This is a genomic window from Micromonospora jinlongensis, assembly GCF_013410645.1.
Classification (GTDB): Bacteria; Actinomycetota; Actinomycetes; order Mycobacteriales; family Micromonosporaceae; genus Micromonospora; species Micromonospora zamorensis.
The window spans coordinates 6615077-6671652 of sequence record NZ_JACCHK010000001.1 but is presented as its reverse complement, the minus strand read 5'-3'; the positions used below and the strand labels follow the sequence as shown (position 1 = coordinate 6671652).

Here is a 56576-nt window from a genome sequence, read left to right as displayed (position 1 = left end):
CCAGATAGGCGTACGCGGTGCCGCGCGGGTTCATCAGCCACTTGTAGCCGCCCACCGCGACCACGTCGGCCCGGCTCCCGTCGAACGGCAGCCAGCCGCACGCCTGGGTCGCGTCCACCACCACCAACGCGTCGTGCGCGCGGGCCGCCGCAACAATCTCGTCGTACGCGGCGACAGCACCGTCGGCCGACTGGACCAGACTGAACGCGACCAGGTCGGTGTCGGCGTCGATCGCGTCGGTCAGCCCGTCCACCGGCACCGTGCGGACCGTGACGCCGCGCCCCTCCTGGACCAGCCAGGGGAACAGGTTCGAGGTGAACTCGACCTCGGGGACCACCACCGTGGCACCCGCCGGCAGCGCCGCCGCGACCGGCGCGAGGATCTGGGACACGGCGGCACCGACCGCCACGTCGCTGTCCGGCACGTTGATCAGACCCGCGACCGCGGTACGGGAGCGCTGCACCGACTCGCCCCACCCCTCCCACGACGTGCTGCCGACCCGCCACGCGGCGAGAGCGTCCTGCAACGCCGTCCACGCCGGGTCGGGCGGCAACCCGTAGGAGGCGGTGTTCAGCCAGCCGGGTTCCGGCTGCCACAGCTTCTGCGCCTGCTCGATCTCCATGTGCTCGACGCTAGGCGGCGCGGCCACGCACGGGCACGGCCAATCGGCAACCGGCGGCCTGGGCGGACCGAGTCACGGCTGCCCACGGCGGCCAGCCGAGTCGCCCTGAGCCGGCGGGTGGATGCGGGCGAGGGTGTCGGCGAGGCCGGCGAGCCACCGGTCGACCTCCACAAGGTGCCGGATGGACCGGGGGTCGGCCTCGCCGAGGGCCGGACGGATCCGGTCCAGTTCGGCGGCGCAGCCGGTCGGGAGAGGCGTCGGACCAGCCGGCCGGCCGTGCGCGACCTCGTCGGCGAGGGCCTCGTACGCCGACCGCAGGTGCCCGGCGGAGCCCCGCAGCAGGACCGCCGCCGCCGGCCAGCCGGCCAGGCAGCCGGGCGGGTTGCGACGGAGCAGCGCGTCGGCGCCGGGCACCACGTGGTGCCCGGCGCTCAGTAGGGCGGACCAGTTGACCTGCTGACGGTGCGGGTCGTGCCGCTCGAAGTGGTACTGGCAGTACGACGAGTCGATCAGGATCATCCGGCGTCGTACCCGGTCGAGGGCGCGATCCGGAGACGGAGCGTCACCGAGCATCGCCTGGACGGTCTGCTCGACCGCGTCCGCGTTGGCGGCCAGGTAGCGGGTGGCGTTGTACCGCAGGTCGTGGGCCGCGCCACGCGGCCACATCGCCACGCCGACGAGAACACCGATCAGCGCACCGAGCAGCACGTCGACGAGACGGACCTCGGCGATCCGCCACCCCTCCGGGCTGAGCTGGGCGAACACGACCGTCAGCAGCAGGGTGAAGAGCGCCTGCTGCCACACCGGACCGAGCAGCCGGCCGACGCCGAAGGCCAGCATCAGGGTGACCGGCAGGACGACGGCGTACACGATCGGCTCGTCGACGACGAACATCACAGCGCCGCTGACGGCCGCACCGGCGATTGTGCCCAGCACGGCCGGGCGCAGCGCGGTACGGGTGTCGGCGGCCGAGGTACGCAGGACGGTGAGGGTGGCCAGCAGCACCCAGAAGCCGTGGGTCAGGTGCAACACCCCGGCGGCGACCCGAGCGAGGGCGAGCGCCACCGCCAGCCGGATCGAGCTGTGCAGGTGGGCGGAGCGGGGTGCCAGGTGAGAGCGGAACTGCCACCAGTACAGCGTCCACGGGCTGTGTCGCGCGTACTCGAAGAGCCCCGAGGTCGCGTCCTCGCCGTGCAACCGCGCCCCGGTGGCCACCCGGGCGCCGACGGCGAAGACCCGCACCTGGTCGGCGAGGGCCAGCGCTGTGGCGTCCCGGCACAACCGGGGTACGTCCGACGCGTCGCGGCCGTCGCCCTCCCCCACGGGGTACGCCGTCTCGGCTCGCCCGACCGCGGTGTCCAAGCCGTCGATTCGCACTGCCGGGGCACCCGGCGACAGGCTGCGACCCGCGGCGCGGGTGGTGTCCGCGCACGAACGCAGCAGACCTGCCGCCGCCAGGTCCCCGACCGGCTCCGGCGGGGCGTCAGCCACCAGCCGGTCCGCCTCGACGAGCACCTCCCGCAGGGCGGCCGCGCAGATCCGCAGCGCCCGATCCTGAACGCCCGCCGCGGTGGGGGCCCACTCCGGTGGGTTGCGGCCCAACTCGATGGCGGCCACCACGTCGTACGCCCGCTGGCGCCGCGCGTCCCGATCACCCGGACCGGCGTGCGGGTGGGTCAACCCGTCGGCGGCGGCGTCCAGGAGCGCCGCGACGCCGTCCGCCGCCTGGGTGAGACGCTGCCGGTAGGAGACCGGCACCGGATCGGGCCAGAGGACCACCTCGGCAGCGGCGAGCAGCACGATGGCGAACGTGACCCCGCCGAGTCGCTGCGGCAGGGTGCCCGGCTGGTACGGCGGGAAGGACGCCAGGATGTAGAAGAGCTGGAACGCGCTCGCCAACCCCACCAGGCGCGGGTTGCCAACCCCGGCGAACGCCACGACGAACCCGATGACCAGCATCCCGCCGGCGGCCGCCCACGTGCTCCACGCCAACAGCGAGCCCGCGACGATCAGCGCCCAGACCCCCGGCAGCGACAGGACGAGGATCCGCGCCCGTTGCGGCGCGGGACCGGGCAGTTGCGCGAACGACCCGGCCGCGATCGTGCCGAACAGGCCGTACGTGGCGAGGATCGGACTGCCCGCGCCGTACCGGCAGCCGTAGAAGACGACGGACGCGACGATCGTCAGTCGTGCCGCGCGTCGCAGGATGGCGTCCCCCGGGTCACGGCGGCGGAGCCGGCCGAGGGGGCTGGTTGCCAGCACGCCTGCTCCCCCGGCTCGTCGCGGCACCCCTCCCCGGCCCACCATTCTTCCCCGGGCGTCCCGGCACCGGCGGGTTTCGCGACGAAATCAGCGCCGAGAAGTCCGGAACAGCCCGAGCCGCAGGGCCCGCAGCAGTGTGCTGGGGCGGCTCAGGGTCGCCGGGTGGTCGAGCATCGTGGTGACCCGACCCAGCCGGGCGTTGAGCACCGGATCGGTCAGCGACGTCCGGAAGAGCAGGTCCCCGAACCACTTGGTGACCCGGTACCCGGGCGGGTACGGCCCGTCGACGTGCGGCAGCTCGATGTCGGCGGTGGTGGAGATCTGCCAGGCGGCGTCGACGACCACCCGGACCTGGTCGAAGTACGCCCGCGCGGGCTCGTCGTGCGGCTTCGGGCCGGACCGCAGGTACGCCGACAGGCAGGAGGCGTGCAGCGTCGCGGAGGTCATGCCCTGGCCGTACACCGGGTTGAAGGACGCCACGGCGTCTCCGGCCGCGACCAACCCGGCGGGCAGGCGGTCCAGCTTGTGGAAGTCGCGGCGTCGGCTGTCCGCCTGGTGATACGTGACCACCCCGCCCAGCATCTCCCCGCGCTCGGCGATGTCGCCGAACATCTGCGGGTAGTGCTCCCGACACCGCGCGGTGAAGTCGGCGACGTCGCGGCTGGGCCGGTCCTCGTCGTAGCCGGCCACCAGCATGATCCACCGGTCCCCCTCGACCGAGTTGATGCCACCGATCCGCGCGGTACGCCCCTTGCCCGCCATGGTGTGGAAGACCGCCACCCAGGCGTCGCTGACCTTCTCGTCACGCGTGAAGAGCGCCGTCGCGTAGTTCAGCTTGATCGGCATGCGCTGCATCGGCGGGCGGGGCCACCCGTGCTCGGCCAGCCAGTCGCTGAGCCGGCTGGACCGCCCCATCGCGTCGACCACCAGGTCCGCCGGTTCGACGACCGGCTCGCCGCCGCTCTCGGGCACGTATCGCGCGCCGGTGACCCGCCGCTCGTCGAAGAGCAGACCCTCGGCCCGGCCGTACACCATGCGGATGTTGTCGACGGCGAGCGTCCGCCGCCGGACCAACGCCTCCAGGAACGGACGCGTGGTGATCAACGCCGGCCCGGTGCCGGTCGCGGCCGGCGGCAGCCCCAGTTCGCCGTTCACGAAGATTTTCGCCGTGCCCGGGTCGCTCGGCGGCGGTGGGGCACCGAGCGCGAGCGCCTCGTCGACGATGCCGGGAAACCAACGTTCCAACTGGACCTGACCGGCGGGCAGCAGGGCGTGCACCTGGCTGCCCTGGGGCACACCCGGTCGAGGCCCGGCATCGACGTCGGACGGGTCCCGTTCGATGATCAGCACCTCCTCGGCGTGGTCGCTCAACACCCGGGCAGCCATCAGCCCGGCCATGCTGCCACCGAGCACCACCGCCCGTCGCATGACCACTGTGGTCTCGGCCGGTCGTTCGGACGTCGTTATCTCCGAGAACAGCCGGGACGCAGAGGGGGCCATGCGATCACTCCTCGAACGGTCGGGGAACCACAACATCCACGACCGTAACCATCTCAGGGCCTACCGTCAGCGCTCAGGGACCACGGCAACCAGCTATGAATGTCGGATGAGTGCGAATGCGACAACCACCCGGCCCCCACACGTTCCGGTCCACCCGGTGCCCGGGCGGATCGCACGGTGGGGCCCGGTGTGTCTGGCGGCGGCGCTGACCGCCTGCACGCCCGCAGGCGACTCGCGGCAACCCAGCGCGCCGCCGCCCAACGGCGCGAGGACATCGACGAGCCCGAGCGGTGGCGGGTTGCCCTGCACGCCATCGGTCACGGAAATGTCGGCACCGCCGGAGGGCTACCGGCTCGTCGGAGAGGACGTGGCGGTGCCCAGCGCGGCCGTGCTGTCCGCGGAGGAGTCCGGAAAGGCCGACCCGGCGGCGCGGCTCTTCGCCAAGTGGGGGCTGGTCGTCCGGGCGGGTCGGGTCGTCGACCTCCGGGTCGCACCGGGGTGGGAGAGCAGGGCCAGGGTCGGATGGGGCGCCCCCAACACGCCAGCCGCGACCGCCACCGTGCACGCCTGCGCACCGGAGGGTGGGCAGGCTCAGTGGCTGGCGTTCGCCGGCGGCACCTGGGTCGCGCGGGCTGCCTGCGTACCCGTCATCGTGACCTCGAATGGCCAGGACCACCGCGTCGACCTCGGCATCGGCGTGGCCTGCGCCACGACCACGCCGTAGAGCCGAAAGCGCCGCGACGGACGGCGACAAGCGTCGATCTTCGGACAACCACCGTGGGCGGCACCATCTACAGTGAATGATCTGTCGAGAGGCCAACGCCATGCTGAATGCCGAGGACCTTCCCCCGTTTCAGCGCGCCGTGTCCCACGAGTCGCAGCGCGGCCAACGAGTGTTCACGACCCTGATCGCACTGCGGTTGTCCCTGCTCCTGCTGGCCGCCGTCGCGGGCGTCGCCACCTGGAAACTCGACGACTTCGCCCTGGGCCCGGCGCTGGCGGCGGGCGCCTTCGCCGCCACCTCGATCGTCGAGGTCTTCCTGCTCACCAATCGCCCCAACGAGCGGTGGTACGTCGGCAGAGCCCTCTCCGAATCCGTCAAGTCGCTCACCTGGCGATTCGCGACAGCTTCAGAACCCTTTCCCCAGTCACGGAGCGACTCGGACAGCACCGAGGAATTCACCGGCCGGCTGCTGGGCCTGACCAGGGACATGTCGGCGGCTGGGCTGGCGGCGCCCGCGATGACCGGGCAACAGATCACCGAGGGGATGCGGGCTCTCCGCTCATCCTCCCTTGAGGACCGCCGTGCCGCGTACCTGACCGGCCGCCTGGAGGGCCAGCGGGCCTGGTACGCCGAGCGGTCGTTGTCGAACCGCGCCCGGGCGACACGCTGGTCGGTCAGCATGCTCGTCCTGGAGATCGTGGGGGTGACCCTGGCCGTGTCGAGGGCTGCCGGCCTGACCGACGTCGACCTGCTCGGCGTGGCCGCCGCAGCGGTCGCGGCCGGCGCGGCATGGACGCAGACCCGGCAACACGGTGCGGTGGCAACGGCCTACGCCCTGGCGAGTCAGGAGCTTGCCGCCATGGGGTCGCTCGCCACCCGCATCAGGTCGGAAGCCGACCTGTCGCAGTTCGTGAACGACACGGAGACGGCGATTTCCAGGGAACACACGATGTGGCGAGCACGCCGACGCTGACTGGACCGAAGGCCGGGCCACCCCTTCCGGGTGGTGGCCGTTGTGTGCGCGTCCTGCGAACATGAGGCGACGACGACGCCCCCTCGCCGAACCTGAGCCGGGGTTAAGGTGATCTTGTAAGATCGGTCGGCAGCGCTGCCGTCGCCACGTCAGAAACATCGACAGGAAACGAGGCACGCCAGTGCTCACCGTAGGCTCGGCGGACACGATTTCCGTGCCCGAGAGTGAACGATTCGGGTATTGGCACGACCTGGTGGCACGCGAGTCGGTCCCGATGCGGATCCACAGTGCCCACGCGGCAGACTTCCGCGCCCGCGCCGACGTCATCAGCCTGGGCGAGGTCGTGTTGTCGTCCTGGCAGTACCCATCACTGGACATGCAGCGGACCAGCACATTCATCCGCCGCGGCGACCCGGAGATGTACGAGTTCGCGCTGCCGCTGTCGGGGCACGGCGGGTTGGAGCAGGAGCGGCGGACGAACCGCTTCGCGCCGGGACACTTCGCCGTCGTCGACACGTCGCGACCGCATCAGTCGTCCCATCAGGGGCGGACGCAGCACGAGGACCTGTTGACCACCCTGACGATCCTCGTGCCGCACGATCTCATACCGCTGCATCCCAACAAGGTCGCGCAGCTTCTCGGCACGACCATCTCCGCTGCCGAGGGGATGGGCGTGCTGCTCAACCACTTCGTACGCCAGGTGTTGACCCACCCCGAGCAGTACCAGGAGAGCGACGTTCCGCTCCTGGGCACTGTCGCCCGGGACCTGATCTCCGCGATGCTGGCCCAGCGCCTGGATCTCACGGAGGCTCTACCGACCGAGGTACGCGGCCACAGCCTGCGCGTACGCGTCAAGGCGTTCATCGAGGAGCACCTCGGCGACCCGGACCTCTCCCCGGCCACCGTCGCGGCCGCGCACCACGTCTCGCTCCGCAGCCTGCATCGAGCGTTCGAGGGCGAGGACCAGACCGTCGCCGAGATCATCCGGACGAGGCGCCTGGACCGGTGCGCGCGCGACCTGCGCGACCCCCTGCAACGTGGACGGTCCATCCTCAGCATCGCCGCCCGCTGGGGCTTTCCCTCCCAGGCCCACTTCAGCAGGGTCTTCACCGCGGCCTTCGGCATGTCTCCCCGAGCCTTCCGCAACAATCCCTCGGCACCTCGTTGGCACCGTTGACGAGACCGATCAGCCGGTTCTGGTGCGGAGGCTCCGCGTCAGGGTGGGGATCATCACCGCCGCAGGCACCAGGTGCAGCCCGAGGAGAGCGGCGATGGTGGCGGTGTTCGCCCCGGAGATGAGGGGCGGGACCAACGAGATCGCGGTCAGCGACATCGCCGTCCACAGGAATCGCCTGGCGGGCTGAGCGCTCCACCGGCGTAGAGCGGCGGCGATGACGATGCCCACGACCGAGAAGAAGCCGGTCACCACGGCGAACCCGGACAACGGGATCGTCTCGCCACCCTCGGGGACCTCGAAGTCGACGCCGACGGCCTGGGCGAGCGCGGCGGCGAGGGTGGTGGCCACCACCGCTGCGAGCGCGGCGACGAGGCCAGTGCCGACGAGACCGCGGAACCGGTGGGTGTGGGTGGTCCGGGTCGGTGCGGGGCCTGCGACGACCCCGGTGTCATTCGTGCTGCTCATGTCGATCCTCCATCGGTAACTGGGATACGGGGTTTCTGGGCGCGACGATGCGCACCCTCGCCGTACGACGGCCGGGGTTGCGCAGCGCGTGGACGCCGGTGCCGCGAAGCCAGAACCCGGCGTCCCGGCCGAGGACCGGCCCGGGTTCACCGTCGCGCAGCTCCAGCTGCACCCGCCCGCAGACGACGACGCCGAACGCGTCGCGCCACTGCGCCGGGACCACGACGACACGCTCGCCCCCGCGCAGCGTGAGCGTCCACATCGGGACTACTCCGTGCCGTCCGCCGGCAGTCGCTCCGGCAGCCCGAGCCGCGGGAACTGGTCGTCGTGGAACGTGACGATCTCGGTGATCGCTCCGCCGGTGACGCGCAGGACGTCGAGCGTCAGCGGGAGGTACGCGCCTTCCTGCTCCCGCCACAGGTAGAAGGCGACCGCCGGCTGCCGGTTCACCGAGGTGGGGATCCCCCGCAGCCCCTTCATGCCGACGAATCCGTCCTGGACCCAGTCGTTCACCACCGCGTCACGGCCGACGTGCAGGCCCGGCGTGGGTGGCATCGAGCATCGGACGTCGTCCCGCAGCATGCCAGCGAGCACGTCGATGTCGGTGGCCACGCTGGCGTCGGTGAAGCGGCGCACCAGCTCGCGTGTCCCGCCGTCCTCCTCACCGCCGGTCCAGTCCTGCCGCTCGGCGGGCAGGTGCTCCCGCATGCCGGCGCGCGCCCGCTGCAATGCGCTGTTCACCGAGTTGACCGAGTCCCCGAGAAGATCCGCGACCTCCTTCGCCGGCCAACCGAGCACGTCCCGCAGGATCAGCACCGCCCGCGGACGCGGCGCGAGATGCTGGACCGCGACCAGGTACGCCAGCTCGATCGTCTCCCGCGCGACGGCGACCGCCTCCGGCTCGTCCGCGTCGCCAGCGGGCAGCTCGTCGAGCAGCCGATCCGGGTAGGGCTGCAACCACAGCACCTCGCCGCCGGTCGCCGGCTCCGGGCGACGCTTGGCGAGCAGGTCCAGGCAGGCGTTCGTGGCGATCCGGTACAACCAGGCCCGGAACGTCGACCGCCCCTCGAAGGTCTCCCGCCGCCGCCAGGCACGTAGGAACGTCTCCTGCACGGCATCCTCGGCGTCCTCGAACGACCCGAGCATCCGGTAGCAGTGCACGTGCAGCTCCCGCCGGTGCCGCTGCGCCAGCCCCGAGAACGCCGGCTCGTCGACCTCACCCAGATTGCTCACGCCCAGCTCCTTCAGCCGCGTGTCCGCACTCATCGCGTCATCCTTCCGCCTCGTCGTGTCCTGTCGTAGGTATGACGGGCGCGGGCGCCGGAACTCATCACCCGGGGTCCGAACCCCCGCGAGCTACGCGGCGATGACCCGGTGGAGGAACAGTCGTCCGCACGAACGCGGCTGAGCGGGCAAGGCGTAGGACGGTCATCCAGCCAGGCGCGGTTCACCCCCGGCAGGGTGCGCCGGCGCATGCCCGCGCACCCTGCCGGGGGTGTCCATGCCGTGACTCAGGCTGGCGCTCCCGCCGTCGCGGGCGTCTGCTCGTCGGAACGCGGCGCTGCCGTCTCGTTGGAGTCGTCGTGCTCGTCGAGCATCGTGGCCTCGTCGAACGGGTCGTCGCCCTTGAGCACGCCGACCGCCCGGTCCCGGTCGAACTCGCCGGTCCAGGTTCCGACCAGCACCGTGGCCACGGCGTTGCCCGCGAAGTTGGTCAGCGCCCGGGCCTCCGACATGAACCGGTCGATGCCCACGATCAGCCCGACACCGTCGACGAGGTCCGGTCGGTGCGACTGGAGCCCACCGGCCAGCGTCGCGATGCCGGCACCGGTCACGCCCGCCGCACCCTTCGACGCGATGATCATGAACAGCAGCAGTGACACCTGCTCGCCGATGGAGAGCGGGTTGCCCAGTGCGTCGGCGATGAACAGCGACGCCATCGTCAGGTAGATCGCCGTGCCGTCCAGGTTGAACGAGTACCCGGTCGGCACCGTGATGCCGACGACCGGCTTGCTCACCCCGAAGTGCTCCATCTTCGCGATCAGCCGCGGCAGCGCCGACTCCGACGACGAGGTCGACAGGATCAGCAGGAACTCCCGGCCGAGGTAGCGCAGCAGCGAGAAGATCGAGATCCGGGCCACGAACCAGAGCAGTGCGCCGAGGAACACCAGCACGAAGATCAGGCAGGTCGCGTAGAAGCCCAGCATGATCTGGGCGAGGCTCTTGAGCGCGTCCACGCCGGTCGCGCCGACCACTGCGGCCATGGCACCGAACGCGCCGACCGGCGCCAGCCACATGATCATGGCGAGGACCTTGAAGACGACGCGCTGGATGACGGCGATCGCACCGAGCACCGGCTCACCGCGCCGGCCCATGGCCTGGACAGCGAAACCGACCAGCAGGGCCACCAGCAGCGTCTGGAGCACCTCGCCCTCGGTGAGCGCGGACAGCATCGAGGTCGGGATGATCCCGAGCAGGAACTCCGTCGTACCGGCGGCTTCGTCACCGGCGGCGGCCTTGCCCGCGCCCGCGAGGTCCGGGCCCAGGTTCAGGCCGGAGCCGGGGTGGATGAGGTTGCCGACGACCAGGCCGATGGCGAGCGCCACTGTCGACATGGTGAGGAAGTAGCCGAGGGCGAGGCCGCCGACCTTGCCGACCTTCGCGGCCTGCCGGACGGACCCGACGCCGAGCACGATGGTGCAGAAGATGACCGGGCTGATCATCATCTTGATCAGGTTGACGAAGCCGGTGCCGATCGGCTTGAGTTCCTTGCCGAAATCGGGGGCCACCAGGCCAACCACGATGCCGGCGAGCACGGCCACGATGACAGCGATGTACAGGTAACGGGTACGGTCCCGGCGGGCCGGGGGCGCCGGTGAGGTGGTGGATGCGGTGGTGTCCATGTCGACAATGTGAAGCGTGTCTCACCCGTTGACAGCCTTGCGGTCATTCTGTTCACCGCTGACGAGACAACGGCAGCGGCGCAATGAGGAGGTGGTGGAGGTGGCCCGACGCCAGTGGAGCATCGCGGCGCAGCTCTTCGCCCTCCAGGCGGTGGTGGTGACGCTGCTCGTGCTGGCTGGCGCGGCGGGCGCCGTCTGGCTGGCCCGCAGCGACTCCCGCCAGGCCGCGCAGGAGGAGGTGCTCGCGGTGGCACAGACCGTGGCCGGCTCCCCCGACGTCCGCGCGGCCCTCACCACCGCCGACCCCGCGAGGGTCCTCCAGCCGTACGCGGAATCGACCCGGGAGGCGACGGGCACCGACTTTGTGGTGGTGATGGCCCCCGACCGCACCCGTTTCTCGCACCCCACCCGGGAGCGGATCGGCGAGCCGTTCGTCGGCGACATCGGCCCCGCCCTGGCGGGCCACGCGTTCACCACCACCAACGTCGGGACGCTCGGCGAGTCGGTGCGCGCGGTGGTTCCGGTGTACGACGAGCAGCGGCGCATCGTCGGTCTGGTCTCGGTGGGCATCACCACCCGCGCGATCAACCGCAAGCTGCTCGGCCAGTTGCCGGTGCTGTTCGGTGTCGCCGCGCCGGCCCTGACGCTCGCCGCGACCGGCTCCTGGCTGCTCAGTCGCCGACTTCGCCGCCAGACGCACGGTCTGGGGCCGGCGCAGATGACCCGGATGTACGAGTACTACGACGCGGTCCTGCACTCGGTTCGCGAAGGTCTCGTCGTGCTGACCACCGACCGGCGGGTGGCGCTGGTCAACGACGAGGGCCGCCGGCTGCTGGGGCTCGACGCGGACGCGCCGGTGATCGACCAGCCGGTCGCCGGGATCGACCTGCCGCCAGCGGCGGCCGAGCTGCTCGGCTCCGGGCGCGACGCCCGCGACGAGCCGATCGTCGCCGGTGACCGGGTGCTCGTGGCCAACCAGCGGACCACCCGCTTCGAGGGCGCGGTGCTCGGCACCGTGCTGACCCTGCGCGACCAGACCGAGCTGCGCACGCTGGCCAGCGAGCTGGACTCGGTGCGCGCGCTGACCGAGGCGTTGCAGGCGCAGACCCACGAGTCGGCCAACCGGCTGCACACCGTGCTGACCCTGGTCGAGTTGGGGCGCGCCGACGAGGCCGTCCGGCTCGGCACCAGGGATTTGGCCCTCGCCCAGCAGCTCACCGACCGGGTGGTCGGTGCGGTGACCGAGCCTGCGTTGGCCGCGCTGCTGCTGGGCAAGTCCGCGCAGGCCGGCGAACGCGGGGTGGACCTGATCATCGAGCCGGACTGCCGCCTCGACGACAGCCCACTGCCGACCGGCGATCTGCTCACCGTGGTCGGCAACCTGGTCGACAACGCCCTGGAGGCGGTGGCCGGCACGCCGGCGCCACGCCGGGTGCGAGTCTTCGTCGGCGCCGTCGACGACGAACTGGTGATCCGGGTCGCCGACAGCGGCCCCGGGCTGGCCCCGGACCGGGTGGCCGACGCGTTCCGGCGTGGCTGGTCCACCAAGAGCACCGGCCGCGGCCTCGGTCTGGCGCTGGTCGGGCAGGTGGTCCGCCGGCACGGCGGCAGCGCCGAGGTGACTCGCTCGGACGACGGCGGCAGCATGTTCACCGTCCGCCTGCCCGGTGGAGGTGAGCGGTCGTGACCGACATCCGGGTGCTGGTCGTCGAGGACGAGCCACTGCTCGCCGAGGCACATTCCGCGTACACCGAACGGGTTCCCGGGTTCGTGGTGGTCGGCGTGGCGCACACCGCGCGGGCGGCGATGGCGGCCCTGCGCGCCAACGACGGCGGCGACATCGACCTCGTACTCCTGGATTTTCGGCTGCCCGACCTGCACGGCCTGGACGTCTGCCGGGCGCTGCGCGCGGCCGGCAGCAGCGTCGACGTGCTCGCGGTGACCTCCGCGCGGGACCTGGCGGTGGTGCGCACCGCGGTGTCCCTCGGGGTGACCCACTACCTGCTCAAACCGTTCACGTTCGCCGCGTTCCGCGACAAGCTGGAGCGGTACGCGGACTACCGCGCGCAGGCGCTCGCCGACGGTGAGGTGGCCGCCCAGCACGACGTGGACCGGATGTTCGCCACCCTGCGCGGCACCGCCGGACACAGCCTGCCCAAGGGGCTCGACGCGCAGACCCTGAATCGGGTACGCACCGCCCTCACCGACGGGGCCGGAGCCCAGGCGGGGCTGTCCGCGACCGAGGTGAGCGGGCTGACCGGCATCTCCCGGGTGACCGCCCGCCGCTACCTGGAATATCTGGTGACCGTCGACCGTGCGGCCCGCAGCCCTCGCTACGGCACCCCCGGCCGCCCCGAGGTTGAATACCGACCCCGCTGACCTTCTCCTAGCGTCGATCATGGAGTTGTGGTGCCTCACGTATGGAGCACCAGGGGGCATTGCTCCCACCACAACTCCATGATCGACGTCTGCTGTCGCCGGCAGCACGCGAGACGCGTTGTCAGGCGATCTGACGGAGGTCATCGCCGTAGTCGAAGATGATCCTCATCCGGGCACCGAGTGCTCGTGCATATCGGCTCAGCGTCGCGACCTCGTTGGCCTCCAGATCACCGTTCTCGATCTGGCTGACCCGGCCGGGCGTGACACCCATCAGCTCGGCCACCTGCCGCTGGGTCAGGCCCAGCCGCTTCCGTTCTTCGGCAAGATGGAACGCGCTGATCCACGCCTCCGTACGGGCACGTTCTCCGTCGAGCGCTTCATCGTCCCCGTCGTGCAGCTCAGCCCGGATGTCGTTCCAGTCATGGAAGTCGCTCATCAGCCCTCCCTCCGTTTCCTCTCGAAGGCAAGCCAGCCCTCGTACGCGATCTCAGCGACCGGAATCGATTTTTCGTACCATCGATTCCAATCTCCTGCCTTGTTACCCGTTGTCGTCCTGATCGCCCAGCGACGTGGCGGCTCATGAGACATGGACCAACTATAGCCTGGCCTATACACCGAGCGCTGCACCCTTTTGCGGTGGCGGGGTGAAGATCCGTTGTTAGACTTGGCCGAGTTGGGTTAGTGGCACGACCAGGGAGACCAGACATGGCGGGTGACGACGACATCTCCGGGTGAGACCGGATGTGTTCGGCCATCGGTTCGGCGCGTGTAGGCGCAGCCGTCGAGGCCATGCCGTCGTTCCACCGGTTCCCGTTGTCGTCGGGCAGCCTAGGCGCGCCCACCCCACCCTTTGAGGTCACTCGCATGTCTGATGCGTTCATCGTCTGCTCGAACCTGTCCTTCTCCTGGCCGGACGACACCCCGGTCTTCTCGGAGCTGTCCTTCACCGTCCCGGGCGGGCGCACCGGCCTGGTCGCGCCCAACGGCGCCGGCAAGAGCACCCTGCTGCGGCTGATCGCCGGGGAGCTGCGGCCCAGCGGTGGCAGCGTCACCGTCGACGGCCTGCTCGGCTACCTACCGCAGACCCTGCCGCTGGTCGGCGACCTGACCGTGGCGCAGGTGCTCGGCGTCGCCGAGCGGATCGCGGCCCTGCACGCCATCGAGGCGGGCGACGCCAGCGAGGCGCACTTCGCCACGATCGGCGACGACTGGGACATCGAGGAGCGCACCCGCGCCGAGCTGGACCGGCTCGGTCTCGGTGAGCTGTCACTCGACCGGCGGCTGCACACCCTCAGCGGCGGCCAGGTGGTCTCCCTCGGCCTGGCGGCGCAACTGCTGCGCCGCCCGGACGTGCTGCTGCTCGACGAGCCGACCAACAACCTGGACCTGGAGTCTCGGCACAAGCTCTACGACGTGCTCTCCGACTGGTCCGGCTGCCTGCTGCTGGTCAGCCACGACCGGGAGCTGCTGGACCGGATGGACCGCATCGCCGAGCTGGACCGCGGCGAGATCCGCTGGTACGGGGGCAACTTCACCGCGTACACCGAGGCGGTGCAGGCGGCGCGGGAGGTGGCCGAGAGCAACCTGCGCAACGCCGAGCAGGAGGTCAAGCGGGAGAAACGGGAGATGCAGCAGGCCCGGGAGCGGGCCGACCGGCGGGCCAGCAACGCCTCGAAGAACCTCAAGAACGCCGGCCTGGCGCGGATCGTGGCCGGTGGGCTGAAGCGCAGTGCGCAGGAGTCGGCGGGCCGGGCGCAGGAAACCCACTCCAACCGGGTCGGTTCGGCCCAGGCGCGCCTCGACGAGGCCGGCCGGGCGGTACGCGACGAGGACCGGATCACCGTGGACCTGCCGGACACCACCGTCCCCGGCGGACGCACTGTCTTCTCCGGCCAGGGGATGCGGGCCTGCTTCGACGACCGGGAGCTGTTCGGCGGCGACGGTGCCGACCTGGTGATCCGGGGGCCGGAGCGGATCGCGCTCACCGGCGCGAACGGCGTCGGCAAGTCGACCCTGCTGCGCCTCGTCAGCGGTGACCTCGAACCGGCCGGCGGGGACATCCGGCGGGCGGACGGGCGGATCGCGTACCTGTCGCAGCGGCTGGACCTGCTGGACCTCGACCGTACGGTGGCGGAGAACTTCGCCGCCTACGCGCCGAGTCTGCCGGACGCGTCTCGGATGAACCTGCTCGCCCGGTTCCTGTTCCGGGGCTCCCGGGTGAACCTGCCCGTCGGGGTGCTCTCCGGCGGTGAGCGGCTGCGCGCGACCCTCGCGTGTGTGCTCTGCGCCGAGCCGGCGCCGCAACTGCTGCTGCTCGACGAGCCGACCAACAATCTGGACCTGGTCAGCGTCGCTCAGTTGGAGAGCGCGCTGTCCGCGTACCAGGGGGCGTTCGTGGTGGTCAGCCACGACGAACGGTTCCTCGCAGAGATCGGCGTGCAGCGCTGGTTGCGGTTGGCCGACGGCCAACTGCGGGAGATCAGCGCCCCCGAGCAGGGCTGACCGGCGGCCGTCCTCGGTCCGGCCGGACGTGCGCCGGCCGGACCGAGGCCCGGTCAGCTCACGTTGGCCGGGCCGAGGACGCTCTTCAGGTCACCCATCAGCGCGGTCGTCGCCGCCACCCGGAACGGGCCCAGCCGCAGGGTGGTGGTGCGCCCACCGTTCTGGAGTTTGACGTGCACCTCGGTGTCGCCGGGGTGCAGCACCAGGGTTTCCTTGAGTTTCTCCACCAGCGGCGGTGTGCAGCGGTGCACCGGGATGGTGAGGGTGACCGGCTTGTTGGTGGCGCTGGTGCTGACGTCCGGCATGGACATGTCCATCGCCATGATCCGTGGGGTGTCGTCGCGGCGGTCCACCCGACCCTTGACCACCACGATGGCGTCCTCGGCGATGTACTGCCCGATCACCTCGTAGGTGTTGGGGAAGAACAGCGTCTCGACCCCACCGGCCAGGTCCTCCAGGGTGGCCGAGGCCCAGGCCCGACCCTGCTTGGTGACCCGGCGCTGCACCCCGGACAGGATGCCGGCGAGAGTGACGACGGCCCCGTCGGGCACCGCGCCCTCCTCGGCCAGGGAGGCGATGGTGGTGTCGGCTGCCGCGTTGAGGATGTGCTCCAGGCCGAACAGCGGGTGGTCGGAGACGTACAGGCCGAGCATCTCGCGCTCGAAGGCCAGCTTGTCGCGCTTGTCCCACTCGCTGTCACCGATCACCGGCATCACCGTCGTGCTGCCGGTGTCGGCGTCACCGAAGCCCGCGCCGAACAGGTCGTACTGGCCGACCGCCTCCTTGCGCTTGACATCGGCGTACGCGTCGATGGCGTCGGCGTGCACCGCGAGCAGACCCTTGCGGGGGTGGTCGAGGGAATCGAACGCACCAGCCTTGATCAAGGATTCGATGGTCTTCTTGTTGCAGACCACCGCGTCCACCTTGGACAGGAAGTCGTAGAAGTCGGCGTACTCGCCCTTCTCCTCCCGGCACCGCATGATCGAGGCGACCACGTTCGCCCCGACGTTGCGCACGGCGGCCAGACCGAAGCGGATGTCCTTGCCGACCGGGGTGAACGGCCCGGCCGAGGTGTTCACGTCCGGCGGCAGCACCTGGATGCGCATCCGGCGACACTCGGCCAGGTAGAGCGCCATCTTGTCCTTGTCGTCGCCGACACTGGTCAGCAACCCGGCCATGTACTCGGCCGGGTAGTGCGCCTTCAGGTACGCCGTCCAGTAGGAGACCAGACCGTACGCGGCGGAGTGCGCCTTGTTGAAGGCGTAGCCGGCGAAGGGCACCAGGACGTCCCACACCGCCTGGATCGCCTCGTCGGAGTAGCCGCGCTCACGGCAGCCGTCCCGGAACGGGATGAACTCCTTGTCGAGGATCTCCTTCTTCTTCTTACCCATGGCCCGGCGCAGCAGGTCCGCCTGACCGAGGGTGTAGCCGGCGAGGATCTGCGCGGCGCGCTGCACCTGCTCCTGGTAGACGATCAGGCCGTGGGTGGGCTCCAGGATCTCCCGCAGCGGCTCCTCCAGCTCCGGGTGGATCGGCGTGATCTCCTGGAGCTTGTTCTTGCGCAGCGCGTAGTTGGTGTGCGAGTCGACGCCCATCGGGCCGGGCCGGTACAGCGCCAGGACGGCGGAGATGTCCTCGAAGTTGTCCGGCTTCATCAGCCGCAGCAGCGAGCGCATCGGCCCACCGTCGAGCTGGAACACGCCCAGGGTGTCACCGCGGGCCAGCAGCTCGTAGGCCGCCGGGTCGTCCAGCGGCAACCCCAGCAGGTCGAGCTTCTTGCCGTGGTTGAGCTCGATGTTCTTGACCGCGTCGTCGATGATCGTCAGGTTGCGCAGGCCGAGGAAGTCCATCTTCAACAGCCCGAGCGACTCGCAGGTCGGATAGTCGAACTGCGTGATGATCGCCCCGTCGGCGTCCCGGCGGGTCAACGGGATGTGCTCGATGATCGGCTCGGCGGACATGATGACGCCGGCGGCGTGCACACCGGTCTGCCGGATCAGCCCCTCGATGCCCTTGGCGGTGTCGATCACCTTGCGGACGTCCGGGTCGGAGTCGTACAGGCCGCGGATCTCGCCGGCCTCGGCGTAGCGGGGGTGCTTGGTATCGAAGATGCCGGTGAGCGGGATGTCCTTGCCCATCACGGCCGGCGGCATCGCCTTGGTGATCCGGTCGCCGACCGCGTACGGGTAGCCGAGGACCCGGGCCGAGTCCTTGATCGCGGCCTTCGCCTTGATCGTGCCGAAGGTGGCGATCTGGGCGACCTTGTCCTCACCCCACTTGTCGGTGACGTACTTGATCACCTCACCGCGCCGGCGCTCGTCGAAGTCGATGTCGACATCCGGCATCGAGACCCGCTCGGGGTTGAGGAACCGCTCGAAGATCAGGCCGTGCTGGATCGGGTCCAGGTCGGTGATGCCCAGCGCGTACGCGACGAGGGAGCCGGCGGCCGAGCCACGGCCCGGACCCACCGAGATGCCCTGGCTCTTGGCCCACTGGATGAAGTCGGCGACCACGAGGAAGTACGACGGGAAGCCCATCTGGTTGATGACGCCCAGCTCGTACTCCGCCTGGACGACGTGCCCCTCCGGGATGCCGTTCGGGTAGCGGCGGGCCAGGCCGGCGAACGTCTCCTTGCGGAACCAGGACTCCTCGGTCTCCCCCTCGGGCACCGGGAAGCGCGGCATCAGATTGTGGAACTCGAACATGCCGGTCGGGTCGACCTTCTCGGCGACCAGCAGGGTGTTGCGGCAGCCCTCCTGCCACAACTCCGACGAGTCCACCGCGCGCATCTGGTCGGCGCTCTTGATGAAGTAACCGCCACCTTCGAACCGGAACCGGTTCGGGTCGTCGATGTTGCTGCCGGTCTGCACGCAGAGCAGCACGTCGTGGGCGGTGGCCTGCGCCTCGTGGGTGTAGTGCGAGTCGTTGGTGACCACCGGCGGGATGTCCAGTTTGCGGGCGATCTCGGTGAGCCCCTCACGGACCCGGCTCTCGATGGAGAGGCCGTGATCCATGATCTCCAGGAAGTAGTTTTCCTTGCCGAAGATGTCCTGGTAGCTCGCGGCGACCTTGAGAGCCTCGTCGAACTGGCCCAGCCGCAGGCGGGTCTGCACCGCGCCGGACGGGCAGCCGGTGGTGGCCATGATGCCCTCGGCGTGCTCGGCGATCAGCTCCATGTCCATCCGGGGCCACTTGACGTAGTGCCCCTCCATGGACGCGCGCGAGTTGAGGGTGAACAGGTTCTTCAGGCCCCGCGCGTTCTTCGCCCACATCGTCTTGTGGGTGATCGCGCCGTTACCGGAGATGTCGTCGCTCTTCTGCTCCGGCCGACCCCACTTGACCCGCGCCTTGTGGTAGCGCGACTCCGGCGCCACGTACGCCTCGACGCCCAGGATCGGGGTGATCCCGGCGGCCATCGCCTGGTTGTAGAAGTCGTTCGCGCCATGCATGTTGCCGTGGTCGGTGATCGCCACGGCGGACATGCCGAGCCGCTTGGCCTCGGCGAACAGGTCCTTGAGGCGGGCCGCTCCGTCGAGCATCGAATACTCGGTGTGCACGTGCAGATGCGCGAACGAATCGGCCATGCCTGGCGCCCCCCGGCGGTGTGGATCTTGTTGGTCGGAGCCGACCGGGACCTACCCTACCGAGGTGATCTCGGCGGCTCCACCGTCCGCGCCGAGGGTCGTGGCCCTCGTCTCCTGCTCGCCCGTGAGTGCGCCTAGGCTCTTCAGGATGGCGAGGTACTACGACGTGCACCCGGAGAACCCCCAACCCCGGATCATCGGCCAGGTCGCCGACCTGATCCGCGGCGGTGGGCTGGTCGCCTATCCGACGGACTCCTGCTACGCGCTCGGCATCCAGCTGGGCAACCAGGACGGGCTGGACCGGATCCGTCAGATCCGCCACCTCGACGACCGGCACCACTTCACGCTGGTCTGCCGGGACTTCGCGCAGCTCGGCCAGTTCGTCCAGATCAGCAACTCGGTCTTCCGGCTGGTGAAGGCGTCCACCCCGGGCAGCTACACGTTCATCCTGCCGGCCACCCGTGAGGTGCCGCGCCGGATGCTGCACCCGAAGAAGCGCACCGTCGGCGTTCGCGTACCCCGGCACACCGTCACCCAGGCGCTGCTGGCCGAGCTGGCCGAGCCGCTGGTGTCGAGCACGCTGGTCCTGCCCGGCGACGACGAGCCGATGACCCAGGGGTGGGAGATCAAGGAGCGGCTCGACCACCAGCTCGACGCGGTGCTCGACGCTGGCGACTGCGGCAAGGAGCCGACCACCGTGATCGACCTGTCCGGCCCCGAACCGGAGATCCTGCGCCGGGGTGCCGGCGACGTGTCCCGCTTCGAGTAGTCCGCCCGGCGCGGCGAGCGCGTCACCACGTCGATCACCTCACCCGGCAGCCTCTGGCTGCCGGGTGACTGTCGTGCGCGCTTCCTTTGCTCTGCCGCCGCTTACGCACCACCGGGCGGCGCGGCGCTGGCGCATCCGCAGGAGCAGAGCAAAGGGAGTGAACGACCCCTCGTGGACCCCGGCACCCCGCCGGACCTCAGACCATCACAACGCTGTCGACAGATACGACGTTATTGGCGTGGACAACACTGTGTGGCACACAGTATGGTGTGACACATGGTTAGCGAGGACGTTCTACGGACGCACCTGCAGGAGTTGCGTCGAGGCACCGTCGTGGTGGCCAGCCTGGTCGCGTTGCGCCGACCGGACTACGGCTACGCACTGCTGCAACGGCTCACCGACCACGGCTTCCCGGTCGACGCCAACACGCTCTACCCGCTGCTGCGCCGCCTGGAGGACCAGGGGCTGCTGACCAGCGAGTGGAACACCGAGGAGAGCCGGCCGCGCAAGTTCTACCGGACCAGCGACGAGGGCGAGTCGATGCTGACCCGGCTCCTCGACGACCTCGCCGCCGTACAGACCTCCATCACCGGGCTGATCCAAGGAGTCGACCGATGAACACCCTGACCGACCGCTATCTCGCCGCCACCCTGCGCTCGGTGCCCACCCAGCGCCGGGACGAGATCGCCAGCGAGCTGCGCGCCTCGATCGAGGACATGATCGAGGATCGCACCGGCAGCGGCCAGGACGCCCCCACCGCCGAGCGGGAGGTCCTCACCGAGCTGGGCAACCCGGACGAGCTGGCCGCCCGGTACGCCGACCGCCGGCTCCAGCTCATCGGCCCGACCTACTACCTGGTCTGGCTGCGACTGCTGAAGCTGCTGCTCAGCTTCATCCCGGCGGTCGTCGGCACGATCGTCGCCGTCGTCAAGGTCGCCGAGGGCAGCGGTTTCGGGGCCATCGGACCGGGCCTCGTCGTCGCCCTGCACGTGGCCGTGCACATCGGGTTCTGGCTCACCCTGACCTTTGCGATCATCGAGCGCTCCCAACCGGCCATGGACCTGCCGGACTGGACGGTCGACCAACTGCCCGACGTCCCGGCCCACCGCGATATCTCCCTCGCCGACACCATCGCGTCGGTGGTCATACTGGTGGTGACCATTGGCTACCTACCGTTCCAGCACTACCGGTCCTGGGTGCGCGACACCGACGGCGACAACATCCCGGTCCTCGACCCGGCGCTGTGGTCCTTCTGGCTGCCGGCACTGATCGTTGTCATGCTCGGCACCCTGGTGTTCGAGATCGTCAAGTACCGGATCGGGCATTGGAACTGGGCGCTGTTCGGGACCAAGGCGCTGCTCAACCTCGCGTTCTCGGTGCCGCTGGTGTGGCTGGCGCTCTCCGACCGGCTGCTCAACCCGGACCTGGGCGAGCGGTTGAGCTGGCTGGCGGACGCGGACAATCGCAACCTCATCGGGGTCGCCATCGCGGTGGGTACGGCCGCGATCCTGGTCTGGGACCTGATCGACACCGCTCTGAAGACGCGCCGCCAGACGGCGTGAGCGGCACCCGACACGACGGCCCGGCGCGCTCCCCGCGCCGGGCCGCCGCCCGTCGGCAGGAGCTGGCGGCGGTCCCGCCCGGTGGACGGGCGCCGGGGGTTCCGTGGCATCGTTCCTGGATGACCGTGGCACAGCGTGACGAATGGCGTCGCCCGGGTCCGACGCCGGAACAGCGCCGCAACGACCTCTGGCTCGGCCTCGGGGTGACCGCGCTGGCCCTGGTGAGCCTCACCCTGGCCCGCAGCACCGGGGCGTTCCTGCTGGGTCCGCCGCCGTCCGGGCAGGAGCAGCTGTTCTGGACCGTCGCGGTGACCCTGCCGCTGATCTGGCGGCGACGCTGGCCGGCCGCGACCCTGCTGATCATCTCGGTGGTGTTCATCGCCGCGCAGGCGCGCTCGGCCCCGGAGACCCAGTTCTCCTCGTGGGCCCTGTTCTGCGCCCTCTACACGGTGGGCGCCTGGGGACAGGACCGTCAGCGGTCCCGCCGGCTGCGGATCGGCGTGATCGCCACGATGTTCGCCTGGCTGGGGATCTACTACGCGGTGTCCATCGACCACATCCCGCCCGGCGCCTTCGCCGACGCCGTCGGGCCGGTGCCACCGGTGCTCGCCGCGATGGTCACCGGCGTCCTGGTCAACGTGCTGGTCTTCGGTTTCGCGTACTTCTTCGGCGAGACCGCCTGGGTCGCCGCGCGCCGCGAGCACGAGCTGCGGACCCAGGCCGAGAACCTGCGCCGGTCCCAGGCCGAGGCTCGGGAACGGGCGGTGCTCGGCGAACGGGTGCGGATCGCCCGGGAGCTGCACGACGTGGTCGCCCACCACGTGTCGGTCATGGGGGTGCAGGCGTCCGCCTGCCGCCGGGTCTTCGACCGCGACCCGGGCAAGGCCCGCACGGCCCTCACCGCCATCGAGCAGAGCGCCCGCACCGCCGTCGACGAGCTGCGTCGGATGCTCGGCGTGCTGCGGGCCCCCGCCAGCACCGACGCCGAGCCGCCGGCGACCGGCGGCGTCGAGCGGATCGGCGAGCTGGTCGAGCGGGCTCGAGCCGCCGGCCTGACGGCAACCCTCGGGGTGTACGGCGACGCGGTCGCGTTGCCCGAGTCGGTCTCGCAGGCGGCCTACCGGGTGACGCAGGAGGCGGTGACCAACACCCTGAAGCACGCCGGAGCGAACGTGTTGGACGTACGGGTCCGGTACCTGGCCCGCGAGGTGGAGGTCGACGTGACCGACGACGGACGAGCTGGCCGCCGGGTCAACACCCTCGGGCTGGGCCTGATCGGTATGCACGAACGGGTCAGCGCCCACGACGGCGACCTGGAGGCCGGGCCGCGCGCCGGTGGCGGCTGGCGGGTACGCGCCCGCTTCCCACTGCCGGCACTGGCGGACCCACCGGTCGGCGCGCAGCGGGCGCCGAGCGACGAGCAGCAGCCGGTCGTCGACACGGCGCGTTCGGCATGAGCGCCGCACCGACCGGCGAGACGTCGGCCCCGGGTCCGACCGTCCGGGTGCTGCTCGCCGACGACCAGCACCTCGTCCGCACCGGCTTCCGGGTCATCCTCGAGGTGGAGGACGACATCGAGGTGGTCGGCGAGGCGGCCGACGGCGAACGGGCCGTCACCATGACCCGAGCCACCCGCCCGGACGTCGTACTCATGGACGTGGAGATGCCCGGGATGGACGGCTTGGAGGCCACCCGGCAGATCACCGCCGACGGGCCCGGTGGGCCGGCGGTGCTGATCCTCACGACCTTCGACCGCGACGACTACCTCTTCGCCGCGCTGCGGGCCGGTGCCAGCGGCTTCCTGCTGAAGAACGGCACGCCGGAGGAGCTGATCGAGGCGATTCGTGTGCTGGCCAGGGGCGACGGCCTGCTCGCCCCGGAGATCACCCGGCGGGTGATCTCCACGTTCGCCCGTCCCGGTGACCCGGCGGGCACCGCCCACCGGGGACCGGAGGCCGACGCCGCGCTGGCTGGGCTGACCCCGCGGGAACGGGAAGTGCTTGTGCTGCTCGCCGGCGGGTCGAGCAACGCGGAGATCGCCGCGAGCATCCACCTGGGCGAGGCGACGGTGAAGACGCACGTGAGTCGGGTGCTGGCCAAACTGGGCCTGCGCGACCGGGTCCAGGCGGTGGTGTTCGCGTACGAGAACGGGGTGGTCCGGCCCGGCGGGTGACCGCCATCCGTCGTAGGACGGACCCACCCGCTCAACCCTCGGACGGACGGCGTGACGCCGCATTCGATCTAGCGTGGATGCGTGACCAGAACGCTTCGCCTCGACGGCGTCGACCGCAGTTTCGGCGACCGGCAGGTGCTCAAGAACGTGTCCTTCGAGGTGGCCGCCGGCCGGATGACCGGCTTCGTGGGCGCCAACGGCGCCGGCAAGACCACCACCATGCGGATCATCCTGGGTGTGCTGTCCGCCGACGCCGGCGAGGTGAGCTGGGGCGGTACGACGCTCACCCGGCAGGACCGCCGGCGCTTCGGTTACATGCCGGAGGAGCGCGGCCTCTACCCCAAGATGACCACCCGGGAGCAGGTGACCTACCTGGGCCGGCTGCACGGCCTGGACGCACCGGCGGCCCGGCGCGCCACCGACACCCTGCTGGAACGGGTCGGGCTCGGTGCGCGCGGCGACGACCTGCTGGAGACGCTGTCGCTGGGCAACCAGCAGCGGGCCCAGATCGCCGCCGCGCTGGTGCACGACCCCGAGGTGCTGGTGCTCGACGAGCCGTTCTCCGGCCTCGACCCCCTCGCCGTCGACACCGTCGTCACCGTGCTGCGGGAACGCGCCTCGGCCGGAGCGCCGGTGCTCTTCTCCAGCCACCAGCTCGACGTCGTGGAGCGCCTCTGCGACGACCTGGTGATCATCGGCGACGGGGTGATCCGCGCCGCCGGCAGCCGGCAGCAACTGCGCGACTCGTACACCGTGCCCCGCTACGAGCTGGTGGTGGCCGGCGACGCCGGCTGGGTACGCGACCACCCCGGGGTCACCCTGGTCGAGCTGGACGGCGCGCGAGTCGTCTTCGACCTGCCGGCCGGCGCCGACGAACAGCCCGTGCTGCAGGCGGCCCTCGCCCGCGGCCCGGTCCGCGCCTTCCGCCCGGTCAGCCCCTCGCTCACCGAGATCTTCCGAGAGGTCACCCAGTGAACGTCACCCAGGCCACCCGGCTGGTCGCCGAACGCGAGATCCGCGTCAAACTCCGCGACCGCACCTTCCTGTTCGGCACCCTCTTCTTCCTGCTGATCGCGGCGGCGGGCACCATCCTGCCGCCGCTGCTCTCCGGCGGTCCGGACACTGTGGCCGTCACCCAGGAGGCAGCCGGACCGCTGCGGGACGCCGGACTCGACGTCCGCGTGGTTGCCGACGACCGGGCCGCCGAGCAGGCCGTCCGCGACGGTGACGTGGACGCTGCGGTGGTCTCCGGTCCGAAGGTTCTCGCGATGGACGAGTCCCCCTCCGACGTGGTCCAGGCGCTGAGCACCTCGCCGCCGGTGCAGTTGCTCGACCCGGACGCGGTCGACCCGGTGGTGGCGTTCCTGGTGCCGTTCGTCTTCGCGTTCGTCTTCTTCATCACCTCGCAGACCTTCGGCCTGCAGATCGCGCAGAGCGTCACCGAGGAGAAGCAGACCCGGATCGTGGAGATCCTGGTCGCGGCGGTGCCGGTACGGGCGTTGCTGGCCGGCAAGGTGGTGGCCGGCGGCATCCTGGCGTTCGCACAGATCGCGCTCATCGCCGTGGTGGCGGTGCTCGGCATGCAGATCGGCGACAGCGGCGGCCTGCTCAGCCTGCTCGCCCCGGCGATCGGCTGGTTCGTGCCGTTCTTCCTGCTCGGTTTCGTGCTGCTCGCCGCGATGTGGGCGGCAGCCGGAGCGCTGGCCAACCGGCAGGAGGACATTGCCGCCGTGTCGACACCCGTGCAGCTCGCCGTCATGCTGCCGTTCTTCGCGGTGATCTTCCTGAACGACAACGCCACAGCGATGCGGGTGCTGTCGTACCTGCCGTTCTCGTCGCCGACGGCCATGCCCCTGCGGCTGTTCACCGGTGACGCGGCCACCTGGGAACCGATCGTCTCGCTGGCCATCCTGCTGGTCGCCGCCGGTGCGTTCGTGATCGCCGGGGCCCGGGTCTACGAGGGTTCACTCCTGCGCACCAACGGCCGGACCTCGCTGCGCGCCGCCTGGCGGGAGCGCGAGACGATCGGCTGAGTCGACGGTTCGCCCCACGCGGGCGCCGGTGTCCTGACGGATGCCGGCGCCCGCCGCCGTACGGCCCCGTTCCGGGCGCTGTTCGGTGGCCGTGAACAGCGCGAACGCTCCTACGTTGAGCCGATCCTCACGGCAACGACCTGGTCGTCGCCGGTCCCTGGACCGGAAAGGCTCTCGATGTCCCCACCGATCAACACACGGCACCTTCGTCGCCTGCTCGCCGTGGTGCTCGCAGTCGCCCTCGCCAGCACCCTCACGGCCCTCGTCCGGCCCGCGCCGGCCGCCGCCGCCCCGGGCGACCTCATCCTCAACGGCACGTTCGACAACGGCAGCACCCAGCCCTGGTGGACCCGGCTCGCCTCGACCAGCACGACGGTCAATGCCGGGCAACTGCGCGTCCGCACCAGCGCGACGGTCGGCAAGCCCGTCTGGGAGGACCTGGTCGGCCACTTCGAGTTCGGAGTGACGGCCGCGCAGCCGTACCGGTTGCAGTTCGACGCCGCCGCGGACGTCAGCCGCTCCCTGCGCGTCTCGGTCTCCCGGGCGGACACGCCCTTCACCTCCTCCGTCGACCAGAGCGTCGCGCTCACCCCCACGATGCGCCGGTTCACCTTCGACTTCACCTCCCCGTTCGGTGACCCGAAGGCGGTGCTCCTGTTCCACCTCGGTGGCCAGGCCTCCTCGACGGTCCGGTTCGACAACGTCTCGCTCAGCCCGTTGGCCGTCGACCCGGCCACCGATCCGATCCTGTACTGGAACGGCGTGCTGCTGCGCACGTACCAGGCGCTGGACCTGCCGCCCACCTCCTCCTCCCGGGAGGCCGCCATCCTGCACGCGGCGATGCACGACGCCGCCGTCTCCGTCACCGGCGTCGGAAGTCCCTACCGGGTACGAGTGCCGGTCAGTTACCCGGGCACCATGGACAACGTCGTGGCGCCGTCCCTGCACGCGGCCATCGACCGGGCCGCGTACGACGTGCTGACCGCCCTGTACGGCGGCCAGGGCCAGTCCTACACCCAGGCCCTCGCCGGCGCTGTCGCCCTCCGGCCGTCCGGGGTGAACGCCGCCGAGACCGCCCGCGGTGACACCGTCGGCGCGGCGGCGGCCGCCGCCAACCTCCAGGCCCGCGCCAACGACGGCTCCGGCAACAACACCCCGTACCAACTGGACGCCGTACCCGGTTCGTGGCGGCCGACCAACGGCAAGGCGGCGGTCAGCCCGAACTGGGGCCTGGTCACCCCGTTCGCGCTCACCTCCGGCCGGCAGTTCCGCCCCGGGCTGCCGGCCGGGGTGACCGGGGGTTACGCCGACCTGCTCGGCGAGCAGGAATACCGCGACCAGGTGCAGGAGATCCGCGACTACGGCGGTCAGACGTCGTCGCTGCGGACCCCCGAGCAGACGCAGATCGCGTTCTTCTGGGCCAACGACCTGGCAGGTACGTACAAGCCACCGGGCCAGCTCTTCTCGCACACCCGGACCGTGTCGGAGCAGCGTCAGCTCGGCATCCTGGCCAACGCCCGGCTCTTCGGGCTGGTCGCGCTCGCCCTCGCCGACGCCGCCATCGCCGCCTGGGATGCCAAGTACCAGACACCGATCGACCTGTGGCGGCCGGTGACAGCCATCGAGGCGATGGGCGGCCCGGGTTGGCAGCCGTTGTCCCAGGATCGCGCCGGGGTGCCGTACACGCCGGCCTTCCCGGCCTACATCTCCGGGCACGCCACCTTCGCGGGGGCCTGGTCCGCCGTGATGAAGAGGTTCTTCGGCACCGACGCTGTCGCCTTCGACGCCACCACCGACGATCCGCACGCGGAGGGCGTGGTCCGGCACATGACCGGCTTCGACCACGCCGCCGAGGAGAACGCGCTGAGCCGCATCTACCTCGGCGTGCACTACCGGTTCGACGCGGACGCCGGACTCGCCACCGGCCGTTCCGTGGGCGCGTACGTGTACGCCAACCGGCTGCGGCCGTGAGGCGTCAGTCGGTGTGACGGGGGATGCTCCCCGCCCGGTCCGTGGACCCGGGTGGGGAGCATCACGCGTCACCGCGACGCCGTGCAGTGCCAGTGGCCAAAGTCGCCGGTACGCGACCAGACGTGCCGGGCCGCTCCAATGCTCCAACCCGGGTCCAGCGCCGTCCGCCGATCGACGCCCAACCGGGACAACTCCATGTCGCTGAACTGGAACAACCCCCAGCGCCGAGACCCGTCCCCGGCGATCTCCACGCGGTACGGGTCCAACCCGGACAGGCAACGCGCCAGCTGCACCGCCCCGCCAGGGTCCTCCGGGAAGACCCGCCGCACCTCCTTGCCGATCCGGTCCTCCGTCCAGGTGGGCGGCACCTTCGCCGCGCCGGACAGCTCGTCGAGCACCCGCCCGTCCGCCGTGCCGCTGACCGGCAGACCACCGAACGCCTGGAAGACGATCAGTCGGCTGGTGGTTTCCGGGCCGAACCAGCCGTCCACGGGCACGTCCAGTCCGCCCGCCACAAGACGTTCCTGGAGGTCCAGCACGCACGGGCCGTACATGCCCTGGCGCAGGATCAGCGGGCAGCCGTCGGACGGCGAACTGTCGACGGTGGCGGCGGCACCCGGGAGCAGCACCCCGGACGCCCCGACCGTCAGCACGCCGAGCACGGCGAGCACCGCGAGCCGAAGCCAACGGCGGGTCGGCCAGGGCGCGGTGACTCGCGGCGGCGCCGGCCGGACCGGGCCGACGACGGTCCCGGGCGGTCCGCCGTCCGCGCTCGGTCCGCCGGTTGCGGCCGGTCCGCCGTCCACGACTGGTTCGCTGTTCGCGGCCTGCTGGGGGGCGGCGGGTGGCGACGAGGTGGTCGGCGCCGCCTGGTTCTCCCATCGATCCCGCTCGCCGAGGCGGGCCTCGATGTTCCGCCGCGTCTCCACCCACCGCCGCACGTCGGCGGGCGTGGTGCCGCAGGCCACCAGCAGGGCCACGACGGTGCGCTCCCGGGGCAGGGTGGTCCGCCCCAGCATCGTGGCGAGGGTGCTCGGCGGTAGCCAGTGCCCGGCCGCCGAGGCCAGCCTGGTGATCTCCCGGTAGGTCAGACCGGAACGCCGACGCACCTCCCGGAGCAGTGCGACGTACTCCCCCGCCGTGGCCACCTGTGTCAGCCGATTCCGGGCAGCGTCATCCATCGGATCTCCCCGTGTCGTTGATGTCGTCGGGCCCCGGATCGGTGCCCATCCGAACGCGCCAGCCGCACACCGATCAGCGGCGCGGCCATTGAGGACAGACGGTAGATAGGTCCATCGGCGAGAACAATGCCCTGGTCAGCGCGGTGCGATGTCCGGGCAGCTCAGGACGGCATGTCCGGATCCTGTCCGACCATCTCGGACAGTCACCCCGGGCCACCTTGCCCCCACGAGTCCCGGGTCTGGACAATCGTGCGATGACCACGGGGGAGCTACGACCGGACGAGGCGACCGACCCGGCCGAGTTCGTCGACATGCTGCGCCGGCTCAAGGACCGGTCGCGGCTCACGTACCGACAGTTGGAGCAACGCGCGGCGGCGAGCGGTGACGTGCTGGCCCGCAGCACCGCCGCCGACATCCTGCGCCGATCCACACTGCCTCGACCCGAGGTGGTGGCCGCGTTCGTCCGGGCCTGTGGCGCGGAGGATCAGGTGGAGACGTGGCTGCGGGCGCGGCACCGGCTCGCGGTGGGCACGTACGCGCCGACATCGCCCCCGCCGGTGTCGCCCGCGCCCGATGACCGGCCCGCCGATGGCGACGCACCCGACCTCCGGCCATCCGTCGGCACGGGGGCGGGGAGCGCGAGTGCCACCCGACCGCGCTGGTTCGCGCGGCCGGTGCCGCTGGCACTGCTCGTCGGCGTCCTGCTGGCCGCCCTCGGCGTGGGCATCTGGACGCAACGCCCCGACGACGACGAGCGGCGGACGGCACAGCTCACCGACCCGAGCACGTCGGCAGGCGGGAGCCCGCCGGCCACGGCGGCGGGCGAGAGCCCCTCGGCCACGCCCGAGAGCAGCCCCAGCCCGACCATCGGCCCAGACGCGCTCCTGAGCCGGATCCGTCCCGCCCGCAGCCCGCAACTCTGCGTCAGCGAGGGGCGTGACCGCACCGGCGAGTACGGGAGCCAGGTGGCGGTGCAGATCTCCTGCGCCGAGGCCACCCCGCCTGACACCTATCTGGAGCCGGCGGCCGGCGGGCTGTACTTCATCAAGTGGAACCACCCGGAGCACGGGCCGGGCTGCCTCACCGTCCGGGGTGAGAATCCCGGCCGGAACATGCTCGAACCCGTCACCAAGTGCAGCCAGAGCAACTGGTCCCAGCTGTTCCGCTTCGAGCCGACCGGGTCCGCGCCGACCTCGTACCGCATCCGGCCCACCCGCACGGACCTGTGCGTCGGGCTGCGCGACGATGACACGGAGGTGTCGGCCGAGGCTCTCGTCGAGCCGTGCACGAACGGCCCGGACCAGGTGTTCCTGATCGACGCGCTGCCGAAACGCTGACCCCCGGGGGTCGGCGGGCTGCTCAGCGGGCGGGCGGCACCTGGTCCCAGCCGGTGGGCAGCGGGGGCGCCGACCAGGCCGGGTCGGGTTGCCATTGTGCCCACGCCGGGTCCCACCAACGCTCGCCCGCGTCGAGCAGCGCCGCGATTCGGTCACCCTCGGCCTGGATCGCGTCAGCCATCCCGGGGTAGCGCCCCTCGACGAGGCGCTGGGCGAACATCTCCACGTCCTTCCAGACGTACCGGTCGGCGTCCGCGCCCCACCACAGGTCCAGCTCGTGGTCGAGGGTGTCCACCCCGATCGGCGTACGCCGCACCGGGTCCTGGAGGTTGAAGTACCAGCCGGCGAAGTCGCGCCCCGGCCCCGTCCAGAACACGTCGACCGAGTGCGCCTCGCCGGGGCGTTGCAGCATCAGCTTGCCGTGGCCGGACCAGGAGCGGTGCCCGGCGGTCTCCCACGGGTGCCGTCCGCACGGAAAGACGCCGGTCTCCGGGAAGCCGAACTCGGCCCCCGGTGGAAGGTAGAGGGCGAGCAGGTCGGGCGAGTCCTCGACGCAGATCGTCGGGCAGGCGAACCAGACCTCGCCCCGCAGCACCTCACGGCGCACCACCGTGTCACCTGGCGCGAACCGGTCTGCCGCCACTTTCCCACCTCCACGTTCGACGCCATCGCCTGGTCAGCTCGGGTTTGCGAAAGTCGGGGTGTCCCAGCGCGAGGGACACCCCGACTTCCGTGGTTCCGAGTCGACAGCTCTCAGGCGTCGACCGCCGCCATCACGTCGTCGCTGATGTCGAAGTTCGCGTAGACGTTCTGCACGTCGTCGCAGTCTTCCAGGACGTCGATCAGCTTGAAGATCTTGCGGGCGCCCTCTTCGTCCAGCGGGATGTTCATGCTGGGGATCAGGGAGGACTCCGCCGACTCGTACTCGATGCCGGCGTCCTGCAGCGCCGTCCGTACCGGAATCAGGTCGGTCGGCTCGGAGACCACCTCGTACGCCTCACCGAGGTCGTTGACCTCCTCGGCGCCGGCGTCGAGGACGGCCATCATCACGTCGTCCTCGCTGGTGCCCTCCTTGGGGACGATCACCACGCCCTTGCGGGAGAACATGTACGACACCGAGCCGGCGTCGGCGAGCGAGCCGCCGTTGCGGGTCAGCGCGGTCCGCACCTCGGTGGCCGCCCGGTTGCGGTTGTCGGTGAGGCACTCGATGAGCATGGCCACGCCGTTCGGGCCGTACCCCTCATACATGATCGTCTGCCAGTCGGCGCCGCCCGCTTCCAGGCCGGAGCCGCGCTTGACGGCGCGGTCGATGTTGTCGTTCGGCACCGAGCTCTTCTTCGCCTTCTGGATCGCGTCGAAGAGCGTCGGGTTGCCGGTGGGGTCGCCGCCGCCGATCCGCGCGGCCACCTCGACGTTCTTGATCAGCTTGGCGAACATCTTGCCGCGCTTGGCGTCGATGACGGCCTTCTTGTGCTTGGTCGTCGCCCACTTTGAGTGGCCGGACATCTTCTACCTCCGTCTGTCATTCCACGCCTGCATCGACTGCCGCACCGAGTTCGCGCCGCATCCGGCGGTCCGGCGGCCGGTCGGCTCCGCGGGAAATGCCGCGCCGGGCGACGGCCCTGCCGAACCGCGGCAATCTTACCGAGGTCACACCCGGGCGTGTCACATCCGGCACCGGCTCGGGGTGCCGCCGGGCGCCCGGGTCACCCGCAGGACAACCACGCGGGGTCGGAAAACATGCCCCGGCGGCCGGGCGGCAGCGTGCCCGGACCGCTCAGGCGGCCCGCACCAGGTCCACGAAGTACGCGTGCACGCGCAGGTCACCGGTCAGCTCCGGGTGGAACGAGGTGGCCAACAGGTTGCCCTGCCGGACGGCCACGATCCGGTCGGCGGCCGGGCCGTCGGTCACCGTCCCGATCACCTGGACGCCGGCACCGACCCGCTCGACCCAGGGCGCGCGGATGAACACCGCGTGGAACGGCTCCCCCGGCACCCCGGTGATTTCCACCGGCGCCTCGAACGAGTCGACCTGCCGACCGAACGCGTTGCGCCGGACGGTCATGTCGATGCCGGCGAAGCCCCGCTGGTCCGGTCGGCCGTCCAGCACCACCCTCGCCAGCATGATCATTCCCGCGCAGGATCCGTACACCGGCATGCCGTCGGCGATCCGCTTGTCGATCGGCTCGCGCATCTCGAAGATGTCGGTGAGTTTGCTGATGGTCGTGGACTCACCCCCGGGGATGACCAGACCGTCGACCGCGTCCAGCTCGGTCGGACGCCGGACCGGGCGGGCGTCCGCGCCCGCCGCGGCCAGCGCCGCGACGTGCTCGCGGACGTCCCCCTGCAGCGCGAGAACGCCGATCACGGGTGCCGTCACGTTCACACCGTTCCTCTCCGCAGGACGCCGACCGGATGGGACGCTGACCGTCACCAGCCGCGCTCGGCCAGGCGGTGCGGCTGCGGGATCTCGTCGACGTTGATGCCGACCATCGCCTCGCCGAGACCCCGGGAGACCTTGGCCAGCACGTCCGGGTCGTCGTGGAAGGTGGTGGCCTTGACGATCGCGGCGGCCCGCTGGGCCGGGTTGCCGGACTTGAAGATGCCGGAGCCGACGAAGACGCCCTCCGCGCCGAGCTGCATCATCATCGCCGCGTCGGCCGGAGTGGCGATCCCGCCCGCGGTGAACAGCACCACCGGCAGCTTGCCGCTCTCGGCGACCTCCTTGACCAGCTCGTACGGGGCCTGCAGCTCCTTGGCCGCGACGTACAGCTCGTCGGCCGGCAGCGAGGACAGCCGGGCGATCTCCTGGCGGATCTTCCGCATGTGGGTGGTGGCGTTGGAGACGTCACCGGTGCCGGCCTCACCCTTGGAGCGGATCATGGCCGCGCCCTCGGTGATCCGGCGCAGCGCCTCGCCCAGGTTGGTCGCGCCGCAGACGAAGGGCACCGTGAAGGCCCACTTGTCGATGTGGTTCGCGTAGTCCGCCGGGGTCAGCACCTCGGACTCGTCGACGTAGTCCACGCCGAGTGACTGGAGGATCCGCGCCTCGACGAAGTGACCGATGCGGGCCTTGGCCATCACCGGGATGGAGACCGCCTCGATGATCCCGTCGATCATGTCGGGGTCGCTCATCCGGGACACCCCGCCCTGCGCGCGGATGTCGGCGGGCACCCGCTCCAGGGCCATCACCGCGACGGCGCCGGCGTCCTCAGCGATCTTGGCCTGCTCGGCGTTGACCACATCCATGATCACGCCGCCCTTGAGCATCTCGGCCATGCCACGCTTCACGCGGGCGGTGCCGACGACGGGGGCGGTACCGGTGTTCGAGGCGGTGTTTTCGGGCACGGGTCATCGCTCCTTGGACGGGCTCCTGGGGGTGGCAGCGAAAATGCTACGCGCGGGTCAACGCCGTACCGACAGCCAATCAGACCCCCGGTGGCCTGCTCTGTGGCACCGATCACCGGCCCACCGGGTCAGCTTGCGGGCACGTCCGCGGGCACCGTCAGGGTCGGGTCGTCGATGTCAAAGTAGCGCGGCCACTCCCGGCCCCGCCCCATCCGCAACAACCGCACCAGCGGCCGGCTGCGCGCCGAACGGGCGTCCCGCACCAGGTCGGTGTGCACCTGGCGGGACAGCGCGAGCCGGCGACTGGCGGCGATGACCGCCCCGCAGTCCGGATCGCCCGGGTCCAACTGGACGGAACGCAGCTGCCGGGTCAGGTCGTTCTCCGCCGCCTCCCGCTCGTCCGGGCCGGCGTCCAGGGCGATCCGGGCCGCCGCGTACAGCTCCACGCCGAAGCGCCGCTCGGCCAGCACGGCCGCCGCGGCCGCCCGGCGCAACAGGTGGGCGTCGAGAGCCCGGGCCGCCAGCTCCGCGCGGCTCTGCAACCTCTCGACCCGGCCGGCGGTCCAGATGAGGTACGCCGCGACCAGCCCCACGACCACGCTCGCGGCCACCACCCACCACATGTGCGGCATCGTAGTGCTGCTCCGTTTCAGCTCCGAGTGGGTGCGGTCACGCCGGACAACCGGTCGCCGCCGCACCATCCGTCACACCGGTCAGCCCAGCCCCACCCATTCCTGGTCGATGACCCGCCCGTCGGTCGCTTCGATCGCCGCTGCGTATACCTCCAGAACGCGGCGGGCAACCACGGGCCAGTCGAAATTCGCCACGACCTGATCCCCGCAGGCGGTCAGTGCGGCCCGCCCCGCCGGGTCGTCCAACAGCTCCGCCAGGGCGTCGCGCAGCCCCGCCGGGTCACCGGTGGGAAAGAGCCGACCGGCCCGCCCACCGTCGAGGACCCGCCGGAACGCGTCCAGGTCGCTGGCGACAACTGTCGTGCCGGCCGCCAACGCCTCGGTGAGGATCATGCCGAAGGACTCGCCGCCGGTGTTCGGTGCCACGTAGAGGTGCACACTGCGCAGCATCCGCGCCTTGTCCGGTTCGGTGACCAGGCCGAGGAACGTGACGCGCTCGTGCAGGTCGGGCGGGAACTGGTCGTACAGGTCGTCGGGATCGCCCGGGCCGGCGACGAGCAGCCGTAGCCCCGGCCTGGTGGCGGCCAGCGCCACGAACGCGTCGCGCAGCACCGGGAAGCCCTTGCGCGCCTCGGTGAACCGGCCCAGGAAGCCCAGCGTCCCGCCGGAGCCCGGGGCGCACTCACCCGGCCAGCCAGGCAACGGCTCGACGTCGGCGAACTTCGCCACCGCCACCCCGTTGGGGATCTCCACCGCGCCGCCGTCCATGTGCTCGACCTGGACCTTGCGGGCCAGCGCGCTGACCGCGATCCGGGCGGTGATCCGCTCCAACACGATCTGGAGCACACCCTGCGCCGCCGCCAACACCCGCGAACGGGTCATCGCGGTGTGGAACGTGGCCACCACCGGGCCGCGAGCGGAGAGCACGGCCAACAGCGAGAGACTCAGCGTGAGCGGCTCGTGCACGTGCAGCACGTCGAAGTCGCCATTGGTGATCCAACGTCGGACCCGGGCGGTCGAGACCGGGCCGAACGCGATCCGGGCCACCGATCCGTTGTACGGCAGCGGCACGGCACGGCCGGCGGACACCACGTACGCCGGCAGCGGCGAATCCTCGTCGGCCGGGGCGAGCACGCTGACCTCGTGGCCGAGCGCGATCAGCGCCTCGGCGAGGTCCATGACGTGGTTCTGCACCCCGCCGGGGACGTCGAAGGAGTACGGGCACACGATGCCGATCCGCATGCGTCAGCGCCCCCTGTCCGTGACCGTGGGACACCATCCCACCGTGCCCACCACCCCCTCAGACCTGCCCGGAGGCCGACGAGGGCAGCTCCGTGCCGTCCCCCGTCCTCCGCTGGTCCAGCCACATCCGCTGCAACATGTGCCAGTCTTCCGGATGCCGGGCGATGCCCGCCGCCAGACGGTCGGCGATCAGCTGGGTCAGCGAACGGACCCGCTGGTCCAGGGGCCCCACCTCGGGTCCCGGGATCGGCAGCGGGCCGGCGAGCGACGCGCACGCGGCGTCCGGTTCGTACCACATCGAGGCCACGTAGAGCGGCGCTCCGGTGTGCAGCGCCAGCAGTGCGGGCCCGGCCGGCATCCGGGTCTTCCCGCCGAAGAAGTCCACCTCGACCCCGCGGGCGGAGAGGTCCCGATCGGCCAGCAGCGGCACCACCGCACCGGCACGTACCCGGTCCAGCAGCACGTCGAACGCCGGACGTGGCCCACCGTGCGTCGGCAGGATCTCCATTCCGAGGACCTCCCGGAAGGCCAGGAACCGCTTGTACACGCCCTCCGGTTTGAGCCGCTCCATGACGGTGGCGATCGGCCAACCGGTGGCCGCCACCCAGGCGCCCGCGGCGTCCCAGTTGCCGGCGTGCGGCAGCGCCACCACCGCGCCCCGGCCGGCGGCCACGTCCGCGGCGAGCAACTCGGCGCCGTCGAGCCGGAAACCGGACAGGATCTGCGCGCGGCTGAGGGAGGGCAGCCGGAACGCCTCCATCCAGTACCGGGCGTACGAGCGCAACCCGCGCTTGACGAGATCGTCCAGCTCGGCGTCGGGCAGGTCTGGGCCGACCACCCGGCGCAGGTTCGCGCGCAGTCGGGCCGTACCCCCGCCGCCGGTGCGGTGGGCGCGGTCCGCGCCCGCCTGGAACGCCGCCGCCACCAGCGGCCGAGGTAACGCGCGGACCACCCGCCAGCCGGCGACGTAGCCGAGCTCGGTGAGGTTCACGCGGCCCGGCCGCCGGTCGTCCGGTGCCGGGTTCCCGCCGCGCCGCTCACGCCTGACCGTCCGGCTGGAGCTGCTGGGCCTGGCGGTGGACGTGCGCCATCCGCTGCCCCACCGTGAAGATCGACACCGCGGCGAGCAGCCAGAGCGCGATCTCCAGCGCCGGCTTCACGTTCAGGCCGGTGAGGATGCCCCCGACCCCGATGATCAGCAGCCGCTCGGTGCGCTCGGCGATGCCCACGTTGCAGGTCATGCCGAGCCCCTCGGCGCGGGCCTTCACGTAGGAGACCAGGCTGCCGGCGGCCAGACAGACCAACGCGGCGGCCACCCCGGAGTAGTTGCCCTGCGTGGCCAGCCAGTACGCGACGGCACCGAAGACGGCGCTGTCGGCGACCCGGTCCATGCTTGAGTCGAGGAACGCGCCGAATCTGGTGGAGCCGCCGCTCATCCGGGCCATCGTCCCGTCGAGCAGGTCGGTGAGCGCGAACAGGGTGACGATCAACGCGCCCGCGACCAGATGGCCGCGGGCACCGAAGCCGAGCGCGCCGACGAGCACACCAACGGTGCCCGCGACGGTGACGGCATTGGGGGTGACGCCGGCGCGCAGAAGGGCGCGGGCAATCGGCTCGACGACGCGGGTCATCCCCGCGCGGGCCGACACTTGGAAGATCTTCGCCATGGCGGTCCCCACGATAACGGTCGCCCCAGCTCCGCCGATACGGCCGGTCCCGCCGACGCGCCTGCGAGAGGCTTGTGCCTACCCGACGAGGGGTGTGAGATCGAGCCGGGAGGTGAGCCAGCTCACCCGTCCACCCGTCCCGTTCCCGCTGTGCAGCAGACCACCGGAGGATATCGCCGCGCTCTCGCCCCGGGCCGCTTCCACCTCGCGCGGCGGTCGCCACCCACCACCGGCTGAGGGAGGTGCGCCCCATGGCGCAGAAGCATGAGAAGGGTTCCACCGGCGGCACTCCGGTGCTGACGGAGCCCGAGCGGGTCCGCAACGTGGTGCTCGTCGGGCACTCCGGAGCGGGCAAGACCACACTGGTCGAGGCGCTGCTCGCGGCCACCGGCACGATCGGCCGGGCCGGCAGCGTCGTCGACGGCACCACGGTCGGCGACCACGATCCCGCGGCCGTCCGCCAGCAGCGCTCGGTCAGCCTGTCCTGCGCGCCGCTGCTGCACAACGGCATCAAGGTCAACCTGCTGGACACCCCCGGGTACGCGGACTTCGTCGGCGAGCTGCGCGCCGGGCTGCGGGCGGCCGACGCCGCACTCTTCGTCGTCTCGGCGGCGGGCGGCATGGACGCGGCCACCGTCGCGCTGTGGGAGGAGTGCGCGGCCGTCGACATGCCCCGCGCGGTCGCGGTGGCCCGACTGGACCAGCCCCGCGCCGACGTCGACGAGACGGTGGCGCTCTGCCAGCGCCTCTTCGGCGACAACGTGATGCCGCTCTACCTGCCGATGCTCGGCGACGACGGCGTGTCCACCGAGGGTCTGCTCGGCCTGATCACCCGCCGGGTCTTCGACTACTCCGCCGGGCTTCCCGCCGACGTCCGCGATCCCGACCCGGAGCACCAGCGGGCCATCGACGAGTCCCGCGACGAGCTGATCGAGGGGATCATCGCCGAGAGCGAGGACGAAACCCTCATGGACCGCTACCTCGACGGCGAGGAGATCAGCACCGAGGTGCTCATCGACGACCTGGAGAAGGCCGTCGCCCGGGGCCACTTCTACCCGGTGGTGCCGGTCTGCGCCGAGACCGGGGTCGGGCTGGACGTGCTGTTGGAGGTGCTGACCGCCGCGTTCCCGTCGCCGCTGGAGCACGAGTTGCCGGCGGTGACCGGCGTGGACGGCTCGCCGCGGCCGCCGCTGACCTGCGACCCGGCCGGGCCGCTCGTCGCGGAGGTCGTCAAGACCACCGTCGACCGCCACGTCGGCCGGGTCTCGCTGGTCCGGGTCTTCTCCGGCACGCTGCGCCCCGACCAGACCGTGCACGTCTCGGGTCACGGCATGGCCGAACGCGGGCACCCCGACCACGACGCCGACGAGCGGGTCGGGCACATCTACACCCCGCTGGGCGCCACCCTGCGGGAGGTGCCGCTCTGCGTGGCCGGCGACATCTGCGCGATCACCAAGTCGGGCAGCGCCGAGACCGGCGACACCATCTCCGCCCGGGACGAACCGCTGCTGATCGCACCCTGGGAGATGCCGGAACCGCTCCTGCCGGTGGCGGTCGTCGCCCACAGCCGCGCCGACGAGGACGCCCTGGCCCGCAACCTCGCCCGCCTGGTCGCCGGCGATCCCACGCTGCGGCTGGAGCGCAACCCGGAGACCCACCAGCTGGTGCTCTGGTGCATGGGTGAGGCCCACGCTGACGTGGTGCTCGACCGGCTGCGCGCCGGCGGCGTCGAACTGGACACCGAGCCGGTCAAGGTATCGCTGCGCGAGACGCTGACCGTGCCCGCGAGGGGGCATGGCCGGCACGTCAAGCAGTCCGGTGGCCACGGCCAGTACGCGGTCTGCGACATCGAGGTCGAGCCCCTGCCCCCGGGCAGCGGCTTCGAGTTCGTCGACCGGGTCGTCGGCGGCGCGGTGCCGCACAACTACATCCCCTCGGTCGAGAAGGGCGTCCGCGCCCAGCTCGAACGTGGCCTGGTCGCCGGTCACCCGGTGGTGGACCTGCGGGTGACCCTGGTCGACGGCAAGGCGCACAGCGTCGACTCCTCCGACGCGGCCTTCCAGACCGCCGGTGCGCTGGCGTTGCGCGACGCCGCCGACCGCGGCCAGCCGGCCCTGCTGGAGCCGATCGACGAGGTCGCCATCCGGGTGCCCGACGGCTCGGTGGGCACGGTGATGGGCGACCTGTCCAGCCGGCGCGGCCGGGTGCTCGGCACCGAACCGGACCCGGACACCGAGGGCCGCACCCTCGTCCGCGCCGAGGTGCCGGCCACCGAGTTGCTGCGCTACGCCGTCGAGCTGCGGTCGATGACGGCCGGCACCGGCACCTTCCGCCGTCACTTCGTCCGCCACGACCCCATGCCCGCGCACCTGGCCGACCAGATCCGCAAGGAACACACCCCCTGACCATCGCCTTACCGCGCCGGCCGCCCGGAGCCCGGTTCCCGCGATCCGCGAGGCACCACAACTCTTGATCGACAGGGGCGGCGCGGCGGGTCGGCATGGCATGTCGCGCGTCCTGTGGAGCTGCCCCAGATCTGGGGCAGCTCTACCCGCGCGCCGGGATCTGACCGAGCCGCCGCCTCAGGCACACCGCAGCTTCACAGGCCACCACCGCCCGACCAGGCCACCGCCACCTGACCAGGCCACCACCGCCCGACCAGGCCACCGCCACTTGACCAGGCCACCACCGCCCGACCAGGCCACCGCCACCCGACCAGGCCACCACCGCCCGACCAGGCCACCGCCACCCGACCAGGCCACCACCGCCCGACCAGGCCACCACCGCCCGACCAGGGCCACCGCCCGACCAGGCCACCACCGCCCGACCAGGGCCACCGCCCGACCAGGGCCACCGCCCGACCAGGGCCACCGCCCGACCAGGCCACCACCGCCCGACCAGGGCCACCGCCCGACCAGGGCCACCGCCCGACCAGGGCCACCGCCCGACCAGGGCCACCGCCCCAGATACGGGGCAGCTCTACAGGAGGCCGCACTCACAGGTGGGGTGGGCACCCGAGCCCGGGACGGAACGGCGGCACGGACCGGACGGGTGCGCCGGACGGGTGCGCCGGACGGGTGCGCCGGACGGGTGCGCCGGACGGGTGCGGGTGCCCCGCTCAGGGATGGATGGTGGGGTGCGTGGGAGGGGGCCAGTGGGGGCGGTCGGCGTCCCGGAGGGCGGCGGTCCGCAACGCGGCCAGCTGGCGCTCCACCTCGACGAACTGGTCCGCCGGCAACGGGCCCCGGTGCAGCGCGGCGGCGTTCTCCTCGACCTGGGCGACCGTACGGCAGCCGGGGATCGGGATGGTGCGACCGCTGCGGGCCCAGATCCAGCCCAGCGCGCCCTGGGCGAGGGTGCGCCCGTCGGCGGTGAGCGCCGCGCGGACCGCGCCGACCCGGCGCAGCCACTCCGGTGCGGGCCGTCCGCCGCGGAACCACTCCAACCAGCCGGGGGCCAACCCGCGTACGTCGTCGCGGGGCAGGGTCGACCCGGACGAGTACTTGCCGGTCAGCAGCCCCATCCCCAGCGGGCCCCGGTTGACGCTGGCCAGGTCGTACTTGTCGCAGACGGCGAGCAGTTCGGGAGCGTCCCGCAGCACCGACAAAGTGTGCTGCACGGCGGTGGCACCGGCGGCGGCCTGCCCGAACGCGGCGGCCCGGTCGGGACGGTCGGTGCTCCACCCGTACGCCCGGATCAGGCCCTCGGCGACCAGGTCCTCGCAGGTGCCGATGAGCGCCTGCGCCCGCGGCACCGGCAGGTCGGCCAGGTGCAGCTGGTAGAGGTCGATCCAATCGGTGCCCAACCGGCGCAGCGAGTGCGTGACGGCCCGGCGCAGGTACGCGGGCGACGCGTCCTCCCCGGTGGCCTGTCGGCTCGCCTCGTCGAAGGTGTAACCCCACTTGGTGGCGATCACGGCCTCGTCCCGGCGGCCGGCGAGCGCTCGGCCGAGCACCCGCTCGCTGTGCCCGGCGCCGTACGTGTCGGCGGTGTCGAAGAGGGTGATGCCCTCATCCAGCGCCCGGCGTACCGCCCGCACGGACTCGTCGTCGTCGACCGCGCCCCAGCCCAGCGGTTGGGCGCCCTCCGCCCAGGGGCCGCCGATCGCCCAGCACCCCATGCCGAGGGCGCTGACCTCGATGCCGCTGCGTCCCAACGTCCGTGTCGTGACTGCCATCGGCCGATCGTGCCACCTTCGCCGGGTCGGGGCGTAGCAGATCCCGAGGCGGAATTTCGGATGCGCACCCACCGGTTGGGTGCGGCATGATCGACGCCATGCGACGGCTGGGTGTGGACATCGGCGGTGTGATCATCGAGCCGGCCGACGGGGACGCCGACACGTCCTTCTTCGGCGCGCACTACCTGCGGACTCCCGCCGTCGAGGGGGCGTTCGACGCGCTCGCGGCGCTCGGCCCTGCGTTCGACGAGGTGCACCTGGTGTCCAAGTGCGGGGAGGCCACCGAGCGGCGTACCCGGGAGTGGTTGGCCCACCACGACTTCGCGGCGCGCACCGGCGTCCCCGATGAACGGTTGCACTTCTGCCGCACGCGACCGGACAAGGCGCCGATCGCCCGGCGGCTCGGGCTGACCCACTTCGTGGACGACAAGCTGGAGGTGCTCGGCTACCTCGATTCGGTGCCGCACCGCTTCCTGTTCCGGCCCCGCCCGGCGGAGGTCGCCGCGCACGCCGCGCTGCTGCCGCGCGTACACCGGGTGGAGAGCTGGCCGGAGCTGACCCCGCTGCTGCGCGCCGACTAGCCGGACCGGCGCGGCCGTCGCGCTCCGACGGCGGTCAGGACGGCCAGGCGCGGGCCAGCAGGTCGCGGGTGTCGCCGAGCAGTTGCGGCAGGACCTTGGTGCGGCCGATCACCGGCATGAAGTTCGCGTCACCGCCCCAGCGCGGCACCACGTGCTGGTGCAGGTGCGCGGCGATGCCGGCGCCGGCCACCCCACCCTGGTTCATGCCCAGGTTGAAGCCGTGCGCGTTGCTCACCTTGCGGATCACCCGCATCGCGGTCTGGGTGTACGACGCCAGCTCGGTGGTCTCCGGCACGTCCAGGTCGGTGTAGTCGGCGACGTGCCGGTAGGGGCACACGAGCAGGTGCCCTGGGTTGTACGGATAGAGGTTGAGCACCACGAAGACGTGCTCGCCGCGGGCCACCACCAGGCTGTCCTCCGGCGGCAGCTTGGGGGCCCGGCAGAACGGACAGCCGGTCGGCTTCTCGTAGCCCTCGGCCGGGCGGTCCTCGCCGGAGATGTAGGTCATCCGGTGCGGCGTCCAGAGCCGGTCCAGGCCGTCCGCCATGCCGTCGATGTCCGTGTGCCGTTCCGCCCCTGTCACGAGCCGATCCTACGGAGGCACCCAGGCGGGCCGCGACACCCACTGTCGGGAAAACTCGTTGCTGCAAGTTATTGACGGATCAATGCCGAAACCTGAAAATTCCATGCATCCAAGAACTTCCATGCATTGATGGAGGGCTTCATGATCCGACGGCTCGGCCGGCTCCTCGCGGCACTCGCCCTGACTGCCGCCACCACAGTGGCTGGCGTCACCCTCACCGCCGGCGCCGCACAGGCGGACGGCTGCTACACCTGGGGTCGCGCCCTGTCCCAGGGGATGTCCGGCGAGGACGTCCGGCAACTCCAGATCCGGGTCGCCGGCTACCCCGGCTACGGCGCAGTGCTCACCATCGACGGCGCGTTCGGCCCGGCCACCCGGTCCGCGGTCATCCGCTTCCAGCAGGCGTACGGGATGTCGGCGGACGGCGTCGCCGGCCCGCAGACCTTCAACCGGCTCTACGCCCTCCAGGACGACGACTGCACACCGGCCAACTTCAGCTACCCCGAGTTGAACAAGTGCAACAGCGACTGGTCCGGTGGCGCGGTCTCCGCGAGCACCGCACGGTTCAACGCGCTGGTCTCGATGTGGAAGCTCCAGGCCATGCGGCACGCGCTCGGGGACGTCTCCATCGCGATCAGCAGCAGCTTCCGCAGCTACGCCTGCAACAGCGCGGTCGGCGGGGCGTCGAACAGTCGACACCTCTACGGCGACGGGGTCGACCTGGTCGGCTCCCCGTCGTTCTGCCGGCTGGCCCAGCAGGCCCGCTACCACGGCTTCGGGCAGATCCTCGGCCCCGGCTACCCGGACCACAACGACCACACCCACGTGGCGGCCGTCGGCGGCTGGTCAGCACCGAACTGCGGCGTCTGACCCCAGGCGCCGCCTCCAGGCGAAGATCGCGCCCGAACATGGAAGTAGTGGCCTCCCCACGCCGGGGAGGCCACTACTTCCTGGATCGAGCGCGATCTTGCGGCAAGCGGGCCGCGCGACGGGCGCGCGACGCCCCGTGCGGCGTTACTCCGCGGCGGCCGAGGGGCCGATGTTGGTACGCGAGCTGACCACGTCCAGCACGTGGGTCACCGCCTCGGCGACCGGCACCCCGTTGCGCTGCGAGCCGTCGCGGTAACGGAAGGAGACCGTACCGGCGGCCACGTCGTCGTCACCGGCGATCACCATGAACGGGATCTTCTGCTGCTGCGCCGTGCGGATCTTCTTCTGCATTCGGTCGTCGCCCGCGTCCACCTGGGCCCGGATCCCCTCGGCGCGCAGCGCCGCGACGAAACCGTGCAGGTAGTCGGTGTGGTCCTCCCGGATCGGGATGCCCACCACCTGCACCGGCGCCAACCAGGCCGGGAACGCGCCCGCGTAGTGCTCGGTGAGCACCCCGAAGAACCGCTCGATCGACCCGAACAGCGCCCGGTGGATCATGACGGGCCGTTGGCGGGTGCCGTCGGCGGCCTGGTACTCCAACCCGAACCGCTCCGGCTGGTTGAAGTCGACCTGGATGGTGGACATCTGCCACGTCCGGCCGATCGCGTCCCGCGCCTGCACGGAGATCTTCGGCCCGTAGAACGCCGCGCCGCCCGGGTCGGGCACCAGGTCCAGACCGGAGGTCGCGGCGGCGGTCCGCAGCGCCTCGGTCGCCTCGGCCCAGTCCTCCTCGGCCCCGATGAACTTGGGCGAGTCGTCCCGGGTCGACAGCTCCAGGTAGAAGTCGTCCAGGCCGTAGTCGCGCAGCAGGTCCAGCACGAAGCTGAGCAGCGCGGACAGCTCACCGGCCATCTGCTCACGGGTGCAGTAGATGTGCGAGTCGTCCTGGGTCAGGCCACGGACCCGGGTCAGGCCGTGCACGACGCCGGACTTCTCGTACCGGTAGACAGTGCCGAACTCGAACATCCGCAGCGGCAGCTCCCGGTACGACCGCCCGCGCGACCTGAAGATCAGGTTGTGCATCGGGCAGTTCATCGCCTTGAGGTAGTAGTCCGCGCCCTCCAGCTGCATTGGCGGGAACATGGTGTCCGCGTAGTACGGCAGGTGACCGGAGGTCTGGAACAGCTGCGCCTTGGTGATGTGCGGGGTGTTGACGAACTCGTACCCCGCCGCCTCGTGTCGCTGGCGGGAGTAGTGCTCCATCTCGCGGCGGATGATGCCGCCCTTGGGGTGGAAGACCGCCAGGCCGGAGCCGATCTCGTCGGGGAAGCTGAACAGGTCGAGGTCCGCGCCGAGCTTGCGGTGGTCGCGCCGCGCGGCCTCCTCCAACAGCTTCAGGTACGCCTTGAGCTCGTCGCGGGTCGGCCACGCCGTGCCGTACACCCGCTGCAACTGCGGGTTCTTCTCCGACCCACGCCAGTACGCGGCGGCCGAGCGCATCAGCTTGAACGCGCCGATCAGGCGGGTGGTCGGCAGGTGCGGGCCCCGGCACAGGTCCGACCAGCAGACCTTGTCCTCCTTGGCGTCGAGGTTGTCGTAGATGGTCAGCTCGCCGCCGCCCACCTCCATCACCTCGTCGGTGTCCAGGCCCTCGCCCTTGACCTCGATCAACTCCAGCTTGAACGGCTCGTCGGCCAGCTCGGAGCGCGCCTCGTCCAGGCTGTCGAAGCGGCGGCGACGGAACCGCTGCCCGGACTTGATGATCTCCTGCATGCGCTTCTCGAGCTTGCTGAGGTCATCGGGCTGGAACGGCTTGTCGACGTCGAAGTCGTAGTAGAAGCCGTTCTCGATGGGCGGGCCGATGCCCAGCTTGGCCTCGGGGAAGATGTCCTGCACGGCCTGGGCGAGCACGTGCGCGGTGGAGTGACGCAGCACGTTCAGCCCGTCGGGCGAGTCCAGACTGACCGGCTCGACGACGGTCTCCTCGGCCGGCGACCAGTCCAGGTCACGCAGCTGGCCCTGCGGGTCGCGGACCACGACGATCGCCTTGGGGCCGTTCGCGGGCAGTCCGGCCGCGGCCACCGCGTCGGCCGCCGTGGTCCCGGCGGCGACGACGACAGGGTCGGCCACGGCGGGGGTACGGGGTGCGGACACGGTGACTCCTCCAAGTGGTACGAAACGGTGCCGATCCTCGGCTCCTGCCGATGCTATCGGTCGCCCCACCCCCGACCGGGAAGGGCACCTTCCTCACGTCCGCGTTGAACCTTTCGCGCCTCGCAGCCGAACTACAGGGTGTGGCCGGAACCGGTGCCGGTCGCGCGGACGGATGGGGGCACGAGATGGCGAGCACGCACGGCGGCGAGCGCCGACGGCGGATCTTGGCGGTGACCGCGCTGACCGCCGCCGGGCTGCTGCTCTGGCCCGGCACGGCGCACGCGGTGGACGTGACGACCACCCCGACCGAGGCCCGGCAGGGCGACGCCGTACGCCTGGAGTTCAGCGTGCCGGAGGAGCGGGCCGGCACGAAGACCAACCAGGTCGAGGTCCGATTGCCGGCCGACGCGCCGATCGCCGAGGTCTACCCGATGTCGGTGAACGGCTGGGCGCCCCGGATCAGCTCCCGCACCCTGGACAAGCCGGTGGCCGGCATCCACTCCTCCGGCGTGAGCACGGTGACCACGGCGGTGACCTGGGTCCGGGTGGGCGAGAGCGACCCCGGCCCGGCCCGACTGGCGCTGTCCATGGGGCCGATGCCGCAGGCGGAGCGGCTCACCTTCGAGGTGGTCCAGACGTACGCCGATGGCACGGTGGTCCGTTGGGCGGACGCCGCCGGTCCGCACCGGGCCCCGGCGCTCACCCTGCTGCCGGCGGCGCCCGGCGCGACGGGTCAGGCCGCACACGGCGGGCACGGCGGTCCGGCGGCCGGTGCGCCAGCCGCTGCGGACAGCGGTGTCGACGCCCCGGCCGCTGGTGCGGGCGGCGCGGACGAGGAGTCCGGTAGCGCCGACGGGATGTTGGCCGCCGGCCTGCTGGCCGGCTTGGGCGGCGGCGCGGCGATCGGTTGGCTGGTCAGCCGGTGGCGCCGACGCGACCCGGACGAGGCCACCGCGCTGGCCGAGGTGACCGGCGCCGTTTCCACGTCATCTCGGTGATCCACTCGGCGTCCCGGAAACCGCGGCATCAACGCCGCACGGACACCCCGATTTGCAGAAACCCGAGTCGATCATGGCCCGGTGCGGCCAGGCCAGGTGGCGGTTCAGGCCGGCCGGGCCGCACTGGCAGGCCGGGGTGGTCAGGGCAGCCAGGTGGGTAACGGCTCGCGGGCGGCCAGCCAGGACTCCGGCACGCCGCCCGGGGTGCCGACACCGGTGTACGCCGCCACCACCGCCCCGGCGATGGCGGCCGTGGTGTCCACGTCCCCACCCGCCCGCACGCACGTCCGGATCGCCGCCGGATAGTCGTCCAGGTGGGTGGCGACCACCCAGAGGGTGAACCCGACGGTGTCCTGGGCGGTCACCCGGGACCCGTTGCCGAGCGCCGCCACCACCCGGGGCAGCGGCCGGCCGAGCAGCCCGGCCGCCCGGTTCACGCTCCGGTGCACCTCCGTGCCCGGATCGAGCGCGGCGGCGATCCCAGCGAGCAGCCGCTCCGGGGCTGGCCGGTGCCCGTCGAGGCGTGCACGAGCGGCCAACGAGGCGGCGACAGCGACCGCGACGGCGCCGGCGACGCCCTCGGGGTGCGCGTGCGTCACCTCGGCCGAGGAGCGGGCCTGGGCTGCGGCACGCGCGGTCGAGTCGGCGAAGTACGCGCCCAGCGGACCGACCCGCATGGCCGCGCCGTTGCCGCAGGAGCCCTGACCGTCGAAGGCGGAGGCGGCGGCCAGCGGCCACGGGGTGCCGGTGCGGATCAGCCGAAGGACCAGCGTCGCGCCGGCGCCGTAGCCCCGACGCGGCTCGCAGCGCTCGGCGAAGGCCAGGGCCAGCCGGTCCCGGTCGATGCTGCCGGAGTCGGCGAGCTCGGCGAGGACCGAGCAGGCCATCTCGGTGTCGTCGGTCCACTCCCAGGGCGACGGCGGCATCGCTTGCGGGGTGAGATCCACAGGTGCCGACCCCGGGAGGAAATACTGGGCGCCGAGCGCGTCGCCGGTGGAGAGACCGGCGAGGCTGTCCCGGGCGAGCGCCAGGCGGGCATCGGCGAACAGGGTGAACGACATCGTCGTACCAGCTTGCCCCCTCGCCAGGCACGTCGCAACGCGATCAACTTGCCAGGCCCAGTACGGTCTTGTCGTGGCCTCCGTGCTCCTGGTCGAAGACGATCACGTCGTACGCGGCGCGATGCTGCGGTCCCTCACCGACCGGGGGCATGCCGTGCACGCCGTGGGTACGGCGTTGGACGCGCTGCGCCGGGTCGCCGCGGAGACACCCGACCTGGTGGTGCTCGACCTGGGTCTGCCGGACCTGGACGGCTCGGACGCGCTGCGGATGCTGCGCGGCATCACCGACGTCCCGATCATCATCGCCACCGCCCGGGACGACGAGCAGTCGGTGGTCAAGTTGCTGCGTGCCGGTGCGGACGACTACATGGTCAAGCCGTTCACCGGGGCGCACCTGGACGCGCGGATCACCACCGTGCTGCGCCGGGCCGGGCGGGCCAGCCGGACGGTGCAACCCGCGGTGCACAGCGTCGGCGGGCTCCGGGTGGACGTGGGCGAACGCAGTGCCCAGCTCGACGGGGAGCAACTGGCGCTGACCCGCAAGGAATTTGACCTGCTGGCGTATCTCGCGGCGCGACCTGGGCGGGTAGTGTCCCGCCGGGAACTCTTGGAGGAGGTATGGCGGCAGCCATCGGTCGGCGAGGATCAGACAATCGACGTTCACCTGTACTGGCTCCGCAGAAAGATGGGCGAGTCCGCGGCGAAGCCGCGCTACCTGCGCACCGTGCGGGGGGTCGGGTTCCGGCTGGTGGCACCGGACTGAGGACGGCGCTGGCCCTGCTCACGGCCGGCATGTGCAGTCTCGTCGCGCTCGCGTTCCTGATCCCCCTCGGCCTCAGCCTGCGTGAGCAGAGCCGGGACGAGGCGATCGCCGACGCCGCCCGGCGCAGCGCGCTGGTGACCGGCGCGCTGGCGGTCAGCACCGACCCGGCGGTCGTCGAGCGTGCCGTGGTGGCCAGCGCCGAGGGTGCCCAGACCCGGCCGGTGGTGCACGGGTTGGGTCTGGACGAGTCCGCCGCCCGGGCCAGTGCCAGCGACCTGGACCGGGCCCGGGCCGACCGGCGGTCGCTGGTCGTGGACGTCGACGGCGGTGTGGTCCGGCTCGACCCGGTGGTCCTCGGTGACCAGACGGCCGTGGTCGAGGTGTTCCTTCCGGATTCGACGCTGGGCGAGGGTGCCGGCGGCACCTGGTTGCTGCTGTTCGCGGTCGGCGCGGCGATGGCCGGCGCGGCGGTGCTGGTGGTCGACCGGGTCGCCGCCCGCGCGGTGGACTCGACCCGAGGTCTGGTCAAGGCCGCACTGTCCATCGGCGACGGCGACCTGGGCGTACGGGTGGAGCCGACCGGTCCCCGCGAGCTGGCCGAGGCCGGGTACGCCTTCAACCGGATGGCGGACCTGCTCGACGCGGCCCGCACCGACGAGCGGGAGCTGGTGGCCGACCTGTCGCACCGCCTGCGTACCCCGTTGACAGTGCTGCGGTTGGACGCGGAGGCGTTGGAGTCCGACGACACCAGCGTGGGTTCGTTCAGCCCGGCGGAGCTGGACCGGCTCCGGGGCATCCGGCGGATCCGGCAGGCGATCGTCACCCTGGAGGGTGAGATCGACGTGCTGATCAAGACGACCCGCAAGTCGGTGGCGCACGAGGCCGGTCCGGCGATGTGCGACGTCAGCGAGGTGGTCCGGGACCGGATGGTGTTCTGGGCGGCCCTGGCCGGCGACCAGAACCGGCCGCACCGGGTGAACGGCGCGCAGTTGCGCATCCCGGCGCCGGTGCCACGGGCCGAGCTGGCCGCCGCGCTGGACGCGGTCATCGGCAACGTCTTCCGCTACACGCCGCAGGGCACCGCGTTCGAGGTGGCCGTGTCCCGACGGGACGGTTACGTGGCGATCCGGATCGACGACGCCGGTCCCGGCATCACCAACCCGGACCGGGCGCTGCGCCGGGGCACCAGCGACCAGGGTTCCACCGGGCTCGGGCTGGACATCGCCAAGCGGGTGGCGTTGCAGGCCAACGGGTCGGTGAGCATCGACCGCGCCCGGCTGGGCGGGGCCAGCGTGGTGATGCTGCTCGCCGACCCGGAGGCGACACCCCGGCAGGTGAGCCGCTTCGGTCTGGTCGGCCGGATGGCCCGCGACGCCCGGGACACGAAGTCCAGCGGACGTCGCTGGCCCCGCCAGCGCCCCACCGACGAGTGACCGCAACGGCCCGGGTTGTGGGCCGGCGCAAGTCTTCCTTAGATCGCGGTTAACGATCGCGTGTGACCGGCTGCGGGCTGACAGGATCAGTGCACGAACCCACCAGTTTCACCGGTCGAGCGCACCACGCACCCCCGGCCGGTGAAGCCGCGCGCGCGGCGGGAGCCTTAGGTCCCCCCACACCCACGCTCCCGCCGCGCGCCCCGCTCCCCCGAACGGCTCAGCGCCCGCTGCGAGCGGCCCACCGGCTCAGCCGCGCTCCGGCCGTTTCGCTCAGCCGGCAGTGGCGAGGTACGCGTCGATCTCGGCGCTGATCCGCTGCTTGCCGGCGGGGTCGAGGAAGGACGCGGTCACCGCGTTGCGGGCCAGCCCGGCCAGACCCCCGCCATCGGCCCCGAGCAGACGGGCCGCCACCGCGTACTCGTCGTTGAGGGTCGTGCCGAACATCGGCGGGTCGTCGGAGTTGATGGTGACCAGCAGCCCCGCCCGGACCAGCTGGGGCAGCGGGTGCTCGTCGAGGCTGGCCACCGCCCGGGTCCGTACGTTGGACGTCGGGCAGATCTCCATCCCGATCTGTCGCTCGGCCAGGTACGTGAGCAGCTCCGGGTCCTGCGCGGCGGAGATGCCGTGACCGATGCGCTCGGCGCCCAGCTCGTTCAGCGCGTCCCAGATCGTCTGCGGGCCGGTGGTCTCCCCGGCGTGCGGCACCGAGCGCAGACCGGCCGCGCGGGCCTGGTCGAACCAGGGCCGGAACTGCGGTCGGGGTACGCCGATCTCCGGGCCACCGAGACCGAAGCTGACCAGCCCGTCCGGGCGTTCCTCCAGGGCGATGCGCAGCGTCTCCTCGGCGGCGGGCAGACCCGCCTCGCCAGGGATGTCGAAGCACCAGCGCAGTTCGAGGCCGAAGTCGGCCAGGGCGCGCCGGCGGGCGTCCTCGATCGCCTCGCAGAACGCGGGCGCGGGGATGCCCCGACTCACGTGCGAGTACGGGGTGATGGTCAGCTCCGCGTACCGGACCTGTTGGCGTGCCAGCTCCCGGGCCACCTCGTGGGTGAGGATCCAGACGTCCTCCGGGTCGCGGATGAGGTCCACCACGCTCAGGTAGACCTCGATGAAGTGCGCGAAGTCGCGGAACTCGAAGTAGGCGGCGAGCGCCTCCGGGTCGGCCGGCACGGGGGTGCGTCCCTCGTGGCGGGCTGCCAGCTCGGCGACGATCCGGGGCGAGGCGGAGCCGACGTGGTGCACGTGCAGCTCCACCTTGGGCAGGCCGGCGATGAAGGTGGGCAGGTCGGTCACAGGTTCTCCTGGGCATGGTCGCCGGTGCGGGCGACGACGAAGACGCGGCGGAACGGGAAGTACACCTGACCCTGCCGCACCGGGTACGCCGCGGTGAGCCGTACCCCCAGCTCGGCCCGGAAGGCCGACCAGTCGGCGGCGTCCAGCGCGGCCCGGACCGGGCGCAGCGCGGTGCCTTCCATCCAGGTCAGCACCGGGTGCTCGGCGGCGGGCCGAGCCGGCAGCAGGTGCACGTAGGTAGTCTCCCAGGCGTCCACCGCGCAGCCGGCGGCGGTCAGCAGCGCCACATAGTCGGCCGGGTCGTCGACCGGGTCCGCGCGCAGCAGCGGAGCGATCTCGGCCCGCCAGGCCGGCTGGTCGGCGACCTCGCGCAGGGCGCGGTGCGACGCTGCGGCGAAGTTGCCGGGGACCTGCATGGCGAGCCACGCCCCGGCGGGCAGCTCGGCGGCCCAGCGGCGCAGCAGCTCCTGGTGGCCCGGCACCCACTGGAGCGCGGCGTTGCTGACGACCACGTCCTCGTCGCCGGTCGGATGCCAGTCGCGCAGGTCGGCGACCGCGAAGTCGACCGGCGCACCTAGGGCCTTGGCCCGGTCGATCATGTCGGGTGAGGAGTCCAGGCCGAGCACCCGGCTGGTCGGCCAGCGCTCGGCGAGGGTGGCGGTGAGCTGGCCAGGGCCGCAGCCGAGGTCGACCACGGCCCGGGGCCGCGCGGCGGGGATCCGCGCGACGAGGTCGTGGAACGGCCGGGACCGCTCGTCGCCGTAGCGCAGGTAGGTGGTCGGGTCCCACATCGCAGCCTCCCAAACCGTACGTCCGTCTTGTTTCAAGGTACGGCTCGCGTGGCAGGCCGGCAACCCGGTCACTAGGCTCGGGGCATGGAACAGCGCAGCTTCAACCGGCTCGGCCGGACCGTCGGCGCGGTCGGCCTGGGCGCCTGGCAGCTCGGCGGCGACTGGGGCACCGTCAGCGAGGGCGACGCGATGGCGGTGCTCGCCGCCGCCGTGGACTCCGGAGTCACCTTCCTCGACACCGCCGACGTGTACGGCGACGGTCGCAGCGAGCAGCTGATCGGCCGCTTCCTGCGCTCCCGACCCGACGCCGGGCTCACCGTCGCCACCAAGATGGGCCGCCGCGTCGAGCAGCGGCCGGAGGCGTACACCCTGGCCAACTTCCGGCAGTGGACCGACCGCTCCCGAAGCAACCTGGGCATGGATACGCTGCACCTCGTCCAGCTGCACTGCCCGCCCACCGCCGTCTTCTCGTCCGACGAGGTCTTCGACGGCCTGGACACCCTCGTCGCCGAGAAGGCCATCGCCGGGTACGGGGTCAGCGTCGAGACCTGCGACCAGGCCCTCACCGCGATCGCCCGGCCCGGAGTGGCGAGTGTGCAGATCATCCTCAACGCGGTCCGCCACAAGCCCCTGGAGCAGGTCCTTCCCGCCGCTGCGGCGGCCGGTGTCGGCATCATCGCCCGGGTGCCGTTGGCCAGCGGCCTGCTCTCCGGCCGGTACGACGAGCACACCGAGTTCCCCGCCGACGACCACCGCAACTTCAACCGCACCGGCGCGGCCTTCGACGTCGGCGAGACGTTCTCCGGCGTCGACTTCGCGCAGGGCCTTGCCGCCGTACGCCGGCTGGCACCGCTGGTCGACGCGGACCGCACGATGGCGCAGTTCGCGCTGCGCTGGGTGCTCGACCAGCCGGGCGTCACCGTGGTCATCCCCGGCGCCCGCGACGCTGACCAGGCGCGGCGCAACGCCGCGGCGGCGGACCTGTCGTCGCTGAGCGACGACCAGCTGGCAGCCGTACGCGAGATCTACGACGAGCTCATCCGCCCGCAGGTGCACGACCGGTGGTGACCCGCACGCGCAGGGTGCTCGCGTCGCGCCCCCCGGCCGACCATGCTGGAGGGCGACGCGCCGCCTCGGGTGGCGGAGAGGGGACGCGATGAGGGGCTGGCTTTCGCTCACCCTCGGCCTGCTGGCCGTCGTGATCGGTGCCGTGTGGACGGTGCAGGGCCTCGGCTATGTCAGCGGCAGCGTGATGACCGACCAGAAGATCTGGGCGGTGCTCGGCCCGATCGTGGCGCTGGCCGGGCTGGTGGTGCTCTGGCTCGGCCTGCGCTCGCGCCGCCGACTCTGACCGACCGGTCCGCTGGTCCTGGTGACCCGGCACGGGAAAGCCCCGCATCCCTGAAGGGATGCGGGGCTTTCCAACGGCCCTGTGCCGGACCGTCCCACTGACCGGCGGGGGCCGGCCGTCTCACTCAGATGGGACGGACCTGCTCAGCCTGCGGGCCCTTCTGACCCTGAGCGATCTCGAACTCCACCCGCTGGTTCTCCTCCAGCGAGCGGTAGCCGCTGGTCTGGATGGCCGAGAAGTGGACGAACACGTCAGCACCCCCACCATCGACGGTGATGAAGCCGAAGCCCTTGTCAGCGTTGAACCACTTCACGGTTCCCTGAGCCATGTGTATCTCCCTCTAAAAACTGGCGGCCGTGCACGCCGTCCGGCCGATTGGCCGTTTTCGAGCAGCGGTGCCTGAGGCGGCCCCACGAAGGAGACTTCTCTCAACCCACGCCATCTCGCAACAGCGGGGACCAGCAAATCACGGAGGTAAAAAGTCTGTCACGACCTCTCCGACGAATTTCTCCGACATGTGACCTGACGGATGCCTCAGTTCCGCTGGGCGGCGTCCGAAGCCATGCGAAAGCCCCCTTCCCATCGATGCGGGAAGGGGGCTGAAGTCGCTGTGTGGTCAGTCCGGCCAGCTGCCGGTCATCCGGCGGACGCCGACCGCGCCGCCCCGGTCCACCGCGGCCCGGACGACCGCGAAGATGGCCCCCTGCAACGCCGCGGCGGCCAGGATCTCGCCCCAGCGGCGATCCTCGTCGGTGGCGTTGGGCGCCTCACCGTCGCCCGCGGTGACCTTCCAGACCTGCCGGAAGATCGCCCCGGCCACCGTGCCCGCGGCGATACCCAACAACACGCCGACCGGCCGGTACGCGACCCTGCCGATGCTCCTGCTCACCTACGCCTCCCCCGCACGATCATCAGAACCACCACGGTGGCCACCGCACCGGCGGCGATCGCCGCCCACGGCACAGGGTTGCGGCGCACCAACTCGCCCTTGTCGTGCGCCTGTGCGCGCACCAACTCGCCCTTCTCGTGGGCCTGCGCGCGGGCCATCTCGGCGCCCCGCACGGCCTGCCCGCGAACCCGGGCGACGGTCTGCGCCGCCTGCTCGCGCATCCGCTCCTTCGCCTGCTCGGCGGAAACCTTCAGGCGCGCCTTGACGTCGGCCTTGGCGGCCAGCGCCTCCATCGTCTCGCCCAACTCGACCCGGGTGCGGCGGATCTCCTCGCGGAGCGCCTCCGTGTCGCCGGTCCCGTTGCCGGTCATTGCCGCCCCCTGTCCTTCACCGCGGCGGTGACGGTGTCCACGTCGGCCCGGAGGCTGCGAACCGTCGCCGCCGGCACCGGTGGGACCGCACGGCTGACCTGCTTCTTGCCCACCAGGGCGAGGATGCCAGCCACCAGGAAGCAGGCCACCGCCACAATCAGCGCGGCGGCCCAGGCGGGCAACACCAGGTCGAGCAGCAGGATCGCCGTGGCGACCAGAGCGCCCAGGCCGAAGAACGCCAGCGCGCCGCCGCCGCCGAAGAGGCCGATGCCAATGCCCGCGTGCTTCCCCTTCTCGGTCAACTCCGCTCGGGCCAGCGCCAGTTCGTCCCGTACGAGACGGGAGACCTGCTCGGTGGCCCGCTGCACCAACTCGGCGGTGGAGGGCTCGCTCCCGTTCTGGGATGTGCGGGCGTTCGCCACGTCAGCCATGCTGTCCTCCTTTCCTCATCACCGCGCTGTATGCCCGGAGTCGCCGCCCGTCAATCCTAAAGCGCGCCAAGCAGCTCACCGTCCGCGTTGTCCGGACGGCGCGCCGAGGACCGTCACCCCGTCCAACGCCGATCGCGCCAGAGACGTCCGGCAGCACATCCCCCACCCAAGCCCGACCAAACCTCCCAGACCCCACCCACCCGCCCCGCTGCGTCCCGCACCTCCCGCGCGTGACCAAGAGGTTCCGGTCAGGAAACGCCGGGGTGGGTGACCGAAACCTCTTGATCAACCGCTGGAGGGGGTGCGAGGGACGCCAGGCGTACCGGCCCGGTCGGTGACCGCCCGGGGCCGGCCGGCGACGATCGCGGGGCGGGGTGGGGGGTCAGGGGCGGGTTTCTTCGGGGCCCACGAAGGCTTCGCTGCGGGCGTCGCCGTCGTCGCTGCCACCGAAGACGCGCGCGTCGTCCGGTGCCTCGGTCTCCGACAGGCGGCGTGCCGGCCGCCTCGGCTGCACCCACTGCCAGGGCAGGTTGCTGCTGGAGTCACCCAGCTCGGTGCGCATCCGGGGCATCGCGGTCGGGCGGTTGTCCCGGATCCAGGCCACCAGATGCTCCCGCACCAGGCAGCGCAGGTCCCACAGGCTGCCCGCGTCGGCGGCGCTGACCAGCGCCCGCATTCGTACCGTCCCGCCGGTGGCGTCGGTGACCTGCAGGACGCACACCCGGCCGTCCCACAGCTCGGTGCCCTCGACCAGGCGGCGCAGCTCCTCACGCATGGTCTGCACCGGCACCGACCAGTCCACGTCGATCTCGGCGGTGCCGAGCACCGCCGCCTCGGTCCGGGTCCAGTTCTGGAACGGCTTGCTGGTGAAGTACGAGGTGGGCAGGATCAACCGCCGGTCGTCCCAGATCTGCACGACGACGTAGCTCAGGGTCAACTCCTCGATCCGCCCCCACTCCCCCTCGACGACCACCACGTCGTCGAGCCGGACGGCGTCGCTGAAGGCGAGTTGGAGGCCGGCGAAGACGTTGCCGAGCAGGCTCTGCGCGGCGAGCGCGGCCACCACACCGACCACACCGGCCGAGGTCAACACACCCGCGCCGATGCCGCGCACGCTCGGGAACGTCATCAGCATCACGCCGACGGTCAGGATGACGATCACCGCGATGGTCAGCCGGCGCAGCATCACCACCTGGGTCCGGACCCGCCGGGCGTGCCGGTTGTCGGGTACGTCGACCCGGAACCGGGCCAGCGCGGTGTCCTCCACGACGACCAGCAGAGCGGCGACCAGCCAGGCGGCGCTGGCGATGACGGCGAGGACGAGCAGGTGCAGCAGCAGGCGGCGCCAGCCATCGCCGACCGCGTACCCGGTGCTGAACCGGACGGCGAACTGCACCGCGAGGACCGTCCCGGCGACCTGGAACGGTCGGTGCGCGTGGTCGGTCAGCTCGGTCAGCAGCTGTGACCGGCGGCCGTACCGCCGGGTCAGCCGGTGGACGACCTCGACCAGGAAGAGAGCGACCGCCGCCGCGACGAGCGCGGCGACGGCCGTTTCGAGATAGTTCTGCACAGCTGCGTTGCTCCCCTTCGACAAGACGTCGGGCACTCCGGGCAAAAGCCCAAGAGTGCCCGACAGTCGTGATATCGACCAGCTCAGACCTTGCGGTACCGGGACTGGAGGAAGCAGTAGACGCCGAAGGCGGCGATGCCCAGGGCGACCAGGGTCAGCAGGATCGTGCCGTACGACTGCTCGCGCAGGGTGTGCAGCGCGGCGTCCAGACCACGGGCCTTCTCCGGGTCGTAGTTCACCGCAGCCACGAT

The 56576-nt window shown here is 71.6% G+C and carries 54 protein-coding genes (2 of these 54 running past the window's edge); 23 read left to right on the top strand and 31 right to left on the bottom strand.

Annotation, left to right across the window (positions count from 1 at the left end; translation table 11 throughout):
• From HNR22_RS30060 to HNR22_RS30050, 3 genes are all read right to left on the bottom strand, one after another.
• Positions 1-622 carry the 5' portion of an aminotransferase class V-fold PLP-dependent enzyme gene (locus tag HNR22_RS30060; RefSeq protein ID WP_179783214.1) on the bottom strand. 416 nt of this gene lie to the left of the window's left edge, so only the first 622 of its 1038 coding nucleotides appear in the window; its start codon is at positions 620-622; its stop codon lies off the left edge, out of view.
• A 72-nt stretch (positions 623-694) separates the two neighbouring features.
• The gene (locus tag HNR22_RS30055) at positions 695-2884 is read right to left on the bottom strand and encodes an FUSC family protein (RefSeq protein ID WP_179783213.1); all 2190 of its coding nucleotides are present in this window, start codon (positions 2882-2884) and stop codon (positions 695-697) included.
• An 87-nt stretch (positions 2885-2971) separates the two neighbouring features.
• Positions 2972-4384, bottom strand: a complete 1413-nt coding sequence (locus tag HNR22_RS30050; protein WP_179783212.1) for an FAD-dependent oxidoreductase — start codon at positions 4382-4384, stop codon at positions 2972-2974.
• Positions 4385-4709: 325 nt separating this feature from the next.
• Here HNR22_RS30050 and HNR22_RS30045 point away from each other — a divergent pair, with 325 nt between their 5' ends.
• The 3 genes from HNR22_RS30045 (at position 4710) to HNR22_RS30035 (ending at position 7258) form a co-directional block, all read left to right on the top strand.
• Positions 4710-5108 carry a hypothetical protein gene (locus HNR22_RS30045; RefSeq protein ID WP_179783211.1) on the top strand — a complete coding sequence of 133 codons (399 nt, stop codon included), beginning with the start codon at positions 4710-4712 and terminating at the stop codon, positions 5106-5108.
• Positions 5109-5184: 76 nt separating this feature from the next.
• Positions 5185-6081, top strand: a complete 897-nt coding sequence (locus tag HNR22_RS30040; RefSeq protein WP_179783210.1) for a DUF4231 domain-containing protein — start codon at positions 5185-5187, stop codon at positions 6079-6081.
• A gap of 181 nt (positions 6082-6262) precedes the next feature.
• Positions 6263-7258 carry an AraC-like ligand-binding domain-containing protein gene (locus tag HNR22_RS30035; protein ID WP_343060019.1) on the top strand — a complete coding sequence of 332 codons (996 nt, stop codon included), beginning with the start codon at positions 6263-6265 and terminating at the stop codon, positions 7256-7258.
• A gap of 9 nt (positions 7259-7267) precedes the next feature.
• Here HNR22_RS30035 and HNR22_RS30030 read toward each other — a convergent pair whose 3' ends face one another.
• From HNR22_RS30030 to HNR22_RS30015, 4 genes are all read right to left on the bottom strand, one after another.
• Positions 7268-7723, bottom strand: a complete 456-nt coding sequence (locus HNR22_RS30030) for a DUF6069 family protein (protein ID WP_179783208.1) — start codon at positions 7721-7723, stop codon at positions 7268-7270.
• Positions 7707-7985 (bottom strand): hypothetical protein, encoded by a 279-nt coding sequence (locus HNR22_RS30025; RefSeq protein WP_179783207.1) that lies wholly within the window; start codon positions 7983-7985, stop codon positions 7707-7709. The genes HNR22_RS30030 and HNR22_RS30025 overlap by 17 nt, the downstream gene beginning before the upstream one ends.
• A gap of 5 nt (positions 7986-7990) precedes the next feature.
• Positions 7991-8989 carry an RNA polymerase subunit sigma-70 gene (locus tag HNR22_RS30020; RefSeq protein WP_179783206.1) on the bottom strand — a complete coding sequence of 333 codons (999 nt, stop codon included), beginning with the start codon at positions 8987-8989 and terminating at the stop codon, positions 7991-7993.
• A 245-nt stretch (positions 8990-9234) separates the two neighbouring features.
• Positions 9235-10626, bottom strand: coding sequence for a cation:dicarboxylate symporter family transporter (locus HNR22_RS30015; RefSeq protein ID WP_179783205.1), 1392 nt, complete (start codon positions 10624-10626; stop codon positions 9235-9237).
• A gap of 100 nt (positions 10627-10726) precedes the next feature.
• Here HNR22_RS30015 and HNR22_RS30010 point away from each other — a divergent pair, with 100 nt between their 5' ends.
• Both HNR22_RS30010 and HNR22_RS30005 read left to right on the top strand, forming a co-directional pair.
• A complete protein-coding gene (locus HNR22_RS30010) occupies positions 10727-12313 on the top strand; it encodes an ATP-binding protein (protein ID WP_179783204.1) in 1587 nt (528 codons plus the stop codon).
• Complete coding sequence (locus HNR22_RS30005) at positions 12310-13005, top strand: response regulator (RefSeq protein ID WP_179783203.1); 696 nt, start codon at positions 12310-12312, stop codon at positions 13003-13005. Before HNR22_RS30010 ends, HNR22_RS30005 begins: the two co-directional genes overlap by 4 nt.
• Positions 13006-13126: 121 nt before the next feature.
• Here the strand turns inward: HNR22_RS30005 and HNR22_RS30000 are convergent, their stop codons facing one another.
• Positions 13127-13441, bottom strand: a complete 315-nt coding sequence (locus HNR22_RS30000) for a transcriptional regulator (RefSeq protein ID WP_141908799.1) — start codon at positions 13439-13441, stop codon at positions 13127-13129.
• Positions 13442-13869: 428 nt separating this feature from the next.
• Here HNR22_RS30000 and abc-f point away from each other — a divergent pair, with 428 nt between their 5' ends.
• The gene (gene abc-f / locus HNR22_RS29995; protein WP_179783202.1) at positions 13870-15507 is read left to right on the top strand and encodes a ribosomal protection-like ABC-F family protein; all 1638 of its coding nucleotides are present in this window, start codon (positions 13870-13872) and stop codon (positions 15505-15507) included.
• A gap of 53 nt (positions 15508-15560) precedes the next feature.
• Here abc-f and dnaE read toward each other — a convergent pair whose 3' ends face one another.
• Entirely contained in the window at positions 15561-19091 is a 3531-nt protein-coding gene (gene dnaE / locus HNR22_RS29990; RefSeq protein ID WP_179783201.1) for a DNA polymerase III subunit alpha, read from the bottom strand.
• Between the two features lie 148 nt (positions 19092-19239).
• On the opposite strand from dnaE, the gene HNR22_RS29985 reads away from it, so the two are divergent.
• The 8 genes from HNR22_RS29985 (at position 19240) to HNR22_RS29950 (ending at position 27599) form a co-directional block, all read left to right on the top strand.
• Entirely contained in the window at positions 19240-19860 is a 621-nt protein-coding gene (locus HNR22_RS29985; RefSeq protein ID WP_179783200.1) for an L-threonylcarbamoyladenylate synthase, read from the top strand.
• Positions 19861-20136: 276 nt separating this feature from the next.
• Positions 20137-20478 (top strand): PadR family transcriptional regulator, encoded by a 342-nt coding sequence (locus tag HNR22_RS29980; RefSeq protein ID WP_179783199.1) that lies wholly within the window; start codon positions 20137-20139, stop codon positions 20476-20478.
• On the top strand, positions 20475-21422 hold the full coding sequence (locus tag HNR22_RS29975; protein WP_179783198.1) for a permease prefix domain 1-containing protein: 948 nt from the start codon (positions 20475-20477) through the stop codon (positions 21420-21422). The genes HNR22_RS29980 and HNR22_RS29975 overlap by 4 nt, the downstream gene beginning before the upstream one ends.
• Positions 21423-21541: 119 nt before the next feature.
• A complete protein-coding gene (locus HNR22_RS29970) occupies positions 21542-22879 on the top strand; it encodes a sensor histidine kinase (RefSeq protein ID WP_179783197.1) in 1338 nt (445 codons plus the stop codon).
• Complete coding sequence (locus tag HNR22_RS29965) at positions 22876-23595, top strand: response regulator (RefSeq protein ID WP_088947372.1); 720 nt, start codon at positions 22876-22878, stop codon at positions 23593-23595. Before HNR22_RS29970 ends, HNR22_RS29965 begins: the two co-directional genes overlap by 4 nt.
• An 81-nt stretch (positions 23596-23676) precedes the next feature.
• Positions 23677-24570: an ATP-binding cassette domain-containing protein gene (locus HNR22_RS29960; protein ID WP_179783196.1), complete on the top strand. Its 894-nt coding sequence runs from the start codon at positions 23677-23679 to the stop codon at positions 24568-24570.
• Complete coding sequence (locus HNR22_RS29955) at positions 24567-25628, top strand: ABC transporter permease (RefSeq protein WP_179783195.1); 1062 nt, start codon at positions 24567-24569, stop codon at positions 25626-25628. Before HNR22_RS29960 ends, HNR22_RS29955 begins: the two co-directional genes overlap by 4 nt.
• Before the next feature lie 177 nt (positions 25629-25805).
• On the top strand, positions 25806-27599 hold the full coding sequence (locus tag HNR22_RS29950; RefSeq protein WP_179783194.1) for a carbohydrate binding domain-containing protein: 1794 nt from the start codon (positions 25806-25808) through the stop codon (positions 27597-27599).
• 68 nt (positions 27600-27667) lie between these two features.
• Here the strand turns inward: HNR22_RS29950 and HNR22_RS29945 are convergent, their stop codons facing one another.
• Complete coding sequence (locus HNR22_RS29945; RefSeq protein ID WP_179783193.1) at positions 27668-28780, bottom strand: peptidoglycan-binding protein; 1113 nt, start codon at positions 28778-28780, stop codon at positions 27668-27670.
• 254 nt (positions 28781-29034) lie between these two features.
• Between HNR22_RS29945 and HNR22_RS29940 the strand changes: the two genes are divergently transcribed.
• On the top strand, positions 29035-30117 hold the full coding sequence (locus HNR22_RS29940; RefSeq protein ID WP_179783192.1) for an RICIN domain-containing protein: 1083 nt from the start codon (positions 29035-29037) through the stop codon (positions 30115-30117).
• A gap of 22 nt (positions 30118-30139) precedes the next feature.
• Here HNR22_RS29940 and HNR22_RS29935 read toward each other — a convergent pair whose 3' ends face one another.
• The 8 genes from HNR22_RS29935 to pgsA all read right to left on the bottom strand — a co-directional run bounded on the left by HNR22_RS29935 (position 30140) and on the right by pgsA (position 37006).
• Positions 30140-30760: a DUF402 domain-containing protein gene (locus tag HNR22_RS29935; protein ID WP_179783191.1), complete on the bottom strand. Its 621-nt coding sequence runs from the start codon at positions 30758-30760 to the stop codon at positions 30140-30142.
• A 110-nt stretch (positions 30761-30870) separates the two neighbouring features.
• Positions 30871-31623, bottom strand: a complete 753-nt coding sequence (locus HNR22_RS29930) for a YebC/PmpR family DNA-binding transcriptional regulator (RefSeq protein WP_179783190.1) — start codon at positions 31621-31623, stop codon at positions 30871-30873.
• Positions 31624-31894: 271 nt separating this feature from the next.
• Entirely contained in the window at positions 31895-32497 is a 603-nt protein-coding gene (pdxT, locus tag HNR22_RS29925) for a pyridoxal 5'-phosphate synthase glutaminase subunit PdxT (protein ID WP_179783189.1), read from the bottom strand.
• Positions 32498-32547: 50 nt separating this feature from the next.
• Positions 32548-33465, bottom strand: coding sequence for a pyridoxal 5'-phosphate synthase lyase subunit PdxS (gene pdxS, locus HNR22_RS29920; protein WP_179783188.1), 918 nt, complete (start codon positions 33463-33465; stop codon positions 32548-32550).
• A gap of 128 nt (positions 33466-33593) precedes the next feature.
• Complete coding sequence (locus HNR22_RS29915) at positions 33594-34088, bottom strand: hypothetical protein (protein WP_179783781.1); 495 nt, start codon at positions 34086-34088, stop codon at positions 33594-33596.
• Positions 34089-34178: 90 nt separating this feature from the next.
• A complete protein-coding gene (locus HNR22_RS29910; RefSeq protein ID WP_179783187.1) occupies positions 34179-35339 on the bottom strand; it encodes a glycosyltransferase family 4 protein in 1161 nt (386 codons plus the stop codon).
• A gap of 58 nt (positions 35340-35397) precedes the next feature.
• Complete coding sequence (locus HNR22_RS29905) at positions 35398-36330, bottom strand: phosphatidylinositol mannoside acyltransferase (protein ID WP_179783186.1); 933 nt, start codon at positions 36328-36330, stop codon at positions 35398-35400.
• Between the two features lie 46 nt (positions 36331-36376).
• The gene (pgsA, locus tag HNR22_RS29900) at positions 36377-37006 is read right to left on the bottom strand and encodes a phosphatidylinositol phosphate synthase (RefSeq protein ID WP_179783185.1); all 630 of its coding nucleotides are present in this window, start codon (positions 37004-37006) and stop codon (positions 36377-36379) included.
• 251 nt (positions 37007-37257) lie between these two features.
• Between pgsA and HNR22_RS29895 the strand changes: the two genes are divergently transcribed.
• A complete protein-coding gene (locus HNR22_RS29895) occupies positions 37258-39411 on the top strand; it encodes an elongation factor G-like protein EF-G2 (protein ID WP_179783184.1) in 2154 nt (717 codons plus the stop codon).
• Between the two features lie 194 nt (positions 39412-39605).
• Here the strand turns inward: HNR22_RS29895 and HNR22_RS29890 are convergent, their stop codons facing one another.
• Positions 39606-40001: a hypothetical protein gene (locus HNR22_RS29890; protein ID WP_179783183.1), complete on the bottom strand. Its 396-nt coding sequence runs from the start codon at positions 39999-40001 to the stop codon at positions 39606-39608.
• Between the two features lie 123 nt (positions 40002-40124).
• Positions 40125-41183: an aldo/keto reductase gene (locus tag HNR22_RS29885; RefSeq protein ID WP_179783182.1), complete on the bottom strand. Its 1059-nt coding sequence runs from the start codon at positions 41181-41183 to the stop codon at positions 40125-40127.
• A gap of 98 nt (positions 41184-41281) precedes the next feature.
• Between HNR22_RS29885 and HNR22_RS29880 the strand changes: the two genes are divergently transcribed.
• A complete protein-coding gene (locus tag HNR22_RS29880; RefSeq protein ID WP_246381020.1) occupies positions 41282-41764 on the top strand; it encodes a hypothetical protein in 483 nt (160 codons plus the stop codon).
• 34 nt (positions 41765-41798) lie between these two features.
• On the opposite strand, the gene HNR22_RS29875 is transcribed toward HNR22_RS29880, so the two are convergent.
• Positions 41799-42311, bottom strand: a complete 513-nt coding sequence (locus tag HNR22_RS29875) for an HIT family protein (protein ID WP_179783780.1) — start codon at positions 42309-42311, stop codon at positions 41799-41801.
• A 177-nt stretch (positions 42312-42488) separates the two neighbouring features.
• Between HNR22_RS29875 and HNR22_RS29870 the strand changes: the two genes are divergently transcribed.
• Positions 42489-43217, top strand: coding sequence for a D-Ala-D-Ala carboxypeptidase family metallohydrolase (locus tag HNR22_RS29870; RefSeq protein WP_179783180.1), 729 nt, complete (start codon positions 42489-42491; stop codon positions 43215-43217).
• A gap of 144 nt (positions 43218-43361) precedes the next feature.
• Here the strand turns inward: HNR22_RS29870 and thrS are convergent, their stop codons facing one another.
• Entirely contained in the window at positions 43362-45371 is a 2010-nt protein-coding gene (thrS, locus tag HNR22_RS29865; RefSeq protein ID WP_099852143.1) for a threonine--tRNA ligase, read from the bottom strand.
• 185 nt (positions 45372-45556) lie between these two features.
• Here thrS and HNR22_RS29860 point away from each other — a divergent pair, with 185 nt between their 5' ends.
• Positions 45557-46369, top strand: a complete 813-nt coding sequence (locus HNR22_RS29860; protein WP_179783179.1) for a YcnI family copper-binding membrane protein — start codon at positions 45557-45559, stop codon at positions 46367-46369.
• 140 nt (positions 46370-46509) lie between these two features.
• On the opposite strand, the gene HNR22_RS29855 is transcribed toward HNR22_RS29860, so the two are convergent.
• Positions 46510-47430 carry an ADP-ribosylglycohydrolase family protein gene (locus tag HNR22_RS29855; protein WP_179783178.1) on the bottom strand — a complete coding sequence of 307 codons (921 nt, stop codon included), beginning with the start codon at positions 47428-47430 and terminating at the stop codon, positions 46510-46512.
• A gap of 73 nt (positions 47431-47503) precedes the next feature.
• On the opposite strand from HNR22_RS29855, the gene HNR22_RS29850 reads away from it, so the two are divergent.
• Together HNR22_RS29850 and HNR22_RS29845 are read left to right on the top strand one after the other, a co-directional pair.
• Complete coding sequence (locus HNR22_RS29850; RefSeq protein ID WP_179783177.1) at positions 47504-48193, top strand: winged helix-turn-helix domain-containing protein; 690 nt, start codon at positions 47504-47506, stop codon at positions 48191-48193.
• Between the two features lie 29 nt (positions 48194-48222).
• Complete coding sequence (locus HNR22_RS29845; RefSeq protein WP_179783176.1) at positions 48223-49626, top strand: HAMP domain-containing sensor histidine kinase; 1404 nt, start codon at positions 48223-48225, stop codon at positions 49624-49626.
• Between the two features lie 273 nt (positions 49627-49899).
• Here the strand turns inward: HNR22_RS29845 and HNR22_RS29840 are convergent, their stop codons facing one another.
• A complete protein-coding gene (locus HNR22_RS29840) occupies positions 49900-50922 on the bottom strand; it encodes an adenosine deaminase (RefSeq protein WP_179783175.1) in 1023 nt (340 codons plus the stop codon).
• Positions 50919-51713: a trans-aconitate 2-methyltransferase gene (locus tag HNR22_RS29835; RefSeq protein ID WP_179783174.1), complete on the bottom strand. Its 795-nt coding sequence runs from the start codon at positions 51711-51713 to the stop codon at positions 50919-50921. The genes HNR22_RS29840 and HNR22_RS29835 overlap by 4 nt, the downstream gene beginning before the upstream one ends.
• Before the next feature lie 84 nt (positions 51714-51797).
• Between HNR22_RS29835 and HNR22_RS29830 the strand changes: the two genes are divergently transcribed.
• On the top strand, positions 51798-52781 hold the full coding sequence (locus HNR22_RS29830) for an aldo/keto reductase (protein WP_179783173.1): 984 nt from the start codon (positions 51798-51800) through the stop codon (positions 52779-52781).
• Positions 52782-52869: 88 nt separating this feature from the next.
• A complete protein-coding gene (locus HNR22_RS29825) occupies positions 52870-53064 on the top strand; it encodes a hypothetical protein (RefSeq protein ID WP_179783172.1) in 195 nt (64 codons plus the stop codon).
• Between the two features lie 124 nt (positions 53065-53188).
• On the opposite strand, the gene HNR22_RS29820 is transcribed toward HNR22_RS29825, so the two are convergent.
• The 6 genes from HNR22_RS29820 to HNR22_RS29795 all read right to left on the bottom strand — a co-directional run.
• Entirely contained in the window at positions 53189-53392 is a 204-nt protein-coding gene (locus HNR22_RS29820) for a cold-shock protein (protein ID WP_030338233.1), read from the bottom strand.
• 288 nt (positions 53393-53680) lie between these two features.
• Positions 53681-53941: a DUF4235 domain-containing protein gene (locus HNR22_RS29815; RefSeq protein ID WP_425488116.1), complete on the bottom strand. Its 261-nt coding sequence runs from the start codon at positions 53939-53941 to the stop codon at positions 53681-53683.
• A gap of 8 nt (positions 53942-53949) precedes the next feature.
• Positions 53950-54324 carry a DUF3618 domain-containing protein gene (locus HNR22_RS29810; RefSeq protein ID WP_179783170.1) on the bottom strand — a complete coding sequence of 125 codons (375 nt, stop codon included), beginning with the start codon at positions 54322-54324 and terminating at the stop codon, positions 53950-53952.
• A complete protein-coding gene (locus tag HNR22_RS29805; RefSeq protein ID WP_179783169.1) occupies positions 54321-54755 on the bottom strand; it encodes a phage holin family protein in 435 nt (144 codons plus the stop codon). Before HNR22_RS29805 ends, HNR22_RS29810 begins: the two co-directional genes overlap by 4 nt.
• Before the next feature lie 382 nt (positions 54756-55137).
• Complete coding sequence (locus HNR22_RS29800; RefSeq protein ID WP_179783168.1) at positions 55138-56325, bottom strand: mechanosensitive ion channel domain-containing protein; 1188 nt, start codon at positions 56323-56325, stop codon at positions 55138-55140.
• 83 nt (positions 56326-56408) lie between these two features.
• Positions 56409-56576 carry the end of a DUF1206 domain-containing protein gene (locus HNR22_RS29795; RefSeq protein WP_179783167.1) on the bottom strand. It continues 654 nt past the right edge of the window, so the window shows 168 of its 822 coding nt (coding positions 655-822); the start codon falls outside the window, past its right edge; the stop codon is at positions 56409-56411.

Bases quoted from the DNA above. Each gene is read 5' to 3' on its own strand.
- HNR22_RS30050 (WP_179783212.1), bottom strand. From the start codon at position 4,384: ATGGCCCCCTCTGCGTCCCGGCTGTTCTCGGAGATAACGACGTCCGAA.
- HNR22_RS30045 (WP_179783211.1), top strand. From the start codon at position 4,710: ATGTCGGCACCGCCGGAGGGCTACCGGCTCGTCGGAGAGGACGTGGCG.
- HNR22_RS30040 (WP_179783210.1), top strand. From the start codon at position 5,185: ATGATCTGTCGAGAGGCCAACGCCATGCTGAATGCCGAGGACCTTCCC.
- HNR22_RS30030 (WP_179783208.1), bottom strand. From the start codon at position 7,723: ATGAGCAGCACGAATGACACCGGGGTCGTCGCAGGCCCCGCACCGACC.
- HNR22_RS30025 (WP_179783207.1), bottom strand. From the start codon at position 7,985: ATGTGGACGCTCACGCTGCGCGGGGGCGAGCGTGTCGTCGTGGTCCCG.
- HNR22_RS30020 (WP_179783206.1), bottom strand. From the start codon at position 8,989: ATGAGTGCGGACACGCGGCTGAAGGAGCTGGGCGTGAGCAATCTGGGT.
- HNR22_RS30015 (WP_179783205.1), bottom strand. From the start codon at position 10,626: ATGGACACCACCGCATCCACCACCTCACCGGCGCCCCCGGCCCGCCGG.
- HNR22_RS30000 (WP_141908799.1), bottom strand. From the start codon at position 13,441: ATGAGCGACTTCCATGACTGGAACGACATCCGGGCTGAGCTGCACGAC.
- abc-f (WP_179783202.1), top strand. From the start codon at position 13,870: ATGTCTGATGCGTTCATCGTCTGCTCGAACCTGTCCTTCTCCTGGCCG.
- dnaE (WP_179783201.1), bottom strand. From the start codon at position 19,091: ATGGCCGATTCGTTCGCGCATCTGCACGTGCACACCGAGTATTCGATG.
- HNR22_RS29985 (WP_179783200.1), top strand. From the start codon at position 19,240: ATGGCGAGGTACTACGACGTGCACCCGGAGAACCCCCAACCCCGGATC.
- HNR22_RS29980 (WP_179783199.1), top strand. From the start codon at position 20,137: ATGGTTAGCGAGGACGTTCTACGGACGCACCTGCAGGAGTTGCGTCGA.
- HNR22_RS29975 (WP_179783198.1), top strand. From the start codon at position 20,475: ATGAACACCCTGACCGACCGCTATCTCGCCGCCACCCTGCGCTCGGTG.
- HNR22_RS29970 (WP_179783197.1), top strand. From the start codon at position 21,542: ATGACCGTGGCACAGCGTGACGAATGGCGTCGCCCGGGTCCGACGCCG.
- HNR22_RS29965 (WP_088947372.1), top strand. From the start codon at position 22,876: ATGAGCGCCGCACCGACCGGCGAGACGTCGGCCCCGGGTCCGACCGTC.
- HNR22_RS29950 (WP_179783194.1), top strand. From the start codon at position 25,806: ATGTCCCCACCGATCAACACACGGCACCTTCGTCGCCTGCTCGCCGTG.
- HNR22_RS29945 (WP_179783193.1), bottom strand. From the start codon at position 28,780: ATGGATGACGCTGCCCGGAATCGGCTGACACAGGTGGCCACGGCGGGG.
- HNR22_RS29940 (WP_179783192.1), top strand. From the start codon at position 29,035: ATGACCACGGGGGAGCTACGACCGGACGAGGCGACCGACCCGGCCGAG.
- HNR22_RS29930 (WP_179783190.1), bottom strand. From the start codon at position 31,623: ATGTCCGGCCACTCAAAGTGGGCGACGACCAAGCACAAGAAGGCCGTC.
- HNR22_RS29915 (WP_179783781.1), bottom strand. From the start codon at position 34,088: ATGTGGTGGGTGGTGGCCGCGAGCGTGGTCGTGGGGCTGGTCGCGGCG.
- HNR22_RS29910 (WP_179783187.1), bottom strand. From the start codon at position 35,339: ATGCGGATCGGCATCGTGTGCCCGTACTCCTTCGACGTCCCCGGCGGG.
- pgsA (WP_179783185.1), bottom strand. From the start codon at position 37,006: ATGGCGAAGATCTTCCAAGTGTCGGCCCGCGCGGGGATGACCCGCGTC.
- HNR22_RS29895 (WP_179783184.1), top strand. From the start codon at position 37,258: ATGGCGCAGAAGCATGAGAAGGGTTCCACCGGCGGCACTCCGGTGCTG.
- HNR22_RS29885 (WP_179783182.1), bottom strand. From the start codon at position 41,183: ATGGCAGTCACGACACGGACGTTGGGACGCAGCGGCATCGAGGTCAGC.
- HNR22_RS29880 (WP_246381020.1), top strand. From the start codon at position 41,282: ATGCGACGGCTGGGTGTGGACATCGGCGGTGTGATCATCGAGCCGGCC.
- HNR22_RS29875 (WP_179783780.1), bottom strand. From the start codon at position 42,311: ATGGCGGACGGCCTGGACCGGCTCTGGACGCCGCACCGGATGACCTAC.
- HNR22_RS29870 (WP_179783180.1), top strand. From the start codon at position 42,489: ATGATCCGACGGCTCGGCCGGCTCCTCGCGGCACTCGCCCTGACTGCC.
- HNR22_RS29860 (WP_179783179.1), top strand. From the start codon at position 45,557: ATGGCGAGCACGCACGGCGGCGAGCGCCGACGGCGGATCTTGGCGGTG.
- HNR22_RS29855 (WP_179783178.1), bottom strand. From the start codon at position 47,430: ATGTCGTTCACCCTGTTCGCCGATGCCCGCCTGGCGCTCGCCCGGGAC.
- HNR22_RS29845 (WP_179783176.1), top strand. From the start codon at position 48,223: ATGTGCAGTCTCGTCGCGCTCGCGTTCCTGATCCCCCTCGGCCTCAGC.
- HNR22_RS29835 (WP_179783174.1), bottom strand. From the start codon at position 51,713: ATGTGGGACCCGACCACCTACCTGCGCTACGGCGACGAGCGGTCCCGG.
- HNR22_RS29830 (WP_179783173.1), top strand. From the start codon at position 51,798: ATGGAACAGCGCAGCTTCAACCGGCTCGGCCGGACCGTCGGCGCGGTC.
- HNR22_RS29825 (WP_179783172.1), top strand. From the start codon at position 52,870: ATGAGGGGCTGGCTTTCGCTCACCCTCGGCCTGCTGGCCGTCGTGATC.
- HNR22_RS29820 (WP_030338233.1), bottom strand. From the start codon at position 53,392: ATGGCTCAGGGAACCGTGAAGTGGTTCAACGCTGACAAGGGCTTCGGC.
- HNR22_RS29810 (WP_179783170.1), bottom strand. From the start codon at position 54,324: ATGACCGGCAACGGGACCGGCGACACGGAGGCGCTCCGCGAGGAGATC.
- HNR22_RS29805 (WP_179783169.1), bottom strand. From the start codon at position 54,755: ATGGCTGACGTGGCGAACGCCCGCACATCCCAGAACGGGAGCGAGCCC.